50 protein-coding genes and 2 pseudogenes (2 of these 52 running past the window's edge) are annotated in these 57168 nt (G+C 70.3%); 28 read left to right on the top strand and 24 right to left on the bottom strand.

The window, feature by feature from the left end; all coding sequences use genetic code 11:
- Both ppdK and Aco03nite_RS23770 read left to right on the top strand, forming a co-directional pair.
- A protein-coding gene (ppdK, locus tag Aco03nite_RS23775; RefSeq protein ID WP_203797964.1) for a pyruvate, phosphate dikinase crosses the window boundary here: on the top strand, positions 1-756 show its 3' portion. The gene continues 1923 nt to the left of window position 1, outside the view; only the last 756 of its 2679 coding nucleotides appear in the window; the start codon falls outside the window, past its left edge; it ends in the stop codon at positions 754-756.
- 531 nt (positions 757-1287) lie between these two features.
- Positions 1288-1692 carry a VOC family protein gene (locus tag Aco03nite_RS23770; protein ID WP_203797963.1) on the top strand — a complete coding sequence of 135 codons (405 nt, stop codon included), beginning with the start codon at positions 1288-1290 and terminating at the stop codon, positions 1690-1692.
- Between the two features lie 308 nt (positions 1693-2000).
- On the opposite strand, the gene Aco03nite_RS23765 is transcribed toward Aco03nite_RS23770, so the two are convergent.
- A complete protein-coding gene (locus tag Aco03nite_RS23765; RefSeq protein ID WP_203797961.1) occupies positions 2001-2414 on the bottom strand; it encodes a DUF4259 domain-containing protein in 414 nt (137 codons plus the stop codon).
- Between the two features lie 417 nt (positions 2415-2831).
- Between Aco03nite_RS23765 and Aco03nite_RS23760 the strand changes: the two genes are divergently transcribed.
- Positions 2832-3509, top strand: a complete 678-nt coding sequence (locus tag Aco03nite_RS23760; protein ID WP_239145391.1) for a YceI family protein — start codon at positions 2832-2834, stop codon at positions 3507-3509.
- Positions 3510-4061: 552 nt separating this feature from the next.
- Here Aco03nite_RS23760 and recQ read toward each other — a convergent pair.
- Positions 4062-5909, bottom strand: a pseudogene (gene recQ / locus Aco03nite_RS23755) (DNA helicase RecQ); the annotation flags it as partial.
- Positions 5910-5977: 68 nt separating this feature from the next.
- Entirely contained in the window at positions 5978-6637 is a 660-nt protein-coding gene (locus Aco03nite_RS23750; protein WP_203797957.1) for a GTP cyclohydrolase II, read from the bottom strand.
- A 107-nt stretch (positions 6638-6744) separates the two neighbouring features.
- Here Aco03nite_RS23750 and Aco03nite_RS23745 point away from each other — a divergent pair, with 107 nt between their 5' ends.
- Positions 6745-7497, top strand: coding sequence for a RibD family protein (locus Aco03nite_RS23745; protein ID WP_203797954.1), 753 nt, complete (start codon positions 6745-6747; stop codon positions 7495-7497).
- A gap of 251 nt (positions 7498-7748) precedes the next feature.
- On the opposite strand, the pseudogene Aco03nite_RS23740 reads toward Aco03nite_RS23745, so the two are convergent.
- The 5 genes and pseudogenes from Aco03nite_RS23740 to Aco03nite_RS23720 form a co-directional block, all read right to left on the bottom strand.
- Positions 7749-8666: pseudogene (locus Aco03nite_RS23740) on the bottom strand (lysylphosphatidylglycerol synthase transmembrane domain-containing protein); the annotation flags it as partial.
- 57 nt (positions 8667-8723) lie between these two features.
- A complete protein-coding gene (locus Aco03nite_RS23735) occupies positions 8724-9608 on the bottom strand; it encodes a class I SAM-dependent methyltransferase (RefSeq protein WP_203797949.1) in 885 nt (294 codons plus the stop codon).
- A 34-nt stretch (positions 9609-9642) separates the two neighbouring features.
- A complete protein-coding gene (locus tag Aco03nite_RS23730; RefSeq protein WP_203797947.1) occupies positions 9643-10677 on the bottom strand; it encodes a glycosyltransferase family 4 protein in 1035 nt (344 codons plus the stop codon).
- Positions 10674-11072, bottom strand: coding sequence for a 6-pyruvoyl trahydropterin synthase family protein (locus tag Aco03nite_RS23725; RefSeq protein WP_203797944.1), 399 nt, complete (start codon positions 11070-11072; stop codon positions 10674-10676). The genes Aco03nite_RS23730 and Aco03nite_RS23725 overlap by 4 nt, the downstream gene beginning before the upstream one ends.
- A 57-nt stretch (positions 11073-11129) precedes the next feature.
- A complete protein-coding gene (locus tag Aco03nite_RS23720) occupies positions 11130-12074 on the bottom strand; it encodes a zinc-dependent alcohol dehydrogenase (RefSeq protein ID WP_203798230.1) in 945 nt (314 codons plus the stop codon).
- Between the two features lie 105 nt (positions 12075-12179).
- Between Aco03nite_RS23720 and Aco03nite_RS23715 the strand changes: the two genes are divergently transcribed.
- A complete protein-coding gene (locus tag Aco03nite_RS23715; RefSeq protein WP_203797942.1) occupies positions 12180-12944 on the top strand; it encodes a CDP-alcohol phosphatidyltransferase family protein in 765 nt (254 codons plus the stop codon).
- A 42-nt stretch (positions 12945-12986) separates the two neighbouring features.
- A complete protein-coding gene (locus Aco03nite_RS23710; RefSeq protein WP_203797941.1) occupies positions 12987-14093 on the top strand; it encodes a hypothetical protein in 1107 nt (368 codons plus the stop codon).
- A 5-nt stretch (positions 14094-14098) separates the two neighbouring features.
- Here Aco03nite_RS23710 and Aco03nite_RS23705 read toward each other — a convergent pair whose 3' ends face one another.
- Positions 14099-14383: a hypothetical protein gene (locus Aco03nite_RS23705; protein ID WP_203797940.1), complete on the bottom strand. Its 285-nt coding sequence runs from the start codon at positions 14381-14383 to the stop codon at positions 14099-14101.
- Positions 14384-14547: 164 nt separating this feature from the next.
- Here Aco03nite_RS23705 and Aco03nite_RS23700 point away from each other — a divergent pair, with 164 nt between their 5' ends.
- From Aco03nite_RS23700 to Aco03nite_RS23690, 3 genes are all read left to right on the top strand, one after another.
- Entirely contained in the window at positions 14548-14913 is a 366-nt protein-coding gene (locus Aco03nite_RS23700; protein ID WP_203797939.1) for a hypothetical protein, read from the top strand.
- 110 nt (positions 14914-15023) lie between these two features.
- Positions 15024-15914: an alpha/beta fold hydrolase gene (locus tag Aco03nite_RS23695; protein ID WP_239145375.1), complete on the top strand. Its 891-nt coding sequence runs from the start codon at positions 15024-15026 to the stop codon at positions 15912-15914.
- 53 nt (positions 15915-15967) lie between these two features.
- Positions 15968-16897: an endonuclease/exonuclease/phosphatase family protein gene (locus tag Aco03nite_RS23690; RefSeq protein WP_239145390.1), complete on the top strand. Its 930-nt coding sequence runs from the start codon at positions 15968-15970 to the stop codon at positions 16895-16897.
- Between the two features lie 47 nt (positions 16898-16944).
- Here Aco03nite_RS23690 and Aco03nite_RS23685 read toward each other — a convergent pair whose 3' ends face one another.
- On the bottom strand, positions 16945-17523 hold the full coding sequence (locus Aco03nite_RS23685; RefSeq protein ID WP_203797938.1) for an HAAS signaling domain-containing protein: 579 nt from the start codon (positions 17521-17523) through the stop codon (positions 16945-16947).
- A gap of 149 nt (positions 17524-17672) precedes the next feature.
- Here Aco03nite_RS23685 and Aco03nite_RS23680 point away from each other — a divergent pair, with 149 nt between their 5' ends.
- Genes Aco03nite_RS23680 through htpG form a run of 3 tightly spaced genes read left to right on the top strand, consistent with a single transcriptional unit; the run spans position 17673 to position 21013 of the window.
- A complete protein-coding gene (locus tag Aco03nite_RS23680) occupies positions 17673-18557 on the top strand; it encodes an ABC transporter substrate-binding protein (protein ID WP_203797937.1) in 885 nt (294 codons plus the stop codon).
- Between the two features lie 39 nt (positions 18558-18596).
- Positions 18597-19118: an SMI1/KNR4 family protein gene (locus Aco03nite_RS23675; RefSeq protein WP_203797936.1), complete on the top strand. Its 522-nt coding sequence runs from the start codon at positions 18597-18599 to the stop codon at positions 19116-19118.
- A gap of 59 nt (positions 19119-19177) precedes the next feature.
- Complete coding sequence (htpG, locus tag Aco03nite_RS23670; RefSeq protein ID WP_203797934.1) at positions 19178-21013, top strand: molecular chaperone HtpG; 1836 nt, start codon at positions 19178-19180, stop codon at positions 21011-21013.
- 88 nt (positions 21014-21101) lie between these two features.
- Here the strand turns inward: htpG and Aco03nite_RS23665 are convergent, their stop codons facing one another.
- From Aco03nite_RS23665 to Aco03nite_RS23655, 3 genes are all read right to left on the bottom strand, one after another.
- Complete coding sequence (locus tag Aco03nite_RS23665) at positions 21102-21947, bottom strand: PfkB family carbohydrate kinase (protein ID WP_203797932.1); 846 nt, start codon at positions 21945-21947, stop codon at positions 21102-21104.
- 3 nt (positions 21948-21950) lie between these two features.
- On the bottom strand, positions 21951-22109 hold the full coding sequence (locus Aco03nite_RS23660) for a hypothetical protein (protein WP_203797931.1): 159 nt from the start codon (positions 22107-22109) through the stop codon (positions 21951-21953).
- Between the two features lie 91 nt (positions 22110-22200).
- Complete coding sequence (locus Aco03nite_RS23655; protein ID WP_203797930.1) at positions 22201-22713, bottom strand: TetR/AcrR family transcriptional regulator; 513 nt, start codon at positions 22711-22713, stop codon at positions 22201-22203.
- A 72-nt stretch (positions 22714-22785) separates the two neighbouring features.
- Between Aco03nite_RS23655 and Aco03nite_RS23650 the strand changes: the two genes are divergently transcribed.
- On the top strand, positions 22786-23457 hold the full coding sequence (locus tag Aco03nite_RS23650; protein WP_203797929.1) for an SDR family oxidoreductase: 672 nt from the start codon (positions 22786-22788) through the stop codon (positions 23455-23457).
- 42 nt (positions 23458-23499) lie between these two features.
- Positions 23500-24966 (top strand): GntP family permease, encoded by a 1467-nt coding sequence (locus Aco03nite_RS23645; RefSeq protein WP_203797928.1) that lies wholly within the window; start codon positions 23500-23502, stop codon positions 24964-24966.
- Between the two features lie 420 nt (positions 24967-25386).
- On the opposite strand, the gene Aco03nite_RS23640 is transcribed toward Aco03nite_RS23645, so the two are convergent.
- On the bottom strand, positions 25387-26640 hold the full coding sequence (locus tag Aco03nite_RS23640; RefSeq protein ID WP_203797927.1) for a glycosyltransferase family 39 protein: 1254 nt from the start codon (positions 26638-26640) through the stop codon (positions 25387-25389).
- A 156-nt stretch (positions 26641-26796) separates the two neighbouring features.
- On the opposite strand from Aco03nite_RS23640, the gene Aco03nite_RS23635 reads away from it, so the two are divergent.
- Entirely contained in the window at positions 26797-27555 is a 759-nt protein-coding gene (locus tag Aco03nite_RS23635) for a DUF8817 family protein (RefSeq protein WP_239145373.1), read from the top strand.
- Here Aco03nite_RS23635 and Aco03nite_RS23630 read toward each other — a convergent pair.
- Both Aco03nite_RS23630 and Aco03nite_RS23625 read right to left on the bottom strand, forming a co-directional pair.
- A complete protein-coding gene (locus Aco03nite_RS23630) occupies positions 27491-27982 on the bottom strand; it encodes a hypothetical protein (RefSeq protein ID WP_239145372.1) in 492 nt (163 codons plus the stop codon). The genes Aco03nite_RS23635 and Aco03nite_RS23630 overlap by 65 nt on opposite strands.
- 94 nt (positions 27983-28076) lie before the next feature.
- Entirely contained in the window at positions 28077-28682 is a 606-nt protein-coding gene (locus tag Aco03nite_RS23625) for a hypothetical protein (RefSeq protein ID WP_203797925.1), read from the bottom strand.
- Positions 28683-28783: 101 nt separating this feature from the next.
- Between Aco03nite_RS23625 and Aco03nite_RS23620 the strand changes: the two genes are divergently transcribed.
- The gene (locus Aco03nite_RS23620; protein WP_203797924.1) at positions 28784-29524 is read left to right on the top strand and encodes an SDR family NAD(P)-dependent oxidoreductase; all 741 of its coding nucleotides are present in this window, start codon (positions 28784-28786) and stop codon (positions 29522-29524) included.
- Between the two features lie 66 nt (positions 29525-29590).
- Here the strand turns inward: Aco03nite_RS23620 and Aco03nite_RS23615 are convergent, their stop codons facing one another.
- Positions 29591-30196 carry a hypothetical protein gene (locus Aco03nite_RS23615; protein ID WP_203797923.1) on the bottom strand — a complete coding sequence of 202 codons (606 nt, stop codon included), beginning with the start codon at positions 30194-30196 and terminating at the stop codon, positions 29591-29593.
- Between the two features lie 22 nt (positions 30197-30218).
- Between Aco03nite_RS23615 and Aco03nite_RS23610 the strand changes: the two genes are divergently transcribed.
- From Aco03nite_RS23610 to Aco03nite_RS23600, 3 genes are all read left to right on the top strand, one after another.
- A complete protein-coding gene (locus Aco03nite_RS23610) occupies positions 30219-31166 on the top strand; it encodes a DUF1152 domain-containing protein (RefSeq protein WP_203797922.1) in 948 nt (315 codons plus the stop codon).
- A 29-nt stretch (positions 31167-31195) separates the two neighbouring features.
- Positions 31196-31783 carry a hypothetical protein gene (locus Aco03nite_RS23605; RefSeq protein WP_203797921.1) on the top strand — a complete coding sequence of 196 codons (588 nt, stop codon included), beginning with the start codon at positions 31196-31198 and terminating at the stop codon, positions 31781-31783.
- 92 nt (positions 31784-31875) lie between these two features.
- Positions 31876-33048 carry a serine hydrolase domain-containing protein gene (locus tag Aco03nite_RS23600; protein WP_203797920.1) on the top strand — a complete coding sequence of 391 codons (1173 nt, stop codon included), beginning with the start codon at positions 31876-31878 and terminating at the stop codon, positions 33046-33048.
- Positions 33049-33054: 6 nt separating this feature from the next.
- On the opposite strand, the gene Aco03nite_RS23595 is transcribed toward Aco03nite_RS23600, so the two are convergent.
- Entirely contained in the window at positions 33055-33825 is a 771-nt protein-coding gene (locus Aco03nite_RS23595) for a phosphotransferase (protein ID WP_203797919.1), read from the bottom strand.
- 136 nt (positions 33826-33961) lie between these two features.
- Between Aco03nite_RS23595 and Aco03nite_RS23590 the strand changes: the two genes are divergently transcribed.
- The 3 genes from Aco03nite_RS23590 to Aco03nite_RS23580 all read left to right on the top strand — a co-directional run bounded on the left by Aco03nite_RS23590 (position 33962) and on the right by Aco03nite_RS23580 (position 36037).
- On the top strand, positions 33962-34966 hold the full coding sequence (locus Aco03nite_RS23590; RefSeq protein WP_203797917.1) for an LLM class flavin-dependent oxidoreductase: 1005 nt from the start codon (positions 33962-33964) through the stop codon (positions 34964-34966).
- Between the two features lie 47 nt (positions 34967-35013).
- The gene (locus tag Aco03nite_RS23585) at positions 35014-35364 is read left to right on the top strand and encodes a hypothetical protein (protein WP_203797915.1); all 351 of its coding nucleotides are present in this window, start codon (positions 35014-35016) and stop codon (positions 35362-35364) included.
- 214 nt (positions 35365-35578) lie between these two features.
- Entirely contained in the window at positions 35579-36037 is a 459-nt protein-coding gene (locus Aco03nite_RS23580; protein ID WP_203797913.1) for a hypothetical protein, read from the top strand.
- 91 nt (positions 36038-36128) lie between these two features.
- On the opposite strand, the gene Aco03nite_RS23575 is transcribed toward Aco03nite_RS23580, so the two are convergent.
- Genes Aco03nite_RS23575 through Aco03nite_RS23560 form a run of 4 tightly spaced genes read right to left on the bottom strand, consistent with a single transcriptional unit; the run spans position 36129 to position 48029 of the window.
- Positions 36129-36989 carry a pyridoxal-phosphate dependent enzyme gene (locus Aco03nite_RS23575; protein ID WP_203797911.1) on the bottom strand — a complete coding sequence of 287 codons (861 nt, stop codon included), beginning with the start codon at positions 36987-36989 and terminating at the stop codon, positions 36129-36131.
- The gene (locus Aco03nite_RS23570) at positions 36989-43819 is read right to left on the bottom strand and encodes a non-ribosomal peptide synthetase/MFS transporter (protein WP_203797909.1); all 6831 of its coding nucleotides are present in this window, start codon (positions 43817-43819) and stop codon (positions 36989-36991) included. Before Aco03nite_RS23570 ends, Aco03nite_RS23575 begins: the two co-directional genes overlap by 1 nt.
- Before the next feature lie 32 nt (positions 43820-43851).
- Positions 43852-44835 carry an aldo/keto reductase gene (locus Aco03nite_RS23565; RefSeq protein ID WP_203797907.1) on the bottom strand — a complete coding sequence of 328 codons (984 nt, stop codon included), beginning with the start codon at positions 44833-44835 and terminating at the stop codon, positions 43852-43854.
- Positions 44835-48029: a non-ribosomal peptide synthetase gene (locus Aco03nite_RS23560; protein WP_203797906.1), complete on the bottom strand. Its 3195-nt coding sequence runs from the start codon at positions 48027-48029 to the stop codon at positions 44835-44837. The genes Aco03nite_RS23565 and Aco03nite_RS23560 overlap by 1 nt, the downstream gene beginning before the upstream one ends.
- A gap of 146 nt (positions 48030-48175) precedes the next feature.
- Between Aco03nite_RS23560 and Aco03nite_RS23555 the strand changes: the two genes are divergently transcribed.
- The 5 genes from Aco03nite_RS23555 (at position 48176) to Aco03nite_RS23535 (ending at position 54359) form a co-directional block, all read left to right on the top strand.
- On the top strand, positions 48176-48940 hold the full coding sequence (locus tag Aco03nite_RS23555; RefSeq protein WP_203797904.1) for a GNAT family N-acetyltransferase: 765 nt from the start codon (positions 48176-48178) through the stop codon (positions 48938-48940).
- Positions 48940-50052: an o-succinylbenzoate synthase gene (gene menC / locus Aco03nite_RS23550; RefSeq protein ID WP_203797902.1), complete on the top strand. Its 1113-nt coding sequence runs from the start codon at positions 48940-48942 to the stop codon at positions 50050-50052. The genes Aco03nite_RS23555 and menC overlap by 1 nt, the downstream gene beginning before the upstream one ends.
- A 98-nt stretch (positions 50053-50150) precedes the next feature.
- Positions 50151-52799, top strand: a complete 2649-nt coding sequence (locus Aco03nite_RS23545) for a sugar-binding protein (protein WP_203797900.1) — start codon at positions 50151-50153, stop codon at positions 52797-52799.
- A 123-nt stretch (positions 52800-52922) separates the two neighbouring features.
- Positions 52923-53123, top strand: coding sequence for a hypothetical protein (locus Aco03nite_RS23540; protein WP_203797898.1), 201 nt, complete (start codon positions 52923-52925; stop codon positions 53121-53123).
- A 240-nt stretch (positions 53124-53363) separates the two neighbouring features.
- Complete coding sequence (locus Aco03nite_RS23535) at positions 53364-54359, top strand: hypothetical protein (protein ID WP_203797896.1); 996 nt, start codon at positions 53364-53366, stop codon at positions 54357-54359.
- 193 nt (positions 54360-54552) lie between these two features.
- On the opposite strand, the gene Aco03nite_RS23530 is transcribed toward Aco03nite_RS23535, so the two are convergent.
- Positions 54553-55065 (bottom strand): MarR family winged helix-turn-helix transcriptional regulator, encoded by a 513-nt coding sequence (locus Aco03nite_RS23530; protein WP_203797894.1) that lies wholly within the window; start codon positions 55063-55065, stop codon positions 54553-54555.
- A gap of 99 nt (positions 55066-55164) precedes the next feature.
- On the opposite strand from Aco03nite_RS23530, the gene Aco03nite_RS23525 reads away from it, so the two are divergent.
- Positions 55165-56418 (top strand): FAD-dependent monooxygenase, encoded by a 1254-nt coding sequence (locus tag Aco03nite_RS23525; protein WP_203797892.1) that lies wholly within the window; start codon positions 55165-55167, stop codon positions 56416-56418.
- A 79-nt stretch (positions 56419-56497) separates the two neighbouring features.
- Here Aco03nite_RS23525 and Aco03nite_RS23520 read toward each other — a convergent pair whose 3' ends face one another.
- Positions 56498-57168 carry the 3' portion of a LamG-like jellyroll fold domain-containing protein gene (locus tag Aco03nite_RS23520; RefSeq protein WP_203797890.1) on the bottom strand. It continues 1183 nt past the right edge of the window, so the window shows 671 of its 1854 coding nt (coding positions 1184-1854); its start codon lies off the right edge, out of view; it ends in the stop codon at positions 56498-56500.

The raw sequence follows: 57168 nt of genomic DNA, 5'->3' as shown, positions 1-57168 counted from the left end.
GAACTCGCGGTCAAGGTCGCCGTCCAGCACGAACACGGTCAGCGTGTGGAACACGACGAGCAGCTCCTGGCCGCGGTGCGCCGGATGCACGAGCAGAACCCGATGCTCGGGCTGCGTGGCGTACGCCTCGGGCTGGTCATTCCCGGTCTTTTCGCCATGCAGGTCCGGGCCATCGCCGAGGCAGCCGCGGCCCTGGCCTCCGAAGGCGGCAATCCCCGTCCGGAAATCATGGTCCCGTTGGTAGGAGCCGTCCAAGAGCTGGAAACCGTGCGCGCGGAAGCGGAAAGAATCATCGCGGAGGTCGTCGGTTCCTCGGGTGTCGAGATCCTGATCGGCACCATGATCGAGGTGCCGCGGGCCGCGCTCACCGCCGGGCAGATCGCCGAAGCCGCCGAGTTCTTCTCCTTCGGCACCAACGACCTGACCCAGATGGCCTGGGGTTTCTCCCGCGACGACGTAGAGGGCGCCTTCTTCTGGCGCTACCTGGAACTGGGCATCTTCGGCATCTCCCCGTTCGAGTCCATCGATGCCGACGGGGTCGGCCGGCTGGTCCGCATCGCCGCCGAGGAGGGCCGCGCCGCCCGCCCCGGCCTGAAACTGGGCGTCTGCGGCGAGCACGGCGGCGACCCGGATTCTGTCCACTTCTTCCACGAGGTCGGCCTCGACTACGTCTCCTGCTCGCCGTTCCGGGTGCCGATCGCCCGCTTGGAGGCCGGCCGCGCCGCCGTGACCTCGGAAGGATCCGACCACCGATGAACCCCTTTTTGCAGTACGAGTAGACGATCCCGTCAAACCCACCCGTCCCGTGGCGGCCGCGCAAGGTCCGCGGCCCGCCCGGACCGCCCCGCGACCGCCGGGAGTGGGCGTCCCCTCACCGAAATCGCGGTCGCCGGGGCAGAGTCGCGGCCCCGCCTGCCGGAAGTTGGCGTGCCTTCGTCGGCCTCACGCCTGCTGGAAGCGGGACTCTCCTAATCCGGCATTGCGGTCGCCGGATGATCCGGCATCGCGGTTGCCGGGTGCGGGCGGTCCCGTCGCTCGTCTCGGGACCATCGGGCGCAGGCGTGCCTTCGTCGGCTTCGCGCCTGTCATAAGTGGGCGTGCCCCCATGGGCTTCGCGCCTGTTGTAAATGGGCGTTTCCTGGCCGGCTTCGCGGCCGATGGGAGTGTGCGTCTTCTCGTCGGGGTTCCCGGATCCGAGTGGGTGCAGCTGGCCTGATCAGGCCGAAAACGTCGGAGGTGGGGGCTAGCGTCCGAGGGGACGGAGTCAACGATGACGATGGAGCAGCCATGACGTCCCGCCTCAACCCGTACCTGTCGTTCGACGGCAAGGCCCGTGAAGCCGCAGAGTTCTACCGCTCGGTTCTGGGCGGCGAGCTGAAGCTCAACACGTTCGGCGAGTTCGGCGCGCCCGAGCCGGCGATCAAGGACCTGGTGATGCACGCCCAGCTGGAAACCCCCGAGGGATACACGCTGATGCTGTCCGACACTCCGCCGGGCATGGACTACAAGCCCGGCACGAACATCACGGTGAGCCTGAGCGGCGAGGACGGCGACCTGCTGCGCGGCTACTGGGCGGGCCTGAGCGCCGGCGGCGAGATCAGCGTGCCGCTGGAGAAGCAGATGTGGGGCGACGAGTTCGGCCAGTTCGTCGACCGCTTCGGAGTCCCCTGGATGGTCAACATCACCGCCTGACCACACCGTGTGCGACTTCGGGTTCGGATCGAACCCGAACTCGCACTCACCATAAAAAGGCATGCGGGCTCCGCAAGGGCATGCGGGCTCCGCAAGGGCATGCGGGCTCCGCAAGGGCATGCGGGCTCCGTAAGCCACTGCGGGTGGCGGCAGGCGAAGCGGGCCGCCAGGACCGCAAGGCCGGCCAGGGTGGATCGCCGTGACCGACGCGGCGGCAGAGGCGCCCGGAACGGAGGGGCGGGCTGGGCAACCCGGACCGGCTGGTCGGTGGGGTGGGCGTTGGGAACGGGCTGTTGGCGAGGTCGGGGTCAGGCTTCGGCTTGCAGGGCGTCTCGGATGGGGCGTAGGGCTGCCAGCGCCTTGGGCAGTCCGTCCTCCCACAGGTCGCGCCATTCCGAGTCGTCGCCTACTACGCGGTCGAGGGCTCGTAAGGCCAGGGCCGGCATGTCGTCCGGGATTTCCAGGGTGCCGCCGCCGGTCAGGAAGTCCGGGGCGTACGGGGTGGTCAGCGTGGAGCCGCTGGGCTGGAGGGACGCGACCACGGCAGCCGCCGCCACAGCCCGGTTGGCGGGATCACTGTCCAGATAGGCACTTTCGTGCAGCACCTCACCGAGCGTCTGCCGGATGAGAGCGACACGCTGATCGGGCCCGGCGTCCTGGAGTTCCCCACTCCAATCGGCGGCGTTGTCGTTGTCGAACGGCCCGAAATCCCAGGTGCCCATTCGTGTCCCTCCGGTGGCTTCTGGGTGGTGTACCCACGAAATGATCACACATCGCGGATTCCGGATCGTGCCGCACCGCCGGAGGGTTCATCGGGGTGACCCCGAACACGGAGTGTTCATAAGCACGTCCTTACTTTCCGTGTCGACCTTCCGACGCCAGCGGGTCGACCGTTTTGTGCTGTGATTCCGAATTGTCAAACCAATTACGAAATGGCGTCCGAAATTTCAGGTGAACACTCGTCTGGTTTGTTGTGAATGGTCGATCTTGGGGTGCAGGGCGAAGTGTGGCGGCGGACACCCGTCACGTTCCTGGGGGTGACTGTCCGAACAAACTCCTGCATGGAATCTCCGCTAATCAGCATCGGAGCCAGGGGGGCTCGTGCGCCGCATCGCGGTGACGATGATGCCGAGGGGGAGATTTACGTGACGGTCGACCGGCCGGTCCGTGAGTGGCAGGGATTGATCATTCCGGATCCCGGGGTCTACACCCTGGACGAAGCCCACAAACGCATCGGTTTCGTGGCGCAGCACATGATGGTCAGCCCGGTTCGGGGTGAATTCGCGAAAGGCGCGGCGACGATATCGGTGGGCGCTGATCCGTTGCGTTCATCGATCAGTGCGACCATTCGCGCGGACAGTATCAACACGCACAATCCGGAACGGGACGCGCACCTCTCGGGCCCGGATTTCCTGGACGTGAGCCGTTATCCGACCCTGGAGTACCGCAGTACCGGGATCACCTGGGAAGCCGACAACGACCCGATCTTCAACTGGGCGCGGCTGCGCAACAATCCGCTGAGCCGCCGCGGCACCGTCGCCGACCTGCCGGCCGCGGCCACCCGCGCCTCCGGCCGTTTCGTGATCAACGGCCAGCTGACGGTCAAGGACGTGACGCGCCCGGTCGACATGCAGATGGAGTTCGGCGGCGCGCGGCGTGACCCGTACGACCGGGACATCTTCGGGTTCAGCGCCAGCGCCGAACTCGACCGCGAGGCCTTCGGCCTGGTCTGGAACGTAGCCCTGGAGGCCGGCGGCTTCCTGGTCGGCAAGAAGATCCGCATCGAGATAGCCGGCGAGGCGATCCGCAACGCCTGACCCGCGCTCGGCCCGGCCAAGGCGGAAAGGCCTGCCGAGGCGAAAAGGCCGACCGAGGCGGAAAGGCCTGCCGAGGCGAAAAGGCTGGCCGAGGCGGAAGGCCGGGCGAGGTGAAAGGCTGGGCGAGGTGAAAGGCTGGGCAACGGCCCGGCCCTCCAGAGGGCTGGAGAACCGGGCCGTGGACCGTCAGTACTCGTAGGCGCCCGGGTCGTCCTCGAAGTCGGGTTCCGGTGGCAGCGGGATCGACTCGTCCGTGCCGGCGACCGCGGGCTGCGAACGGCCCTGCCGGAACGGCGCGGCGGACGACGGCTTGGTGGACGACGGCTTGGCGGCTGACGGCGGGCGGTTGGTCGGTGCGGCTGTGGGCTGGGAACGGTTGAGCCGTGACGGGGCGGCGGCTCGGGTGGGCTCAGGGGTGTCGGTGGACGGGAAGAGCTCGGGGGCCGCGCCCGAGGCCACCGAGAACCCCGTGGAAGCCGGAGGCGGTGGCGGAGCGGTCCGGGCCGGAGAAGCGGACGGCTCCGCGATCGCCCCGGAGACCACCTCGCCGCGGACCGTGGCCAGCACCTGGTCGCCGAACTTCGTCAGCTTGCCCTGACCGACCCCGCTCACCGTCCCCAACTGGTCCAGCGTCTGCGGCGCCAGCGCCGCGATGGCCCGCAGGGTGGCGTCGTGGAAGATCACGTACGCCGGAACGCTCTGCTCCTTGGCCGTGGTCGCCCGCCAGGCGCGCAGCCGCTCGAACAACTCCGTCCCCTCCGGCGACAGATCGGCGACCGGGGCGCTCTTGCCCGCGGAGGACGAGGACGACGACCCGGACCGCGACGACGAACTCCGTGGCGCGGGCACCTCCCGCCGCATCATCACCTTCCGGTCGCCCTTGAGGATCTCCCCGCTGCGCGCGGTGAGAGCGATCGTCCCGTACTCACCCTCGACGGCCAGGAACCCGCCGGCCAGCAACTGCCGGACGACACCCCGCCACTCGGCCTCTTTCAGGTCCGCACCGATCCCGAAGACCGACAGCTCGTCGTGCCGGAACCGGCTGACCTTGTCGGTGCGCTTGCCGAGCAGGATGTCGATCGACTGGCCGGCCCCGAATTTCTGCCCCCGCTCCTTCTGCAGGCGGAACACCGTGGACAGCAGTTTCTGCGCCGGCACCGTCCCGTCCCAGGAGGACGGCGGGGTCAGGCAGGTGTCACAGTTCCCACAGGCGGGGGCCGGGGTCTCGCCGAAGTAGGACAGGATCTGCGCCCGCCGACAGGTGACGCTCTCGCACAGGGCGAGCATCGCCTCCAGGTGCTGACCGGCGTTGCGCCGGAACGCCGCATCCCCGTCCGAACTCTCGATCATCTTGCGCTGCTGCATCACGTCCTGCAGCCCGTAGGCCAGCCAGGCCGTCGACGGCTGCCCGTCCCGCCCGGCACGACCGGTCTCCTGGTAGTAGCCCTCCAGCGATTTCGGCAGGTCCAGGTGGGCGACGAACCGCACATCCGGCTTGTCGATGCCCATGCCGAACGCGATGGTGGCCACCATGACCAGGCCGTCCTCCCGCAGGAACCGGGACTGGTTGGTGAACCTGGTCCGCGCGTCGAGACCGGCGTGGTAGGGCAGCGCGGGAATCCCGTTCTGGCTGAGGAACTCGGCGTGTTTCTCCACCGACGCCCGGGACAGGCAGTAGACGATGCCGGAATCCCCGGCGTGCTCGGTCCGCAGCAGCTCGAGCAGCTGCTTGGACGGGTTGTTCTTCCCGACGATCCGGTACTGGATGTTGGGGCGGTCGAAGCTCGCCGTGAAGTGCCGCGCGTCGGTCAGCTGCAGCCGGGTGGCGATCTCGTCGCGGGTGGCCGGGGTGGCGGTGGCGGTCAGCGCGATCCGCGGCACGTCGGGCCAGCGCTCGTGCAGCATCGACAGCGCCAGGTAGTCGGGCCGGAAGTCGTGCCCCCACTGGGCCACACAGTGCGCCTCGTCGATCGCGAACAGGCTGATCTTGCCGCGGTCGAGCAGCCGCTGCACCCCCGCCGTGCCGAGACCCTCGGGTGCGACGTAGAGCAGATCGAGCTCACCGGCGAGGAACTCGGCCTCGACCACCCGCCGCTCGTCGAGATCCTGCGACGAATTCAGGAAGTTGGCCCGCACACCCACCGTGCGCAGGGCGTCGACCTGGTCCTGCATGAGCGCGATCAGTGGCGAGACCACGACCCCGGTGCCCGGCCGGACCAGCGCGGGAATCTGATAGCACAGCGACTTGCCGCCACCGGTCGGCATCAGCACCAGCGCGTCGCCGCCACCGATCACGTGGTCGACGATGTCGCCCTGCTGCCCGCGGAACGACGGGTAGCCGAAGATCCGGTTGAGGGCGTCGGTGGCACTGGACACGGAGATCGCAGGGGCGTCAGTCACCCCGCGAAGTTTAGAGAGCCGGACGGGCGGCCGTCATGAGCCCTGTGGATGACGGCCGCCTGTGGAAATCACTCGGCCAGTGGCAGATCGATGGTATGAGCGGTGTGCGATGCCTTCACACTCAGGTAGCGAACGTTGGCGGCCGACAGGTGCACCCCGGTCGGGATCCGCTGGGTCACGTCGATGCCCAGGTCAGCGAGCTGCCCGGCCTTGTCCGGGTTGTTGCTCAGCAGCCGCACCCGGTCCACCCCGATGCCGAGCAGCATCTGCGCGGCGGCGGTGTAGTCCCGCTCGTCCTCGCCCCGGCCCAGCGCCACATTCGCCTGATAGGTGTCCAGCCCGTCGTCCTGCAGGGCGTACGCGTCGAGCTTCGCGTACAGCCCGATGCCCCGGCCCTCCTGACGCAGGTAGAGAAGGAAACCGCCCTGCTCGGCGATCCGCTCCACCGCCTCGCGCAGCTGCGGGCCGCAGTCGCAGCGCTGGCTGCCGAAGACGTCCCCGGTCAGGCACTCGCTGTGCGGCCGGACCAGCGGCGCCCGGCCACCCGCCGCCGACTTGGTCAGCGCCCGTTGCCAGTCACCGAGGCCGAGCGCGAGGTGCTCCTTGCCGTCGTCGAGCCCGTCGAACGTCATCACCCGAGCCGTGGTCGCGTAGCCGTCCGGGAAACGCAACGGCACGGTCACCTGTCGCCGGATGGTGGCCTTCGAAACTACCCGGCCTTCGAACATCGGTCCTCCTAGTTGTTCCCGCCGAACTCGGCCCTGATGCACTGCCCAGGAAGATGCCCCCGCACACGGGGATTATGGTGAGGGCCTGTTCCTGGGAGGAATCATCGGTGGTCGAGCGTCCTTACACCTTGCTGAGCTGTGGCATGTCCATCGACGGTTATCTCGACGACGCGACCGATGAGAGGTTGCTCCTGTCGAACGACGCGGACTTCGACCGGGTCGACGAGGTCCGCGCGGCATGCGACGCGATCCTGGTCGGCGCGAGCACGATCCGGCAGGACAACCCGCGGCTGCTGATCCGCTCCGAGGCCCGCCGGGCCGCCCGGATCGCCCGCGGCGCGGCGCCGGACCCGGTGAAGGTCACCGTGACCGGCCGGGGCGACCTCGACCCGGCGGCGTCGTTCTTCACCACCGGCGCGGCCGAGAAGATCGTCTACTGCGCGGCCCCGGCCGTGGACGGGGCCCGCGAACTGCTGGGTGACCGGGCCACCGTGGTCGACGGCGGCGATCCGGTGGACGTGCGCCTGGTCGCCACCGACCTGGCCGCGCGAGGGGTGCGCAAGCTCATGGTCGAGGGCGGCGGGCAGATGCACACCCAGTTCCTCGCGGCGGGGATCGCCGACGAGTTGCACCTGGTGATCGCGCCGTTCTTCATCGGCGACTCGCGGGCGCCACGGTTTGTCCACGACGGCGACTTCCCGTGGGCGCCCGGCAACCGGGCCGGCCTCGCCGAGGTCCGCCAGATCGGTGACGTGGTGCTGCTGCGCTATGCCCTGTCCGACCGCTTCGAAAATCAGGACAGGATCGAGAACCAGGCGCCCGAGCGGTTCGACCGTCAAGCCGCGACACCGCCGGAGTAGGCGGGCTGCCGCACCGGCAGCGGCAGGACGACCACCTGCGGCGCCGCCGCGACGGAGACGGCCGGAGCGAGGGTCACCGCCGGAGCGAAGGCCATGGCCGGAGCGCGGGTCACGGCCGCGGCGACGGGAAGGGCCGCCGCGGAGGGAAGGGCCGCCGCGGAGGGAAGCGCCGGGACCAGGGGAAGCGCCGGCGCGAGGGCTGCGGCGGGAGCGACCGAAGGAGCCGGGACAGCCGCGGTACGACGGTTCGCGACCAGTCGCACGACGAGCACCACCGCACCCGGGGCGGCCGCGACAAAAGCCATGATGCCGTACGCCACCGCGATCGTCAGGCCCTGCGCCGCGCTCAGACCGGCCGCACCGAACGCCCAGGCCATCACGCCCTCTCGCGGGCCCCAGCCGCCGATGTTGACCGGCAGGCCCATCGCGATCAGCGCCAGCAGCAGCAGCGGCGCCAGCTCCAGCACGGTCGCCACACTGCCCGCCGCTTTCGCCGCGACCAGGAACGTCGCCAGGTGCCCGGCGAGCACCGCCGCCGACGCGAGCAGCACACCCGGGCCGCTCTGCCGCGACAGCAGGCCGGAACGGATCTCGGCCATCCCGGTCCGGGCGGCGCCGGCCGCCTTCGACTGGCCGCCGCGCAGGCGCCGCATCCCGAGGTAGATCAGGACGCCGGTCACTGCGAGGCCCGCGGCCACCGAGGCGGCCAGCTGTCCGTGTGCGGTCAGGAGAGCAAGGACCGGCGACGGTACGGTGAACAACACCACCGCGCCGACCAGCATCAACACGAGCTGTCCCGCCGTGCGCTCCAGGACGACGGCCCGCACACCACGGCCCAGATCGCCCTCGTCCTTGCCGTGCCGGACCGCCCGGCCGACGTCACCGAGGATCCCGCCGGGCAGTGCCGCGTTCAGGAAGAGCGCCTGGTAGTAGTCGGCGGTCGCGTCCTTCAGCGACAGCTTCATGCCCAGCCCGCGCGCCACCAGGCACCACCGCCAGGCACTCAGCACCGTGGTCGCGGCGCCGATCCCCAGCGCCGCCACCAGCGTGCCCATGTCCAGCACTCGCAGCCCGTCGACAAACGCGCCGGTCCCGAGGCGCCAGAGCACCAGCACCAGGATCGCGGCGCCACCCAGCAGTCGCAGCCAGGCCCAGATCGATCGGTTCACGTCCGTAGTCCCCTCGTCGCTTTCGAGGAGTACTACGCCTACCCGGCCTCCCAGGGTTCACTCGAAGATCGCTAAAACATCCTGGTGTCCCACGGAAGCGTGCGGAAGAGCACCCAGACGGTGCGTCAGATAGTCGTCCAGCTCCAGGTCAGGGCGCTCCTCGCGGGCCGCGCCGGCCCAGCCGCGCAACCACTCCGCGGTCAGCGCCGGGGTCGCCGGACCGAGACGCCAGGCACTCGGGCGCACGGTCACCCGGGCCCCCACCTCCTCGAAGGCGGCTGCCGCGACGGCCGGGGCATCCGGCCCGAGCAGGCGCCGCCCCTCGTGCTCACGCCGCTGGTGGGCGTTGAAGGCGGCCTCGACCTCGGCATCCAGCGGATCGTCGGGGGCCAGCTGCACCTCGCCGGTCACCGACAGGGTGAACAGCACCGCCACCTTCGCCTCGGCACAGACCGCGGCCAGCTTGCGCACCTCCTCGGCGGTGAGCAGGTCGAGCAGGGCCGAGCAGGTGATCAGATCGGTCCCGGCGAGGTCGTCGGGGGTCAGGTCGGCGACATCCATCTGCTGGGTGCTGACGGTCACCCCGGGTGGCATGCCGGCGGCGGCGCGCACCAGCAGCTCCGGATCGCGGTCCGTCATGATCCAGTGCTGGTCGGGGCCGAGGTGCGGCGACAGCCAGCGCCCCAGCGAGCCGGTGCCGCAGCCCAGGTCACGCACTGTCCGGACGCCGGGTGGCAGCGCCTCGACCAGCTCCATCGAGCGGGCGGCGGCGTCGGCGGGCTCGCGCAGGCTCAGCCAGGTGGCGCTGAACTCGCCGCCGGTGTCTCCGGTGACTGCCTCCCCGGCGGTGGCCGGGCCGGCCCCCGGAAGCGGCCCACCGAGTCGCCCGGACCCGGTGACCAGGTCGTCCGCGCTGTCGATCTTGCCGTGCACCTCGGTCATGTGTGCCTCCTCGGCATCATCGCTTCTACTCGGGTTATCGCGGTTCGCGGCGCGAACGGTTCACGGTTTCCAGAACTTTTCCGAGCGATCGGGCGGTCTCGTCCCACCCGGTCAGGGTCTCCCGGCGGGCCAGCGCGCCGGCACGCCAGCGAGCCCGCAGATCAGGATCGGTCAGCCAGTCACGCAGGGCGCCGGCCAGAGCGTGCGGGTCGTCCGGCCGGATCAGCCGTCCGGGGATCCCGCCGCCGGGCGTGGCGCCGAGCGCCTCCGGAACACCGCCGACGTCACTGGCCACCACCGGCAGACCCCGGGCCAGGGCCTCGGTGACCACCATCCCGTAGGTCTCCGCCCGGGAGGGCAGAACAAAAAGATCAGCGTTTGCGTACGCCCGGTCGAGCTCGTCCCCGGCCAGAGCCCCCACGAACCGGACCCGGTCGGGAACGGTTCCGGAGAAGGCACCGGCCCCGGCGACGGTGCACGACCAGTCGAGATCGGAGATCGTGTCCAGGGCCGCCAGCAGGACGTCCTGGCCCTTGCGATGGGTCACCGACGCCACGTTGAGCAGGCGGTTGCCGGTGGGGGAGGGGGGTGCGAGCGGCGCCGGATCCACCCCGGGCGGGATCGCGTGCACCCCGGTGAGGCCGTGCAGCTCCTCGACGCGGCGGGCGGCCGGGGTGCTGGTGGCGACGACCGCGTCGGCCAGGTGCAGCGCCCGGTATTCGTACCCACGCAGGGAACTGGCAGTTGACGCTGGCAGACCCGTCTCGTCGCTCAGGGGCAGGTGGACCAGGATCGCCAGGCGCAGACGGCCGGCGTGCGGCTCCAGCAGTTCGGGCACACCGCAGGCGACCAGACCGTCCAGCAGGACGACGGCATCGTCCGGGACCGAGGCCAGCACTGCGGCGAGTTGCTGCCGGTCGTCCAGTGCGGGACGGGGCCACTGCCCCGGAAGGAGATGTTCAGTAGCGGTCAGCCGCCGCAGAACCTCACGGTCGTACCGGTTTCCGCCGCTCGGTGCCGCCGGGTCGTCGAGACCACCCGGCAGCACCGCGTACAGCGGACGATTCACAGGGTCCGCTCGTAGCTCGCCCATGCGATGTGCGACTCGTGCAGGGTGACCGAGATGCCGGTCAGGCCGACGGCGCCGGGGCCGAGCTCACCGGCCTGCGCACGAACCGCCAGCCGGTCGGCGATGACCTTGGCGAGGAACTCGGTGGACGTGTTGACCCCCTTGAACTCGGGGTCGTCGTCGAGGTTGCGGTAGGAGAGGCTGCCGCAGATGGTGTGCAGCTGCTCGCTCGCGCGGCCGATGTCCACCACGATGTTGTCGTCGTCCAGCTCCGGCCGGCGGAACGTGGCGTCGACGACGAACGTGGCGCCGTGCAGGCGCTGTGCCGGTCCGAACACCTCGCCGGAGAAGCTGTGCGCGATCATGATGTGGTCGCGGACGGTGACGCTGAACAAGGGCTCATCTCCTCATGTGTGGTTCGTGGCGTACTACGGGTACCCGCCACGGAAAGATCAAATCGGGTAGTCGACGACCTGGCAGAGGGCCTTGAGACTGCCGTCGGACAGTGCCGGCAACAGCGTGGGCAGCTCGTCGAAGTCACTGTGCCCGCTGATCAGGGCGTCGAAGCGCGGGTCTTTCAGCAGCTCGAGGGCGGTTTGGAAGCGCTCGGCGTAACTCCGGTGCCGGGTCGGGGAGATGCCGCCGACCTGCGAACTCCGGATCGTGAGCCGCTTCGAGTGGAAAAATTCGCCCAACGGCACAGATATCGCGTTATCTCCGTACCAGCTCAACTCGACGACCGTACCCTCGGATCGAAGAAGGTTGAGGCTTGTTCTCAAGCCACTCTCCGTAGCGCTGGCGTGGATCACGAGGTCGCGATCGACAGCAGCCTCGGACGGGTGCGCAAAACCGGCTCCCAACGCGGAAGCCAATGAAGCGCGCGACGGATCCACGTCCACCAGCTGCACGTCGGTGGCGGGCAGCCCGGCCAGGACGGCGGCCACCGAAGCGCCCACCATGCCCGCGCCGACCACGGTGATCCGGTCACCGATCTGCGGCGAGGCGTCCCAGGCGGCGTTCACCGCGGTCTCCACCGTCCCGGCCAGCACCGCCCGCGCGGCCGGCACGTCGTCCGGCACGACGGTGACGCTCGACGCCGGCACCACGTAGTGGGTCTGATGAGGATAGAGGCAGAACACCGTCTTCCCGGCCAGCGCGGGAACCCCCGCCTCGACCACGCCGACGTTGAGGTACCCGTACTTCACCGGCGCCGGGAAGTCCCCCTGCTGGAACGGCGCCCGCATGGCCGACCACTGGCTCTGCGGAACCCGCCCCTGGAACACCAGAGTCTCTGTGCCGCGGCTCACTCCGGAGTGAAGTGTGCGGACCCGAACCTCCCCCTCCGCAGGATCCGGCACCTGCTCGGCGCGTATCTCCCCGGTACCCGGGTAGGTCATCCAGAACGCTCTCGCCAAGGATTCGTCCTTCCACAGCTGAACCAAAGTTCCCCGAGAAGCGTGTTGATCGGGGACAGCAGCTAGACCCTACGTGCAGGAGGAACGGTGACCTTCAGTACCGCCACGACCACGATGAGCCAGTCCCGCGCTCCGCTGGCCGGGTTCACCGCCCAGCTTGTCCTGCTGGCGATCCTGGCGATCACCGTCGGTCTCAGCGCGTGGGCCTGGTTTGCCGGAGTGGTGTTCGGAGCCGTTCTGTGCGGCCTGCTGAAGGTGGCGTTACAGCGTGCCGGGATGAGCACGATCGGGTGGGCCAACGCAGTCACGCTCGGCCGGGCGGTCCTCGCCGGCGGGGTCACCGCGATGATCGTCGGCTCGGACGCCTCGCCGCTGATCATCGCCGCGGTCGCCGCCGTGGCCCTGGCGATGGACGGGGTCGACGGCCAGGTGGCCCGCCGGACCGGCACCACCAGCTCGCTCGGCGCGCGGTTCGACATGGAGGTCGACGCGTTCCTGATCCTGGTGCTGAGCGCCGCCGCCGCGATCGAGTACGGCTGGTGGGCCCTGGCCATCGGCGCCTTCCGCTACCTGTTCGTGGCCGCCTCGTGGGCGCTGCCCTGGATGAACGCCGCGCTGCCGCCGAAGTTCAGCCGCAAGGTGGTCGCCGCCCAGCAGGGTGTGATGCTCGCGGTCGTGGTCAGCGGCGTGCTGCCCACCGCGTTCGCGGTGTTCGCGCTGGCCGTCGCCCTGGCCGGCCTGACCTGGTCTTTCGGCCGGGACATCGTCTGGCTGTACCAGTCGTCCCGGGTCCGGCACCTGGCCCGCAGCCGCTGGTCGGCGCCCCGCGCGCACGCGCTCGCGGCCCGCTGAAGCGGCGTGAAACATCCCTGAAACAGGGATAGTCTTCTATGAATGGACCGGATTCTCTTCACCGAGCGGCTCCGGCACGCGGCTGAGGCGGCCCGGCACTTGGCCGCCCCGAGTCTCGTCGAGAAGCTGCCCCCGGCACTGACCCTGCTGGTCAGGCTGAACATGTCATACGGCGACCAGCACTATCCCGACGACGCGGGCCGGGTCGTCCGGCTCAGCGCCGACGAGGCCGCCGATCTGCTCTGGCGCGACGGCCGGGCCCCCGAGTGGGTCGACGTGGCCGTCACCGGCGAGACCGGCGCCGCCACGATCATCGAGTTGACCTGCTGCGGGCGCTACGTCGTCCCGGCCCGTGACCCGTTCCACGTGGTCGGGCCGATCCGCCCGCCCGCGGACCGGCGCCCGTTCAGCATCCACCACGACTTCGAGGTCCGCGACGAGGAGAGCCTGCGCCGCCTGACCGAGGTCGCCGACCGGGTGCGCCGGTTGTTCGTCGACACCCCGCTGCCGGTCCCGATGCCGGCCGGCGTCTGGCTGGTCCGTGACGGTTTCTGCCCGCACGGTTCGCTGGCCGCCTACGCCGGGCTTCCCGAGCTGCGCATCCTGCAGATCACCGTGACCCGCGGCTTCGTCCTCGCCGGTGCGCCGCTGCCGGCTCTGACCAGCCTGACGATCACCGGTCTGCCGCCGGTGCCGTGGGGGATGGGCGCGCTGCGCGCGCTGGCGCCGGCGTTGACCCAGGTCTCCCTACGGGCGGCGGGTCCGTTGTGGGCCGAGGGTCAACTGCCTGCTGCGGTACGTGATGTGCAGCTCGCCGGCACCCACCTCGAGGGCGCGGTCGAGCTTCCGGCCGAACTCGACGTCCTGGGCCTGCACTTCTCGGCCGGCCTGTCGAGCCTGGCCCTGCTGGACGGGGTCGAGCAGGTCAAGCTGCTGTCGCTGCGCGAGACCCCGGTCGCCGAGGGCCAGGTCGCGGCGCTGATCAACCGGCTGGCGCCGTCGCGGGTGGACCTGACCCACTCGGGTCTGGAGCCGGCCGCCCTGGATCGCCTGGAGTCCGGTCATCCCGGCGTCGAGGTGCTGCCGCGCCGGGCTCCGCTGCCGCCGTCGGAGTACGACGGCCTCACTCTGCGCCTGGGGCTGTCCTGAACCTCCTATCGGCGGATCTTCGCGCAGCCCGGGCCGTCGGCGATGCCGTTCACGATGCGGTACCTCGAGATGTCGCCGCGGACGTAGTCCTCGATCTGGGCGATGGAGGTCGGCTGCGTTCCGTTGTTCATCAGGTACCCGACGATCGCGGTGTCGACGGTCCGGCAGGTGGCCTGGTCGGCGACCCGCTGGGCAGTCCCCTCCAGCTCCCTGGGGTTCAACGCAGCGTAAGAGATACCGCCAATACTCGCTGTGATGGCACTGGTGATTGCAAGCTCGATCAAACGCACCACCGCAGGTTAGTCATGATCACTCAAAGTAGGCCAGTGGGCCGTTCGGTCGAGATCAACAACTCTGAGTGATGATCGGTGGGGCGAATGAATAGACGTGAGGCACCCCTGCGGTGGTATTTTGATTACTCGCAGCAACGGTCTAGTAGCGCTGGAGGAACCCCATGCGTCGTGCCGCTGTCGTTCTCGCTCTCGCTCTCGCCGGCCTGTGGGTCGCCACGCCCGCCCAGGCGTTCGCCCACAACGCGGTGCACAACCCGGCCCTGCACGCGGTGCTCGACGGGCTGACCCTGCTGGTCGCGTCGGCCCCGGTGTGGACGGCGCTGCTCTGGTCCGGCGGCCGTCGCCGGCTGCTCGCCGCCCTGATCGGGGTGGTCCAGATCCCGGTCGCGATCATCGGTTTCGTGCCGATCGCCGACCCCTACCTGCACCTGACCCTGTTCGCCATCGCCCTGGGCCTGACCGCGGTCTCCCTGCGGACGGTCCGCAACCAGGCCCGCCGCGCCGCCGCCACCTCGACGGCCGGCTGACTCTTAATGGGGTGTTCGTCGCTCGGATGGCCGGAACGTCTCCACCTGCCGGTCATCCGATGTGATGTCGGCGTAACCTCGTCGTCAGTGAGCCTGCCCACAATGAAGTCGTGGTGCACGAGACGATGATGCCGGTCAACGGCATCGAGATGTGCGTGGAAACCTTCGGCCAACCCACCGAGCCCCCACTGCTGCTCCTGTCCGGCGACGCCGGCTCGATGGACTGGTGGGACGACGAGTTCTGCCGCCGCCTGGCCGCCGGGAACCGCTTCGTGATCCGCTACGACCACCGCGACACCGGCCGCTCGACGTCCTGCCCGTTCGGCAAGCCCGACTACTCGGGCGCCGACCTGCTGCTGGACGCCGTCGGCGTGCTGGACGCCCTGCGCCTGCCGGCCGCCCACCTGGTCGGTTTCTCCTTCGGCGGCGCGCTGGCCCAGCGGATCGCGGTCCACCACCCGTCCCGGGTCCTGAGCCTGACGCTGATGGCCGCAGCCGTGGACGACCTCCCCAGCCCGACCTCGGCGGTCCCGCGAGGCGGTCCGCTCCCGGTCTCCACCGCAAAGATCAAATCCGGTGTCGGTACGGTCGGAGTCCGGCCCGTCACGATCGAGGTCGACTGGTCGAACCGCAGGTCAGCGGTGTCCCGCATGATCGCCGAGGTCCGAGCGGAGGGTGGCCCGTTCACCCCCGACGAGCCGCAGCTGCGCCGCCTGGCCGAACGCATCTTCGACCGCTCCGCGGACCTGGCGGCCACCCGCCTGAACCATCAGCTGGCCGGTTACGGCCCACCGATCCGGGACCTGCTGCCCACCATCGCGACGCCCACGGTCGTCCTGCACGGCACCCTGGACCGGCACTTCCCCGCCGACCACCCGGAGCAACTGACCCGGAGCATCCCCGGCGCCCGCCTGGTCTGGCTCGAGGGAGTGGGCCACGAGTTCCCGCCCCGGGCCGTCTGGACCCAGGTGCTGAACGAAATCCTCACCCCCGCCGCTTGACCGCTCGCCGGGGCGGGTGGCTTGCGGTGCCGTGCGAGTATCGCGCCGTGTGGATGTCTGGCCCGGGTGGGCGGGATCGGGCCGGGTGGTTCGTCGCTCTGCCGGTGGCGGTACTGGTGGCGGCGCTCCTGATCTTCCGGTCGGTGGTGCCCGGAGGCAGTCTGCTTCCCACGTTCCTGCCGTGGCTCGGGGTGACGGTTCCGCTGCTGGCAGGTCTGGCGATCTGGCGCCGCTCGCGAGTCGGGATGCTGGCGGCGCTGCTACCGCTGGGTGCCTGGCTCACGGTTTTCGGCGGCCATCTGGTTCCGGACGGGGACCGCCCGCACGACCTGGTCGTGGTGCAGCACAACGCCAGTGACGAGAACCCCGATCCGGCCGGCACCGTCCGTGCGCTCCTCGCCGCCGGGCCCGACCTGGTCGCGCTGGAAGAGGTCACGCCCGAGGCGCTGCCGGTCTACACCGCCGCGTTCACCGCGGACTACCCGCACCACGCCGCCCACGGCACCGTCGCCCTCTGGTCCCGGCATCCGCTCGCCGACGCCGGGCCGCTGGACATCCGGCCCGCGGCGTTCGGCCCGGACTGGAACCGTGGGCTGCGCGCCGTGGCCCGCACCCCGCACGGTGACATCGCCGTCTACGTGGCCCATCTGCCGTCGATCCGGCCCGCCGCGACCGGTCTCGGCACCGGGAACCGGGACGACAGCGCCGCCCGCCTCGGCGCCGCGCTGCGGGCCGAGCGATCCGAACGCGTCATCCTGCTCGGCGACCTGAACGCCACCGCCGCCGACCGGGGCCTGACCCCGATCACCTCCCAGCTGACCACCTCCGACGCGGATTTCGCCTTCAGCTTCCCGGCCCGCCTGCCGATCGCCCGGATCGACCACGTGATGGCCCGGGGCCTGACCGTGACCTCGGTCCGCACCCTCCCACGCACGACCAGCGACCACATCCCGATCGTCGCCGGCCTCGCAGCGTCCGACTGACCCCCGATAGCCGCCGGCCGGACAAAGTTCCGGGTCGAAGTGCCGGGTCAGAGCGACCGGCGGAGGGTCAGGCCGGCGACGATCGAGCCCGTGGTCGCCGCCAGGTAACACGCCAGCATGGTCACGCCGGACAGCACCGACACGTCGAACAGCACGGACGTCAGGAACAACAGGCCCGTCACCGGGGCGGCGACCAGGAGCCAGGCCGCCGACTTCTCGACCTGGCTCCAGGACGGCGACCGGCTGACGAGCAGCATCGCGGCGGCCTGCGCCGCACCGGGGAGCACCACCGAACCGCCGACCAGCAGAGCGACCGCGGCCCGCTCGGTGCCACCGGCGGAGCGGACGACGGGGACCGCCGCCGGCGCCGGGGCCGGGATCGGAGGCAGCCGCAGGTGGGTCGGCGTGCCGCTGCGCCGGACCGCGGCCACCAGCTGCTCGGGCGGGCCGAGCAGGCTGATCACCCGGCCCGGATCGCCGGCCAGGTCGCGCCGGGCCGTGATGTAACCGGCCACGGTGCTCATCAGCTCGTCGCGAACCTCCGGCGGCAGGTCCTCCCCGGCGGCCCAGAGCGCGGCCAGATAGTCGAGGACGAGCACGTCCTCCGAGATCGGTGCGGCCGTCATGATCAATCCTCCCAGGTGTGCCCGTCAGGAACCGGTGCCGCAAGCCTTCCGCCCGGACGCCTCCCGCACATCGGTCCACGGTGGTATCTCTGGAGAGGAGGGATCCACCCCGGGTCGTAGTCCCCGGGGCCGAGACGGAGGAGGGGCACGTGCGCCTGGTCTCCCTGCTGCCGTCCGCGACCGAGATCGTCTACGCCCTCGGCCTCGGCGAGAACCTGGTCGGCGTCACCTTCGAGTGCGACGAGCCGGCGGCGGCCCGCTCCGACAAGACCGTGGTCGTCGGCGGCCGGGACACCCGCGACATGACACCCGTCGAGATCGACAGGTACGTGCGCACCCAGATGTCGGCCGGCGGCGACCTCTACACACTGCACGCGGACGCGCTCGCCGGACTGGAGCCGGATCTCATCCTCACCCAGGATCTCTGCCGGGTGTGCGCCCTGCCGTCGGGTCATGTGGACGAGGCGCTGGCCCATCTGGGCTGCCGGGCCGAGGTGCTGTCGCTGGACCCGCACACACTGGACGAGGTGCTGGCGACGTTCGTCGACGTCGCGTCCGCTGTGGGCGTACGGCAAACCGGTGTTGACCTGGTCGTTGATCTGAAAGGCCGGCTGGCGCGGATCGCCGGCGCGGTGGCCGGGCGCGCCCGCCCGAGGGTGGCCGTGGTGGAGTGGGTGGATCCGCCGTTCACCGCCGGCCACTGGGTGCCCGATCTGGTGACCGCTGCCGGTGGCGAGACCGTCGCGGCGCTCCCGGGGCGGCGGTCGGTGCAGGTCAGCTGGGCCGAACTGGCCGCCCCGCAACCGGAGATCGTGCTGGTCACGCCCTGTGGGTACCACCTGGACGGTGCGGTCCGCCAGGCCGAGGCGGTGGTCGGGCACTTCCCCGGCGCCCAGGTCTGGGCGATCGACGGCGACGGATTGATCGTACGCCCGGGGCCGCGGTTGATCTCCGGTGTCGAGGCCGTCGCGGCGATCCTCCACCCGGGCGCCGTCCCGCCCGCCCCGCCCGGAACCGTCCAGCGGGTGGCCTGACGCGAAAAAATGTCGGACCCGGCTGATATCCATGTGGGCATGAACATCGAGCAGGTCGACCCGGGGGTCCTCGGCGAGTTGCGGGCGGCCCTCGGCGACGGCGACGCGCTGGGCTGGCCCGCGGTCCACGCCTTCGAGGAGCGGCACGGCGTCGTGCTGCCGGAGCCCTACCGGTCGTTCGTCGCGGAGATCTCCGACGGTTCCGGGCTCGGCCCACCCGATCACGGGCTGCTCGGCCTCGCCGATCTGCCGTCGGACTGGGGTTCCGACGGCTCCGAGCGTGATCTTGCCGGTTCCTTCCCGCTGACCGGGCCGTGGCTGTGGGAGGGTGACGAGGAGGAGCCCGGCGAGGAGCGGTTGCGGGCCGTCTTCGACGACGGGTCGATCGTGCTCGGCACCGACGGCTGCGGGATGAACTGGCATCTGATCGTCACCGGGCCCCAGCGCGGTCACGTGTGGCACATCTCCGGTGAGGGCGCGATGCCGGTCGGGGCGGAGCCGGGATTCGCCGGGTGGGTGCGGCGCTGGGCGGCCGGCGAGCCGTGGTTCGACGCCGGGTGACGGGTGGATTCGGCGGGCGTCCTACGATCGGGGACGTACACCGGACATGACGGAAACGGGTGACGATGGAGACGTTGGAGTTCCAGGCAGAGGCGCGCCAGCTGCTGCAGTTGATGGTCCATTCGATCTATTCGAACAAGGACATCTTCCTGCGTGAGCTCATCTCGAACGCCTCCGACGCGCTGGACAAACTGCGCCTGGCGAAGCTGCAGGACGGCATCGAGGCGGACACCTCCGACCTGCACATCGAGATCGAGGTCGACGCCGAGGCGCGCACGCTGATCGTCCGTGACAACGGCATCGGCATGACGCGCGAGGAGGTCGTCGAGCTGATCGGCACGATCGCCAAATCCGGCACGGCGGAGCTGCTCGGCAAGCTCAAGGAGGCCAAGGAGAGCCCTGAGCTGATCGGCCAGTTCGGCGTCGGGTTCTACTCGACGTTCATGGTCGCCGACAAGGTCACGCTGCTGACCCGCAAGGCCGGCACCGAGGGCCACGGCACCCGCTGGGAGTCCGAGGGCGCCGGCACCTACACGATCGAGGACGCCGAGGACGCGCCGGTCGGCACCACGGTGACGCTGCACCTGCGTCCCAAGGACGAGGACGACGCCCTCTACGACTACACCGACGAGTGGAAGCTCAAGGAGATCGTCAAGCGGTACTCCGACTTCATCTCGTTCCCGATCCGCAGCGGTGACGAGGTCCTCAACTCGCAGAAGGCCCTGTGGGCGCGGCCGCGCAGCGAGGTCACCGAGGAGGAGTACCACCAGTTCTACCGGCACATCAGCCACGACTGGACCGACCCGCTCGAGATCATCACGATGAAGGCGGAGGGCACCTTCGAGTACGAGGCTCTGCTCTTCATCCCGTCGCGGGCCCCGCACGACCTGTTCCAGCGGGACGCCCGGCGTGGGCTGCAGCTCTACGTGAAGCGCGTCTTCATCATGGACGACAGCAAGGAGCTGATCCCGGACTACCTGCGGTTCGTCAAGGGTGTGGTGGACGCGGCCGACCTGTCGCTGAACATCTCCCGCGAGATCCTGCAGCAGGACCGGCACATCCAGATGATCCGGCGGCGCCTCGTCAAGAAGGTGCTGTCCACGATCAAGGAGCTGATGAGCAGCAACCCGGAGAAGTACGCGACGTTCTGGCGCGAGTTCGGCCGGGCCGTCAAGGAGGGTCTGCTCGCCGAGCCCGACAACCACAAGCCGATCCTGGAGATCGCGTCCTTCGCCACCACCGAGGGGACCGAGCCGACCACCCTCTCCGCTTACGTCGAGCGGATGAAGGAGGGGCAGGAGGAGATCTACTACCTCACCGGCGAGAGCCGGTCCCAGGTGGAGAACTCGCCGCACATGGAGGCTTTCGCCGCCCAGGGCTACGAGGTTCTGATCCTCACCGATCCGGTGGACGAGATCTGGACCGACGCGGTTCCCGAGTTCGACGGCAAGAAGCTCCGGTCCATCGCCCGGGGGTCCGTGGATCTGCCGAAGTCCGAGGAGAAGGCGGAGCCCGAGGGGGACTTCGCGCCGCTGCTCTCCTTCCTCGGGACGACGCTGGAGGAGCAGGTCAAGGAGGTTCGGCTGTCGCATCGGCTGACCACCTCGGCCGCCTGCCTGGTCAGCGACTCGGACGACATCACTCCTGCTCTGGAGAAGATGTACCGGGCCATGGGGCAGGACGGGCCCCGGGTCAAGCGGATCCTCGAGCTGAACCCTGATCACCCGCTGGTTTCCGGTCTTCGGGCCGCCCATGAGCGGGGGGCCGAGGATCCGGCTCTTCCGGATACCGCTGAGCTTCTTTACGGGACTGCTCTGCTTGCCGAGGGTGGGGATCTTGAGGATCCTGCTCGGTTTGCGAAGCTTTTGGCTGATCGGCTTGCTCGTACTGTTTGATGTCTGGTCGGTTCTGGGGCGGCGGTGGCCCACTCCGGGCGGTCAGGCTTGATCCCTCCGTGGGCCACCGCCGCCCCAGAACCTTCTGTTACACCAGGTGGGTCAGCCAGGATCTTGGGCCTGCATGAGATACGCGGATGGCCGCTGTTCGGGAAGCGGTGGCTGTTGCGGCTGGCAGCGGGAGGCCGTTGAGCATGGCTACCGCCAGGGCTCCGTGGAAGGCGTCGCCTGCTCCGGCTGTGTCCACGGCTTTCACCGTCGGGACCGGGACCTCGCCCGATGCGTCGGCTGTGAACCAGCGGACGGGGGCTGGGCCGTGGGTTATCACCACGGCGGGGGCTGCTATCGCTCGGGCGGTTGCGGCGTCGTCACCGGAAGCCGTCGCGGCGGGGTGGCGGAAGTCTGCTGAGCAGGCCACCACCTCGGCGTGGGGGAACAGGTCGGGGAAGACGGGGCGCCAGCTGCCGGCGTCTATCAGGAGGCGGGCGGCCTTGCGGGCTGCGGCTCTGGCCAATTCGGGGTGATGTCCGTCGGTCAGGGTCAGGTCGGCTGTGGGCAGGCCTTCTTCTGGTACGGGTACCTCGGTGGCTCCGGCGTTGCGGCTCACGATCATGCGTTCGCCGGTGGTGGACAGGACCGTCACCGCGGAGACCGGGGGAGGGGTCGTCGCGTCGGGGGTCGCGTCCAGCAGGGTCACGTGGTGGGCTTCGAGGTCGGCTTTCAGTAGGGCGGCCAGCGGGTGTCTGCCGACCGCGCTCAGGAGCGTGACCCTGGCGCCCAGGGCCGCTGCCGTGATCGCGGCGTTTGTCGCCGGGCCGCCGGCTGCCACGTCCACCGACTCCGACTGGATCTTCTCGTTCGGGGCCGGGAATCGGGTCACCCGTTGGATCAGGTCCACCGTTGCCAGGCCTACGCAGAGAAGGTGGAGTGGCACGGGTCAGCCGCTGAAGAGCTCGGTGAAGAACGTGCCGATGTTTCCGAATATGGCTGCCACGCCCGCGCCGATGCCTCGTGCTGTCTCGGCTGCCGGGCCCGGGTTCGTGCCGATCCAGAAGACGAGCAGGAACAGCAGGATCCAGCCGAGGATCTTCTTCATCGGGTCTCGATCCTCCGTGTGTGGCTGGTCCGGGAGCGCCAGACAAGATCGTGGCACAGTGCCGCAATGTGGTGGGCGACGGCTCGCCGGGTCAGGGCTCGGTAACTGGGGTCAGTGCTTCCCGGGCTGCCGTCAGTATGCGGTCGGACAGGTCGGTTCCGGCAGTGGCCCGGGACAGGATCAGGGCGCCGACCATGGTGCTGAGGGCGGCCAGGTCCGGCTCGCCGTCGCCCAGGGCCCGGGCGAAACCTTCGACCCCGTGCGCGTACGCCGCCCTGGTCGCGTCCGAGCCCAGCTCCTTGGCCATGTCGCCGCCGAATCCGGCGGTCGGGCAGCCGCCTCCGGGATCGTCCCGGTGTGCGGCGGACAGGTAGGTGTCCGGGGTGGGTGCCTGCTGACCGGCGAAAGCGGCGGTGACCGCCTCGGTGACCAGCGCGTCCTTCGACGCGAAGTGTTTGTAGAAGCCGCCGTGGGTGAGCCCGGCCTCGGCCATCACGTCGGCCACACCCGCGCCGGCGATGCCCCGTTCGCGGAAGAGCCGTGCGGCCACAGCGACGATCCGTTCCCTGTTCTCTGCGGCCTGCGCCTGCGACACCCGTCCCATGCCGTCAACTATAGATGGCGTGTGTCATCTATTACCTGGCGCGTTTTAGATGTCAGTCGTAATCTAAGCCGCATGGAACTCCCCAACGCGGTAGCACTCGTCACCGGCGCCAACCGTGGCTTCGGCCGTCATCTCACCGTCCAGCTGCTGGAACGCGGCGCCAAGGTCTATGCGGCGGCACGTGATCCGCGGACCGTCGACGTGCCGGGCGCGGTTCCGCTCGCGCTCGACGTCACCGATCCCGCGTCGGTCGCCGCTGCCGCCGCGGCCGCCTCCGATGTCACCCTGCTCGTCAACAACGCCGGCATCGCCGGCGGCGAGTCGTTGATCGGTGGCGATCTGGACGGGATCCGGCGGGACATGGAGACCAACTACTTCGGGCCGCTGCTGCTCACCCGGGCGTTCGCGCCGGTCGTCGCGGCCAACGGTGGGGGAGCGGTGCTCAACGTGCTGTCCGTGCTGTCCTGGCTGCATCCGGGGCCGGCCGGTTCCTACTCGGCGGCCAAGGCGGCGGCCTGGGCGCTGACCAACGCCAGCCGGGAGCTGTTGGCGCCGAGCGGGATCGCGGTCACCGGGCTGCACGTGGGCTACATGGACACCGACATGGCCGCCGGGATCCCGGACGATCGCAAGGTCGACCCGGCCGTGGTGGCGGGGCTTGCCCTGGACGCGGTCGCGCGCGGTGACGCCGAGGTGCTCGGCGACGAGCTGAGCCGTCAGGTGCGGGCCGGCCTGCATCAATAGGCCCCGGGGTTGAGAGGTGTCGCGGTGGGGTAAACGCGCCGCATGACAGAGGCCATCACCGATGCCGGTACCGGTCAGCTCGTACTCGCGGCGGTGCTCGGCATCGCGGCCGTGGTCCTGCTCATCGCATGGGCCAAGTGGCATCCGTTCCTGGCGCTGATCGCCGGCGCCGGGGTGCTCGGGCTGACCGCGGGCGCCGCGCCGGCCGACACCATCGACTCGTTCACCACCGGGCTCGGCACCACGGCCGGTGGGGTCGGGGTGCTGATCGCGCTCGGTTCGATGGTCGGGGCGCTGCTCGCCGAGTCCGGGGGCGCCGACGGCATCGTCAACCGGATCGTCAACGGTGTCTCCGGGGCGGCCCTGCCGTGGGCGATGGCCGGAGTCGCGGCGCTCATCGGGTTGCCGCTGTTCTTCGAGGTCGGCGTCGTCCTGCTGGTGCCGATCGTGTTGCTGGTGGCCCGGCGTACCGACGTGGGCCTGTTGCGTCTCGGCATCCCGGCGCTGGCCGGCCTGTCGGTGTTGCACGGTCTGGTGCCGCCGCACCCCGGGCCGCTCGTCGCCATCGACAGCCTGCAGGCCGACCTGGGCCTGACCCTGATGCTGGGCCTGGTCTGCGCCGTCCCGACGGTGATCATCGCCGGCCCGGTGTTCGGCAACTTCATCGCGAAGCGGGTGCCGCTGCCGGTCCCCGCCCTGGCCAGCGGTGGCACGGCCGATCGTCCGGCCGGTGGCGGCACCGCCGATCGTCCCGCCGGTGGCCGCGACTTCGTCGACCGTGACGACATCGCCGACCCGGTCGCTCCGGGTGAGCCGGTCGACGAGCAGCTCGGCCCGCGCCGCAACCCCGGTTTCTGGGCGGCGGTCCTGACCGTGCTGCTCCCGGTGGTCCTGATGCTGGCCCGCGGTGTCGCCGAACTCTTCCTCACCGAGGGCACCACGGTCCGCGACATCCTCGAGGTCATCGGCGAACCGGTGGTGGCCCTGCTGGCCGGTGTCCTGGTGGCGATGTGGGCGCTGGGCCGCCGGGCGGGTTTCGACCGCAAGGAGACCAACGCGGTCCTGGGTGGCGCCCTCCCGCCGATCGCCGGCATCCTGCTGATCGTCGCGGCCGGCGGCGGTTTCAAACAGGTCCTGGTCGACGCCGGGGTGGGCAATGTGATCGCCGACGCCGCGCGGGACGCCAATTTCAACGCCCTGGTCCTGGGCTTCCTGGTAGCGGTGGGAATCCGCGTGGCCACCGGTTCCGCAACGGTCGCCACGATCACCGCGGCCGGTATCGTGGCCCCGTTGGCGACCACCTTGGACCGCCCCGAGGTCTCTTTGCTGGCCTTGGCGATCGGCGCCGGTTCGCTGTTCTTCTCACACGTCAACGACGCCGGTTTCTGGATGGTCAAGGAATACTTCGGCATGACGGTCGGTCAGACCATCAAAACCTGGTCGGTCATGGAGACGATCATCTCGGTGGTCGGTTTCGCGTGCGTCATGCTCCTCTCACTGTTCCTTTAAGAGCCATTCTTCGGTACGCCAGTGAAAGGCCCTGTCCCGTCACGCGAGGTTTGCGCCACCCGCGGACCGCCCGGCGACCGCCGGGCCGGACGCGGTGGTTACCGGCCACCCGAACCCTCTGACACGATGCCCCCGTGAAAGGGGCAGGCCCGGATTTACCTCGTCGCTCCCGGAAACACTGACGCCCCGAGCGAGCCGATTCATCCGGGACCACGGAACCCGATCCCCGGGTTGGTGGTGCGGTCGGGCCTTCGGTCGTGGCTCATGACGGGGCTTGGGACGAGAACGGTGCGGCGTTTCGGTGACCGCCGCAATCGGCCCGGCGGTCGCTGGGCGGTCTGGAGTTTCGCCCTCCTCGCGGGACGGGACTCGAGGTGTGGCTCGGCGAAGTTGCTGTTCGGCGTACCGGCGCAATGGGGGTTAAATGGCCTGGCCCGAGATGAACGGCAACCAGCCCGCGTACCAGCCGGACAGCAATGTCAGGAAAGTCAGGACCACTGCGGTGTCCCGGGTTTTGAAACGGGCCAGCGCTATCGCCGGGACCAGCAGGATCGGGAAAGCGGGGAGTAGGTGGCGGCCGGCCATCGACATGTGGGCGTGGCCGCCGATCGACAGGATCAGGGTGACGCCGGCGAAGACCACCAACGGCCACGGGGCGCGTTTCAGCAGCAGCAGGAACATCACCACGAACGCTGCCATGAACAGGAACGACAGGACCCGGATCGGTTTGGCGGCGTTCTCGTCGTCGACGCCGATCAGAATGTCGGTGATCATGTTCCAGTGGTTCTCGCCGTAGTCCCACCAGGCGCCGAACGTCTGCTCGTGAATGTTGAAATACTCCTCCACACCGCCGAGTCTCGAGGAGGCGAAAGCCAGATAGGCCAGCATTCCGGACGGGGCCAGGACCATTGCCGCGTACGGCCGCCAGCCCCCGCGCCGGGAAATGGCGGCGATCAGGGCGGCCAGTCCGACGGTGCCGATCAGGGCGGCCGCGGTGGGGCGGCTCAGCCCGCTGATTCCGGCCAGCAATCCGGCGATCACCCAGCGTTCCTTGAGCACCGCATAGAGCGCCCACGCGGCGAGTGCGGTGAACAGTGACTCGGTGAAGGCGCCGTTCTGGGTCATCGCGGCGGGGGCCAGTGCCCAGACCGCGGCGAGCAGGATTCCGACACGGTGACCGTGTACGTGGCGGCCGATCGCGTAGAGGCCCCAGGCGGCGGCGATCGCCGATACGAACGAGATGAACAGCAGCGCGTTCACCGGGGTCACGAACGGCAGCTGTGCCAGCGGGCGGGCCAGCATCGGGTAGAGCGGGAAGAACGCCAGGCGCAGCTCGTACGGCACGCCGTCCTCGTCGACGGCGCCGACCGGGCCGCCCAGCCCGTGGGTGGCGATCTTGGTGTACCAGCGGGCGTCCCAGGAGACGAGCGCGTCCATGAACGACGTGAACTTGCGCCACTGGTTGCCGATCGACCCGTCCGGATAGACGTCCCGGTCCGGTGTCAGCACGTGGGCGTGGGCCGCCAGAACGTACATGACCTCCAGGCTGATCATGCGGATCAGCAGGTAGAGCCCGATCGCCGGGGTCGCTGCGACGGCCGCGCCGCGCAGCCTCGCCAGGGGTGGGGCGTCCTCCTCCGCACTGTCGGTGCGGGTGGCGACGACGTCGGCCATCAGGACGTCCCTCTCTGCCGGGCTGCTGGGCAGCCCTCACTGTAGAGGGTCCGTCCCGCCTGGTCAGTGCCGGTTCGTGCCAACCCATGGGCGCGATCGCCCGGTTCCCGGAAGACTCGACCTCCAGCGATGACACCGAGTGACGAGGAGTTACCCATGAGCGACGTGACGGTCGTGCCACTGCTGCACTGCACCGACGAGGCCCGGACGCTGGAGTTCTGGCAGGCGCTGGGGTTCCGGCTCACCTGGGAACAGCACCGGCCCTATCTGTACCTGGCCTTCGAGACGACCGGTTTCGGTCTGCACTACGGGGCGGCGCCGGACGGTCTCGACCCGGCCCGTGAACACACCGGCGGCTGCATGGTGCTGGTGGACGCGGTCGCGCCGTACCACGCCGCCTACACGGCAGCCATGCGTACGGCGTACGGAAAGGTGCTCTCCCAAGGTCTTCCGCGGATCACCCGGTACCGTGCCGGGCAGTCCCGGTTCACCGTGATGGACCCGAACGGGAACTCGATCATCTTCATCCAGCGGGACGAACCGCAGCCGGAATACGGTGGATCGAAGCAGCTCACCGGGCTGGCCAAGGTGATCGACAACGCCCGGGTGCTGCGCGAGTTCAAGACCGACGATCTCGCCGCGTACCGGGCGCTGGACTCGGGTCTGCGGCGGCACGAGGCGGCAGCGACCGATGTGCAGCGGGCGACCGCGCTGGCCGCCCTGGTCGAGTTGTCGACCGTCCTGGACCTGGCCGGCCGGGTGCCGGAGTGGGGCGCCCGGCTGCGGGAGATCACCCTGACCGCGGCCGAAAGGGATCAGGTCAGGGCGTACGTCGCCGCTTCGGAACTGCTCACGCCGTGGCTGTCTCCGCTTCCAGACGGCGGATCAACCGGCGGATCACCAGCAGCGGAATGACACCGAACACCCCGAACGACATGTCGATCACCTGCCACCAGAACGGCAGGTCGCGGATGTGGCCGGCGATCAGGGCGAGCGGAATGACGCCGGCGCAGCAGATCATGCCCCATTCGATCACCCACACGTTCCGGATCGGATCACGCCACGGGCCCCAGAACGCGGCGGCGATCACCAGGTGGGCGAAGGCGAGCCAGTCGGTGCCGTAGGCGATGAACGGATGATCCCGGCCGGTCACCGCGAGCCCGGCGTGCACCCGGTCCACCCAGCCGACAAGCGCATCCGGCGCGGGCACCGCATGCAGCGCCCGAGCCAGCAGTTGCGTCTCGGCAACCAGCGGAAAAGCGGTGACTCCACTGATCACGAGCGCGATCACGAAGAACAGCAGCCAGGCCCGGATCCGCATCGAGGTCGTCAGATCTTTCACGGTCAAGAATCTAGGTCCACTTCGGCTTTCGTACGCCCACCCACACGCGATCTCCACAAACACTCCACCGCATCACCGAAGTCCGGCGGGGCCGTCAGGCCGCGGGCCACATAGTCACCGTGATGACCAGAATCCTGGGTTTCCTCCCGGCCCGGACAAGCACCTTTCCGATACGGCCCTCGGGTGTACCGACGCAGTAGATCGAATCGCCGTCGGGTATGAAACCGTCCTCCGTCCCGTAATCTCCGAACGCCGACTTGCGGCTGCGGCAGTCGGCCTCGGAGATTCCGTCGAAATCGAGCACCCTCTCGTCCCATCGCAGAAGTCCGCTGCCGGAGCCGGCCGCGGCCACCCGGAAAGCGGCCTGCACCATCGCGTATCTCATCGTGCTGACCGACTGGAAGACGAAGTCGGCGGCCGCGCCGTTGTTCGTGTCCGTCTGCGGCCAGCCGGGTGCGTCGAAATCGAAGAACTTGGGGCTCGAGACGTCGATCGTCCTTCCGGCGACGGTGACGTCGGTTCCGGTCGGCGGTGGTGGTGCCGGCGTCACCGGTGCGGTTGTCCGTTCAGGCAGGACCGTCCAGTCGATGGCATCACGGACCAGTGCCAGTACCGCTACGAACAACGCCAGCACCGTACAGGCGAAGCCGATCGTCGCTTGTGTGCGGTTGTCTTTGATCCAGTTCCAGAATCTCGCCATGCCTGCCTCTCTCGGAGTGGAGGAGCCTTCTTCCTCTCCTACGGAGAGCTTTCGGTCAATTCCCTGATCGGGGAGTCTCCGCGATGACGGAGGATGGGGCGATGACTTCCTCCTATGTCGTCACCGGTGGGGCTCGAGGGGTGGGGCGGGCCGTGGTGGAGCGGCTCGCTGTGGACGGGCATGTGGTTGTCGTCGATGTGGTGGAGCGGCTCGGGTGGGAACATCCGCGGGTCGGTCTGGTCAGTGGGGACGCCGCTGATCCTGGGATCACGGTGCGGGCCGCGGCGGTCGCCGAGGAAGCGGGGGCGCTTGCCGGGTGGGTCAACAACGCGGCGATCTTCCGGGACTCGGGGCTGGCCCGCGGGCCGGTGGAGGAGATCATGGAGCTGATCACCGCCAACCTCGCGATGGCGGTCACCGGATGTCACACCGCGGTCAACCACTTCCTGGCGTACGGGCGGCCCGGGGCGATCGTCAACGTGTCGTCGCATCAGGGGCAGCGGCCGGTTCGCGGGGCGCTGCCCTACGCCACCGCCAAAGCCGCCATCGAAGGGCTGACCAGGGCTGTTGCCGTGGACCACGGGCCGGACGGGATCCGGGTCAACGCGGTCGCGCTCGGGTCGATCGTGACCGGGCGGTACGACGACTACCGGGCCGCCCATCCCGGTGTGGACGCGGAGATGGCCGCACTGCATCCGCTGGGGCGGGCGGGCACCGCCGGTGAGGTCGCGGACGCGGTCGCCTTCCTGCTCGCGCCGGGGTTCATCAGCGGCGCGATCATCCCGGTCGACGGCGGCCGCTCCGCCAACGGCCCGGACCCGGAGGCCCGCCCATCGAGCTGATCCTAGGACCGGCCGATCTTGAAAGCGGCCGATCTTGAAAGCGGCTGCTTTTGAAAGCGGCTGATCCTAGGATCGGCGCGGGCCCGGGGTGACCCGGCCGAGTCCCGACCCGACCGCCTCCTCGAACGTCATCCGCAGTGGGCCCGGATCGATGCCCAGGTGCCGGAGCACGCCGAGATGCCTGACCGCGGGCTGGTCGGAACCGGTCAGCACGGCGGTCAGGCCGGGCACGTCGACAGGTCCGGCGGCGAGTGGCCGGAACATCTCGGGATCCGCGCCGTACGGGCCGGTGGGCCGGGGTTCACCCGGACGGAACTGCCGGAGGCGCACGTCGAACAGGACCGTCTCGCCGTTCTCGTCGGTGTTGGTGAACGTGTGTCCCTGCTCGGAGTGGTAGAGGTGGAACCGGCTGCCACCGTGCTGGATCAGCACCGTGTACTGATCCGGATCGGACGACACCTGGAACGCGGCGGTCCAGCTCCCGGTGGCCTCCCCGAGCTGCTCCGACAGGCGGCCGGTGATCTCCATGCGGTGCCACACCGGCTCCGGGACGACCACCCAGCGGTCCGTGCCCAGCTCGATGATCACGGCTCGTTTGCGCTGCCGGGCCAGCACGCTGCGCAGTTTGAGGTAGGGGCCGAGGACCAGAACGGACTCGTACGCGAGTGGCATGACCGCCTATCCTAGGCCCGGCATGATGAGATCACCGTTCTTCGAAGCGCTGGCGGATGCCGAGCGGGTGCTGATCGCGGGCGCCGGCGGCGGGTTCGACGTTTACGCGGGGTTACCGCTCGGGTTGGCCCTGGCCGCGGACGGGCGCACCGTGTCGTACGCCAATCTGTCCTTGGTCAATCTTTATGAGCTGGACAAACGGGTCTGGCTGGAGCCGGGGGTCGCCGCCGTCACGCCGGATGTCGCGGTGCCCGGCGACTACTTTCCGGAAGGAACCCTCGCCCGCTGGCTGGCGCTGCACGGGCTGCCGTCGACGGTCTACGCGTTCCCGCGGACCGGGGTGCGGCCGCTGCGCCGGGCGTACCGGCGGCTCGCGAAACGCCTCGACCTGGACGCGATCGTGCTCGTCGACGGCGGCACCGACATCCTGATGCGCGGCGACGAGGCCGCCCTGGGCACCCCGGTCGAGGACGCCACCAGCGTCGCCGCGGTCGCCGCCACGCCGGTGGCCACGAAAATGGTGGCGTCGATCGGATTCGGCATTGACGCCTATCACGGTGTCAATCACGTTCAGGTGCTGGAGAACATCGCCGACCTGGATCGGGACGGCGCCTTTCTGGGCGCGTTCAGCGTGCCGTCGCACGGGCGTGAGGCGGCGCTCTACCGGGACGCGGTCGAGCACGCGCGGTCGAGAACCCCGGGCCGGGAGAGCATCGTGCACGGTCAGATCTCCGCCGCACTGTCCGGCGTTGCCGGAGACATCGACATCGGCGGCCGTACGGGTGGGTCGCCGCTTTTTGTCAATCCACTGATGGCGATGTACTTCACGTTCGATCTGGCCGGTCTGGCGGCCCGTTCGCTGTATCTGGACCGGATCCGCTCCACCGACGACATGCTGCAGGTCAGTCAGGTCATCGAAAGCTTCCGCGACGAGATCGAGCCCCGTCCACGAGTCGTATTCCCACACTGATCGTCGGCCGTTGATGGTCTACTGCGGACGTGCGGTTCTCTCTCGTCGTGGTGCTTCTCGTCGCAGTCGGTGGCGTGGCCGGATGGCAATGGTGGCAGGCCCGGCCACCGTACGGTCCGGAGGAGTTGGGGGCGCGGGCCACCCTGGAGTTCGTCGACCAGGAGACCGCTGACGCCGCATTGGCGCCGGGGACTGCGATTTACGCCCATGACTCCGCCGATCAGATAGTCCTCGGGCGGGTCACCTGGAATCGGCCGGCGAAAGCGCAGAATGGGAGCAGCCTCCGGATCGTCCTGCTGGACCGTCGCGACGGCCGCCTGCCGGGCCTGATCACCGCGACGTCGTCACGACCCGACAAGATCAGCGTGGGAATGGACGGGGTGTTGAACACGGCCCGCGAACGCGACCCCTGGCTCGGCGAGCCCCGGCAGTCGAACGGCAGCGACATCTACGTGTCGTCCCTCGACGCGTCCCCGGTGACCTTCCAGACCGTGCTCCGGCAGAAGCACCCCGGCCCCGACCTGCTGTACGCCCCGATAGCGCTGGAAAACCTGACGGTGGCTCTGATCCACGTAGCCCCCGACGGTCAGGTCCACTGGGCCCAGCGCCTTCGGTGACCGGATCCTGTTCGGCTGGTACGGATAGCCGTACCAAACAACGGGCGGCTGGCACCAATGTGCTCGCGGGGATTTCTGGCAAGGATCGATGCATGACAGCGATCACGGAGAGCAAGACCAAGCGGGTCACCGCGCTCACCCTCACCGCCGCGCTCACCCTGGCCGGAGTAGGGGCGACCGGCACCGCGGCCCTCGCCGGTGACCGGGCGCTCCAGGGCGCGGCCCGGAGCGTGGTCGACGCCGGCTCGCCCGGCTTCCTCGCGCGGGTCGACAACGGCCGCCGGGTCGAGACCGCGGCCGCCGGGTTCGCCGATCTGACCACCCACCGGCGGCTGGGTGCCGACGACCAGTTCGTGGTCGGCAGCAACACCAAGATGTTCACCGCCACCCTGATCCTGCAGCTGGTCGACCGGGGCAAGATCCGGCTGGACGCCCCGATCGAGCGGTACCTGCCGGGCGTCGTCCCGGACGGTGAGCACATCACCGTGCGGATGCTGCTCAACCACACCAGCGGCCTGTTCAACTACACCGACGACCCGGAGTTCATCCCGTCGGTGCTGCAGAACCCGGAGTATGCGCACAGTCCGCGGGAGCTGCTCGACGTCGCCTTCGCCCACGAGCCGAACTTCGTTCCCGGGGCCGGCTGGTCGTATTCGAACACCAACTACATCGTGGCCGGGCTGCTCGCCGAGAAGGTGACCGGCAAGCGCCTGCCCGGCCTGATCCAGGAGCGCATCGCCAAGCCGCTCGGCCTGACCCGCACCTACCTCGCCGATCCGCGGGCGGTCCGCACCGGGCGCGGGTTCGCGCACGGTTACGCGGTCAGTTTCGCGAATGGCGAGCCGGCCTACACCGACATCAGCGGCGGGGCTGTCGGCGCGTGGGGCGGCGCCGCCGGTGGGATCATCTCCACGGCTTCGGACATGTCCCGGTTCGTCTCGGCGCTGCTGACCGCCAAGCTGTTCTCGGCGCAGCAGCTCCAGCAGATGAAGACCACGGTGGAGCTGGAGCCCGGCAGCGAGTTCACCGGGGGGTACGGGCTCGGCCTGCTCCGCATCGACTTCCCGTGCGGGTCGGCGTGGGGGCACAACGGCGGCACGCTGGGGCACAACAGCTGGACCGTGGGCAGCGCCGACGGCAAGCGCACGGCGATCAGCGACTACAACGCCACCCCGATCGACTTCACGCCGACCGAGGGAGCACAGCGTCTGGGCGAGGCGGCCTCCGCGGCCGGCACCGTCGTCATCTGCCGGGCCCTCTCGTGACCGCGATCAGGTGGTGGGAAAGCCGGCCAGTTCGGTGACGGCTGACTCCAGGTTCGCGGCCGCCCCGTTCTCGAGCAGCCGGACGCAAGAGGGGTCACCGCTGGCGGCTGCCCGCCGGATGCCGTCGGCGGAGGCGGTCACCCGCCGGCGGACGGTGTCGACAAAATCGTCGACCGGGCCGTCCCAGCCGTAGGAGTCGAGGAAGAGGCGCAGGCGGCGGGGGCGGTCGGCGAAAGCCGTGAAACCTTCGGCCGTCACCACCCGGCGGGCGTGCAGCGGAACCCAACTGAAGGCGGTGAAGGCCAGATCCCATTCCGGGGTGACCGGTCCGGCGAAGTCCCAGTCGAAGAAGCCGGTCAGGTGTGCACCGTTCCAGGCCGCGTTGTAAGGAGCAGCGTCGTTGTGACCGATGATCAGACCGGGCTGCCAGGACTCCTGGCCGCGCCAGACCGCGCCGTCCGGCGGGACGAAACCCGCCACGGCGGTGTGGAGATCGCGCAGCCAGTGGGCCACCTGGCGCAGCGCGTCGTCGCTGTGGACCCAGGCCGGCCACGGGCGCGCGGTTCCGACCACCGTGCCGGGCAGGAACGAGAGCACCTCCCGGCCCTGGTCGTCGAAGCCGAGCGCGCGGGGCGCCCGATCGAAACCGGCGTCCTCCAGGTGCCGGAGCAGGGCGTGTACGGCGGGTGTCCAGGGGCCGGCGGTGCGGCGGACGGTGTCGCCGGTCCGGACCGCGCCGCCGTCGTTCCCGCCGGGAAGGCGCTGCTCTTCGGTCATCACGACATGCTCCCATTGGAGGCCTCTCACCGGAGGCCTCTCACCGGAGGCCTTCCATCGGAGGTCTTCCATCAGAGGCCGGAGTGACAGCGTGACGGTATTTCCTAGTGCATCCATGGGTAATAGAGTCAATGCCATGGGTACTCTGCGATCACTCGCCTTCCTCACCCCGGGAAACTATCCCGACGACGATCCGTTCAGTGGGCTGGACGCGACACTCGACCTGTTCGCGTTCGGCGAGCGGCTCGGGTTCGACGGCGCCTGGATCCGGCAGCGGCACCTGGAGCACGGTGTCGGTTCGGCGGCGGTCTTCCTGGCCGCCGCGAGCCAGCGGACCAGCCGGATCGAACTCGGCACCGCTGTCATCCCGATCGGGTACGAGAGCCCGTTCCGCCTCGCCGAGGACCTGTCGCTGGCCGACGTGCTCTCCCGGGGCCGGCTGCAGATCGGCTTCAGCGCGGGTACCCCACCACACGCTGATCTCCTCGGTGACCTGGTCTTCGACGGCGACTGGCGCACCTTTGACCTGGGCTACGGCCGGATCGAGCGGCTGGTCGCCAACCTGCGCGGCGACTACCTCGGCGACCCCGACACGGTGATCCACTCGCCGGGCAACACCCAGCGGCCCCGCCTGCAACCGCACAGCCCCGGACTCGCCGACCGGATCTGGTACGGGGGTGGAAGCACCCGTTCGGTCCGGTGGGCCGGTGGGCACGGGCTGGGCCTGCTGACCGGCAACATCGTGTCGGGTGAGCGCAGCGACGACTTCGTGACCGCGCAGTCTCAGCTCATCGAGGAGTTCCGGGCGTCCGGGACGACCGCCCCGATCGCGGTCGGCCGGGTGATCGTGCCCTTGGACAGCGCCGACCGCCGCACCCGCAAGCGCTACCAGGAGTACGCCGCCGGCCGCCACGACCGGACCCTGAAACCACACGGCGATCGCCGCACACTGTTCGCCCCCGACCTGGTGGGCACGGCCGCCGAGATCGTCGAACGCCTGCACGCCGACCCGGTCGTGACGTCCGCGACCGCTCTGCGACTGGAGCTGCCCTACGAGTTCGACCGCGAGGACTACGAACAGATCCTCACCGACACCGTCACCCTGATCGCCCCGCACCTCGGCTGGTCACCGTCGTCCTGACCGAACGGTGCCCGCCGTTCCGGCCAGGGGTTGCCTAGCGTCGACGGGTGCTCGTCATCGATCCGATCGCCGCGCTCCCCGACCTGCCGTCGCGTCCGGCAGCCGGACTCGATCCGGTGATCGCCGAGTCGGCCGATCCGGAGCTGCGGCCCACTCCGGCGCACGCGCTGGCCCGGGCGTACGCGCTGGCCCGGGCGTACGCGCTGGCCCGGGCGTACACGCTGTCCCGGGCGTACACGCTGGCCCTCCGGTTCGACCGGGGCCAGGATCCGTGGAGAGACTCCCCGGACCCCGCCCCGCCTGTGCCGCCGCCCGCCCCGCCGCCTGCCTCGCCTGTGCCGCCGCCGCCCGCGGTGGAGCCCGAACCCGCACCCGTGGGCGGAACCGGAAGTGGATAGCCGTCGTCGCGGCGGCTGCTCTGGTTCTCGCCCTGGCCGGGACGCTGATCGTCGTGACGACCGGCCGACCGTGACCGCACAGCAGAGGGCTACATCGCTCCCCGGTTCCGACCCGGCTGGCGTCTATGCCGATCTGGTGGGGCAACGGTTGTTCGGCGATTTCTCGCCCGGACGGGCCGCATCGTTACTGACGGAGGTCTAGCGTTTCGGCGAGTTGCCACCGCCACTGTCGCTGACGGTCATCGAGTACCTGTTGACGAACGCCGCGTTCCTGACCGGCGATCAACTGGCCGGGCTGGTCGCTGCGTCCGTCACTTCGGTGACCGAGGCGGTCCGGGCCGTCCCGCTCGTGGTGATGCGGCCCGCACTGCTTCGCGAAGTACCCCGATTGGATCCGCTCTACGGCCGGAACCTGACGTCTCTCAGTGATTTCCTTCGCGTCAGTGGGGCGTTCGCCCTGCTCAATCTGATCGGGACCGACGAGGAGCGCGGGCTGAGTTGGCCGGTGCACAAGGCATTGCTCCGGATGAACCCGGAACGATCCTCGTTGGTCGTTCCGGAGATCGTTCACAGATATGCGGCGCTCGCCGCTGACAGCCGCCGGGCAGGGTTGACAGCCGCATTGGTGAACGCGCTCACGTACGACCTCATTCAAGGGGCGCAGTCCCGCTGAAGGGACCGGCCGGTCCCTTCAGCGGTTCAGTATGGTGCTTTCTGGAAGTGGTGCAGCACGGCCGCGGTCCGGCCGGATTCCGTGAGCCAGGTCAGTGCGGGCGGCCGGTCAGTACGACGATCGGGGTGCCGGTGAGCGGCTCGGCCCGGGCTGTTCGGAGCAGGCCCGCCAGGCCGGCCGCTCCTGAGGGGCTGATGTCGAGGTGGTGGCGGGCCAGGCTCGCGCGGGCCGCGAGCAGCTCGTCGTCGGTGGCTGCGTGGACCGCTCCGCCGGAGTCGGCGATGGCTGCCATGGCCTGTGGGCCGCTCAGGGCGTGCCAGTTCACCAGCGGCTCGTTGTGTTCCGTGGTCACCACCGCGTCGCTCGGTAACGGGAGGTAGCGGCCGGGCCAGCTGGTGACGATCGGGTTGTTGCCGGGGGAGCCCACCCCGTGCAGGGCCGCCTGCCAGCCCAGGGCCCGCAGGCGGCGGTGCATCGCGACGATCGTGGTGCCGTTGCCGACCGGGATCCACATCGTGGTGGGCGCCGGGCCCAGCTCGGCGTGCAGGGCGTCCACCACCAGGCCGTGACCGGCCAGGACGGCGTCCTGGTAGGGGCCGTCGACGTTGCCGTCGGCCGCTCCGGCCTCGTCGGCCAGGCGGTGCGACTCCTCCACCGCGTCCTCGTAGCCGCCGGGAGCGAACCGGACCTCGGCGCCGGTCATCTCGGCGAACTCGCCGCTGTCGCCCCAGCCCTCGGGCATGACCACGGTGCATTTCAGGCCGGCTTCGGCGCAGGCCGTCGCCATCGCCCGGCCGTAGCTGCCGCACGAGCCGACGAAGACCCGGTCGTGGCCGTCGGCGAGGGCCCGGGCCACGACCGCGTAGGCGGCCGGCTCCTTGTGACTGCCCGAGGGGTATCCGGACTCGTCCTTCAGGTACGCCCGGACACCGGGAAGGAGGTCGATCAGCATCACGTCGTCGTCTTCCGTGTGGGCAGGTGGGCGGCGAGAACCGCGTCGGCTCCGCGCTGGAGGTCGTCGCGGGTGCCGATGCGGTCGGGGCGGATCGCGTCCGGCAGCTCGTCCTCGATCAGCCGCAGGCGCGGGGTGTACCAGCCCCGGATCGCCCACGCGAGCTGCAGCAGGCCACTGATCACGATGAGCAGGGCCAGCCCGCGCCCCTCGGAACTGAACAGCGGCTGCACGTACCGTTCGGCCAGCGGGCCGACGAGCAGGTACCCGACCGGCACGGTGAGCATCATCAGCGTGATGAACAGCGACAGCACCCGGCCCTGCAGCTCCAGGTCGACCTTGCTCTGCAGCACCGCGATCCAGTGGCCGTCGGCCAGGGCTTCGGCCACGCCGGTGAAGAACATCCCGACGATGATCAGGGCCGGCACGGTGGTGATGCCGACGCAGACCATCGCCACGCTGCCCAGGCCCATCGCCAGCAGCATGCCGCTGCTGCGCCGGGCCGTTCCGCCCCAGACACCCATCACGACGCTGCCGGTCAGCACACCGGCGCCGGCCGCTCCGAGGGCCATGCCCATCACCGACGCCGACTGTTCGATCAGCAGCATCGGGGTGATCACGGCGAAGCCGAGCACGTAGAAGATGTGGTCGATGACGAAGTAGCGGACCGCGGCGACCAGGCCGGGCCGGCGGGCGATGAAGTTCCAGCCGTTGCGGATCTCGGCGCCGAAGCTCTCCTCCCGGCGCCGGAACGCCAGGTTCGGGAACCGGACGAACAGCAGGGTGAGCGCACCGGCGACAAACGTGGCGGTGTCGACGAGCAGCACCCCGCCGATCCCGATCGGTCCCATCAGGGCCGCGCCGAGCAGCGGCGAGAACACCTGCCCGGCGCCGAGGCCGAGCTGCCCGATGCCGCCGGCGTGCCCGAGGTACCGCTTGGGCACCAGCTGGGAGACGGCCGCGAGATAGGCCGGCCGCTGGAACGCCCCGGCCAGCGAGGTGACGCCGACCGCCAGGTAGACGTGCCACAGTTGCAGGCCGTCGGTCAGCATCAGCGCGGCGAGACTCGCCATCGACAGACCGGCGGTGACGTCGCTGGCGAGCATCACGTTGCGCCGGTCCCACCGGTCGGCGATCGCGCCGGCGACCGGGCCGGCCAGGATGCCGGGCAGCAGGCCGATCGCGTTCACGAACGAGAACGCGGTGATCGAGCCGGTCTGCTGGAGCACCCAGATGCTGAGCACCAGGGTGCTCAGCCCACTGCCGATCATGGACAGGAACTGGCCCAGCGCCACCACCCCGAACTTGCCGAGGCTGGCCGACTCGAGAGCGGCGGGCGGGGCGGCGGGCGCGGCGGGCGCCGGTGTCCCGGCGACGAACGAGGTGAGCGCCTCGGCCAGCGGCTCGGCGTGACTCTTCACGAAGAAGTGCCCGGCCTCGGGCATCACCGCCACGTCCACCTCACCCTCGGTGAAGTGCCGCCATTCGTCCCGGCGTTCCTGGTAGTGCTCGGTGACCCGGTCCCGTTCGCCGACCACGGCCAGCACCGGCGCCTTCAACTGCCGATACGGCTCCCGGTACGCGGCGGTGAAGTACTCCTCGGCGTCGCGGGAGTCGTGCCGCACGTTGCGCAGCACGAACTCCTTCTGCGCCTCGTCGTCGATGTCGGTGAAGCCACCACGGGACCGCAGGTACGCCAGGTACTCCCGGTTCGAGGTGAGGCGGTCCACCGGCAGGTTCCGGTACACCCAGTCGAAGAACCGTCCGGGCAGCCGCGCCTCGGGGAATCCGGCGCCCAGCCCGACTCCGGCGATCTCCACCCCGGCGGCCTCGGCCTGCCGCGCCACCTCCACGGTGAGCGCCACGCCCTGGCAGTGTCCGTAGAGGACGACGGGCCCGTCGATGGCCGTCATCTCGGCGACGATCCGTTCGGCGACCACGGCCGCGGGCTGCAGTTCCTCGTCCGGCCGGGACTGGTCGTGGCCGGGCAGTTCGACCGCCTGCAGGGCCCAGCCGTCCGGCAGCGCGTCGGCCAGCGACTGGTAGGCGATGGCACTGCCGCCGTTGTAGGGCACCGCCACGACGGTGTGCCCGCCCGCGGACGGATCACTTCCGGTCGCGGTCAGCTGGTTCAGCAACCGGCGTTCGGTGCTTTCCGCGGCCAGCAGCACGGCCAGCCGGCGGATGGTCGGATTGCGGTAGAAGTCCACCAGCGCGGGCATCGGCTCCAGCTGCCGGACCACCTTGAGCGCGGCGAACGAGTCCCCGCCGAGGGCGAAGAAGTCGTCGTCGACGCCGGGTGTGCCGACCCCGAGGACCTGCGACCAGACGGCCGCGATCGCCTTCTCGCCGGCGGTGCGGGGTTCCGGCCCGGCGGCCGGGGCGAGGCCTTCCGGTGGTGCGGGCAGGGCGCGCCGGTCCAGCTTGCCGTTGGGGGTCCGCGGAAGATCCGGAAGGGCGAGGATGCGGTACGGCACCATGTGCACCGGAAGCCGTGCGGCCAGCGCGTCCTTCACGGCGGCCTCGTCCAGTTCGCCTCTCGGTACCACGTACCCGATCAGTCGGGTGAGGCCGTTGACCGTGCGATGGGGGGCGACGGCGGCGGCGAGCACGGACGGTTCCGCGGCGAGGGCCGCCTCGACGTCACCCAGCTCGATCCGGTAACCGTTGACCTTGACCTGGTCGTCGAGGCGGCCGAGGAAGTCGACGGTGCCGTCGAAGCGGAAGCGGGCCGAGTCGCCGGTGCGGTACATCCGCGCGCCGGGCACACCGGCGAACGGGTCGTCGACGAACTTGACCGCGTTCAGGTCGGGGCGCTCGTGGTAACCGGGGGAGACGCCGAGGCCGCCGAGGTACAGCTCGCCGGTGACACCCGGCGGGACCGGGCTGCCGGCGGCGTCCAGCACGTAGACCCGGTTGTTCGGAAACGGTCGCCCGATCGGCAGCGGCGCGTCCCGGGGGAGATCCTCGACCGAGCCCTCGAAGTAGACGTTGTCGACGGTGACCTCGGTGACGCCGTAGGAGTTGACGACCCGGTTGCCCGGCCCGACCAGGCTCTGGGCCAGCTCGAACTCCTCGACGTGCCACTTCTCGCCGCCGCCGATCAGCAGGTCGACAAAACCCAGATCAACACCGGTCTGCCGTACGTGATCCAGCAGCGCCCGCAGCACGGCGGGAACCAGCTCGGTGCAGTTGACCCGCTCGGTCCTCATCAGCGTGTAGAGGCCGGCCGGGTCGAGCAGGGTCTCCCGGGCCGCGACGACGAGGCGTCCACCGGCGGTGTGCGCGCGCATGGTCTCGCCGACGAACATGTCGAACGACGAGCTGGCCGCCTGCAGGTACGTCCAGTCCGGCCGCAGCCGGTAGGCCTCCTGCCACATCCCGGCCGCGTTCACCAGGTTGCCGTGGGTGATGACGACACCCTTGGGCCGGCCGGTGGATCCGGAGGTGTAGATGACGTACGCCGGATCGCCCGCCGAGTTGCAGGCGGGCAGATCGCTGTCGTCAGGATCGGACCCGGCGGCGAGGTAGTCCGGGTCGACGACGACCGTCGGCCTGCTGTCGGTCAGCATGTGGTCCAGCCGGTCGGCCGGGTACGCCGGGTCGAGCGGGACATAGGCCCCACCCGCCTTGAGCACCGCCCACATCGCGACGAAGAACGCCGTCCCGCGCTCCAGCCGGAGGGCGACCCGGTGCCCGGGCAGCACCCCGTCGGCACGCAGGCGCCGGGCCAGCCGGTTGGCCCGGCGGTTGAGTTCGGCGTAGCCGAGGGTCTCGTCGCCGACGGTCAGCGCGGGCGCGTCCGGTGTCCCGGCGGCGTGCCGTTCGAACAGCTCGTGGACGGTGGTGGCGTCCGGGACCGGGATGCCGAAGTCGTTCCACTCCTGGACGACCCGCCGGGATTCGGCCGCGGTGAGCAGGGGCAGCCCGCTGATCGGCGCCGGTGCCGAGACGGCCGCGCCGAGCAGGGTGATCAGGTGGCCGAGCAGCGCGTCGATGCGCGGGGCGTCGAACAGTTCGGTGGCGTAGTCGGCGTTCAGCACCGCGCCGTCCGCCGGGAAGTCCAGCCCCAGCGAGAGGTCCACCATCGTCGCCGCGTGCGGTGTCTCGCCCACGTAGCCGAGGACCGAACCGTCCGGGGCCGGGGTGTTGTGCACGGTGAGCATCACCGGGCTGACCCGCTTCGCACCGGTCCGCCGCAGCGCCGCCACCAGGTCGGGCAGCGCCAGATCCTGGTGATCCAGATCGGACAGCACCGCGTCCCGCAGTTGCGTGACGAGCTCCGCGAACGACGGGCCGCCGGTGAGGTCGGCGCGCAGCGGCAGCACGTTCAGCGCCGGGCCGATCAGCCGCTCCAGGTCGGTGGTGGACCGCCCGGCCGTCGGCGAGAGCACGGTGATGTCGGTCCGGCCGGTGTACCGGTGCAGCAGGACGTGCAGACCGGCCAGCATGATCGTGAACAGGCTGGTGCGCTGCTCGATCGCGTAGCCCCGCAACCGGTCCAGCAGGGCGGCGTCCAGTTCGCGGCTGACCCGGGCCGAGGCGTAGGAGCGCATCGCCGGAGTGGCCCGGTCGGCGGGCAGTTCGAGGTCGAAGTCGGCGGTGGCGAGCCGGTCCCGCCAGTAACCGAGCAGCTCCGGGTCGGCGGCGGCTCGCGCGGCCCGTTCGGCCAGGTCCGGAACCGGGAGCGCCGGCGGCAGATCGGCGGCCGTGCCGTCGCGGGCGGCCCGGTAGAGCACGGCCAGCTCCTGCCCGAACACCCCGGCCGACCAGCCGTCGAAGGCCAGGTGGTGCACGCGCAGGGTCAGGATGTCGCCGTCCAGGTGGGCACGGGCGATCGGGCCGTCACGGTGGTCGGCCCCGCCCGCTTCCCGGGGAATCGTGCCCGCCGGGTCGACAAGGGGGATCGTGCCCGCCGGGTCGATCACCATCACCGGTTCGGCGCCGTCGTCGGGGAACCGGGTGCGCAGCATCGGATGCCGCCGGGCCAGCTCGGCCAGCGCCTGCTCCAGCGCCGCGACGTCGGGCTGCTCGCGGAACCGGTAGCGGATGCCGAGCGTGTACGCGGCCAGATCACCGGTGACCTGCTCGGCGATCCAGTAGTCGCGCTGCATCGGGTTCAGCCGGTGCGGGACACCCTCGTCCAGGGTCGGCAGCGCGGATTCCGGGGTGTCCGGTGCCGTGGCCGCGGCGATCCGGGTGGCCAGGGCGGCGACCGTCGGATCGGCGTACCAGGAGGTCAGGGTCAGTTCGGCGCCGTGCTGCCGGCGGAGCGCGGCGATCAGGCGCACCGAGTCCAGCGAGTCGCCGCCCAGGGCCAGGAAGTCGTCCTCCGGGCCGATCACGCCGGCGCCGAGGACGGCCGTGAACAGCTCGGCCGCTGCCTGCTCGGGGCCGGTGAGGTCGGCCGCGGGCTCGGACGTGACGGGTACCCGTACGGCGGCCAAGGCCGTTTTGTCGATCTTGCCTTGGGGTGTCAGGGCGAAACGGTCGTGCCGCACGACGGCGCTGGGCACGAACGCCGCCGGCAGGGAATCCGCGAGCGCGGCCCGGACCCGGGCGAGATCGGTCCCGGCGTCGGCGACCACGTGACCGATCAGGCGGGCGTGCCCGGTCCGGTCGTCGACCAGGACGACGGCGTCGGTGATCCCGTCCAGCGCCCGCAGCGCCTCCTCGACCTCGCCCGGCTCCACCCGGTGGCCGCGGATCTTCACCTGGTCGTCGAGCCGCCCGAGGAACTCCAGCTGCCCGTTCGCCCAGCGGACCCGGTCGCCGGTGCGGTACTCGCGGCCGTGCCCGGGGCTGGTGACGAACTTCTCGGCGGTCAGCTCCGGCCGGTTCAGATAACCCTGCGCGACACCGATCCCGCCGACCAGCAGTTCACCGTCGTCGCCGATCCGGCAGGTCACACCGTCCAGCGGGGTGCCGATCGGGACCACGTCGCCGGTCCAGTCGGTGACGTCGGCAGCGGTCGCGCCGACGGTGATCTCGGTCGGCCCGTAGGTGTTGAACAGCCGCACCGGCAGACCGGCGGTCGCCCGCTGCCACTCCCGCACCGCGTCCGGTCGCGCGGTCTCCCCGCCGACGATCACGATGCGGACGCACGACGGCAGCGTGGCCTCACCCCGGCCCAGAGCGACGACCAGTTCGTGCCAGTACGCGGTGGGCAGGTCCAGCAGGGTGATGCCGAGTTCGCCGCACCGGTCCAGGAACACGTCCGGTCGGCTGATCATGTCGTCGTCGCGCAGCACCACGGTGGCGCCCCGGGTCAGCGCCGGGAAGATCTCCTCCACGCTGACGTCGAAGCTCATCGACGCGAACTGCAGGATGCGCTCGCCCGGCCCGAACCCGAACCGGCTGCCGAACGCCCCGGCGAAGTCCCGCAGCGACCGGCGGCCGATGAGGACACCCTTGGGGCGGCCGGTCGAGCCGGAGGTGAAGATGACGTACGCCGGACTGTCCCGGGTGACCGCGCCCGGGAGGCCCGAGACGCCGTCGGCGGTGACCAGGGCCCGCGGGCGGCTCTCCTCGACCATCAGGTCCAGGCGGGCCGCCGGGTAGGCCGGGTCCAGCGGCACGTAACCGGCGCCGGTGCTCAGCGTGGCGAGCACCGCCACGACGGCGTCGCGCCCGCGGGGCAGCCGGATGCCGACCAGGTCGCCGGCCTGTACTCCGGCTTCGGTCAGGCGGAGGGCGTACGCGGCCACCAGGTCCAGCAGTTCCGCGTACGTCAGCGTGCCCGCCGCGTCCACCAGCGCCGGCGCGTCCGGGGTGCGGGCCGCCTGGTCGGCTACCGATGACCAGACGTCATCGGGGGTGAGGGTGATCACCGTCGGTTCTCTTTCCTGAGCTGGGGGGAGGACTACATCGACCAGTGCGTGGGCTTGCGGTCCCAGCGGTGGGCGCGCAGCGCGTCGACGAGTTCCGGGGCGAGCGGGACACCGTCGGAGACGGCGAGGTTGGCGCGCACGTGCTCCGGGCGGCGCATGCCGGGGATGACCGTGGAGACGGCCGGGTGGTGCAGGATGAACCGCAGCACCAGCTCGGGCATCGTCATGCCGGCCGGCACCAGCTCCCGCAGGGCCTCGACCCGGGCGATGGTCGGCGGCAGGTTCTCCGGCCCGAAGTAGATCGCCCGCCAGTCCTCGGCCGGGAACGTGCTGTCCAGGCTCATCGTCCCGGTCAGAGCGCCCTCGTCGAACGGCACCCGGGCGACGATCGCGATGTTCTTCTCCAGGGCCCGGGGGAACAGCTCGTCCTCGGGGGACTGGTCGAACACGTTGTAGATCACCTGGACCGCGTCGACCAGCCCGGTGTCCAGCGCCTGGAAGCAGTTGGCCGGCTCCCAGCGGTTGACGCTGATCCCGAACCCGCCGATCAGGCCCTCCTCCTTCAGCCTGGTGACGGCCCGCTGCCAGCCGGGCTCGCCCGCCCAGCGGTCCTCCCAGACGTGGAGTTTCAGCAGGTCGATCCGGTCGACGCCGAGGTTGTCCAGGCTGCGCTTGGTGTATTCGACGATGTGCTCGGTGGGGAAGACGTCCTCGAGGGTGTCCTGCGGGCGCGGCGGCCACTCCCGGTTCAGTGGCGGGATCTTGGTGGCCAGGCGCAGGCCCGCGTCGGGGCGGCGGCGCCGGAGTTCACCGAGCATCTGTTCGGAGACGCCCCGGCCGTAGACCCAGGCGGTGTCGAAGAAGGTCGCGCCGAGATCGACCGCGAGGTCCAGGGCGTCCGGGGCGATGCCGTAGTCCCAGCCGGTGAAGCCACCCGGCCCGCCGCCGATTCCCCACATGCCGTAGCCGATCTCGCCGACGTTCCAGCCGAGCCGGCCCATGGTGCGCTGCTGCATCAGTCTCTCCGTGTCGGTGCGAAGTGTCGGGGGTTGTCCTGCAGCAGGTTCTCCAGCACGTCGCGGGCGTGCTGCTCGTCGACCGGGCGGCTGCCCGCCCGGTGCTCGACGATCGCCAGCAGGGTGTTCAGTTCCGGGTCCGCGGCGTCACGCAGCGCGTCGAGGAAGTCCAGGCAGGACAGTCGTTTCCGGTCGCCGGTCAGCTCGTCGAAGCGGACCGTCTCCGGGTGGAAGACGTGGGCCGCCCGGCCCCACGCGGACCGGTCCCGGACCGTGGCGACCACGGCGCGCGCGGCCACGTCCACCGGGGTCCAGTCCGAGCGGAGCGCGGCGTCCGGCACCGCGCCGAGCCGGTCGAAGGCGGTGAGCAGCAGCTGGGTCACCGCACCGGCGTTCGACCCGGCGCCGTCCGCGGCGGGCATGATCTCGCCCAGCCGCAGCACCGTCACCGGCAGGTCGGCGGCCGCGTGCAGCAGCCGTTCCGCCACCCACTTCGACAGGCTGTAACCACTGGCCGGGGGCGTGACCCCGGTGAGGTCGACGTCCTCGGGCACCGTCTCCGTCCCGAGGAGCGCGTGGTCGTGCAGCACACCCAGCGACGAGACGTAGTGCACCGGGATGCCACCGGCCTCCCGGGCGAACCGGATCACCTCGGCGGTGCCCCGCACGTTGGGATCGCGGTGCATCCGGTAGTCGTAGAGGAAGTTCACCATCGCGCCGTTGTGCAGGACCAGATCGCAGGCGGCGGTGAGCTCACGCCAGCGATCGGCGTCCAGTCCCAGCCCGGGAAGCCCCAGGTCACCGGCGACCACCCGGACCCGCGGGCCGGGATCCCCCAGCCGGCGGCGGGCATGGGCGTCGTCCTGTCCGCGGACCAGGCACACCACTCGCAGCTCCGGGTCCGTCAGCAGCTCGGACAGCAGACGGGCGCCGATGAAACCGGTCGCTCCGGTGAGCAGAATCGTGCGTACCGGCCGGGGCTGGTTCCCGGTTTTCGGTCCGGGCTGGTTCTCGGTTTTCGGCCCGGCCGGGAGCGAGACCAGGTCGGCGGCGACCAGGGCGGCCTCGTCCGGGATCTCGTGGCGGTCCAGCAGGGCCCGCAGGGCGGCGGCGGTGGGGTTCTCGAACAGGTCCTTGACACCCAGCTCGACACCGAGGTGATCGGTCAGCGCGACCACGGCGGCGACCGCCTGCAGCGAGTTCACTCCGGCGGCGACGATGTCGTCCGAGTCGGCGAGATCCGGGCGGCGCAGGGTGCTCCGCAGGATGCCGAGCACCGGGTCGGTGTTGCCATCGGCCGGCCCGGTGAAAGAGCCGGCCAGGGTCGCCAGCCGGCGGCGGTCGGTCTTGCCCGCCTCGGTCAGCGGCAGCTCGTCGAGGACCAGACAGCGCTGCGGAACGCTGGTGCGCGGCAGGCCGGCCCGCAGATCCGCCAGCACCGCGCGGGCGTCGGCGGAGCCGGTCACGAACAGCAGGAGATCACCACCGGACACCAGGGCCACCGCCTGACGTACGCCGGGGACGGACAGCGCCGCGGCCTCGATCTCGCCCGGCTCGATGCGTACCCCACCGACCTTGATCTGGTGGTCGATCCGCCCGGAGAAGTGGAACCGGCCCCGGTCGTCGACGTGCCCCAGGTCGCCGGTGCGGTACATCCGGCCGGCCAGTACCGGGGACGCGGCCGGCCAGGGGCAGTCGAAGAACCGCTGCGCGGTGCGTTCCGGCCGGCCGTGGTAACCGAGCCCGACACAGGCGCCGCCGATCACGATCTCGCCGGTCGCCCCGGGCGGGAGCGGCCGGCCGTCGACGTCGACCACCACTGCGGCGCAGTTGTCGATCGGCCGGCCGAGCGGGACGTCGTCACCGTCGGCCGCGGTCACCTCGTGGAAGATCATGCCGATCGCGGCCTCGGACGGGCCGTAGCCGTTGCTGACCCGCAGGCCCGGCAGCAGCCGCTGGATGCGGTGCACGTCGTGCGGGTTCATCTGTTCGCCGCCGACCACCAGGTGGCGCAGCGAGCGCAGCCGGCCGGCCAGCGCCGGGCGCTGTTCGAGGAGCATCAGCAGGGCATGCAGCACGGCGGGCACGAAGTCGGTGACGGTGACGCCGTGGGCTTCGATCAGGTCGATGGTGTGCAGCAGGTCGTGGTGGTCGCCGACGGTCGGCACCACGACCGCCCCGCCGGTGGTCAGCGGCCAGAACACCTGCCAGAACGCGGAGTCGTAGGTGTGCCTGGTGTTCTGCAGCACCACCTCGCGGTCCGGCGGCGGCCCGAACCAGGAGTTCATGAAGGCCAGCCGGTTGGCGACGCCGCGGTGCTGGTTGACCGCGCACATCGGAGCGCCGGTGGTCCCGGAGGTGAACACGCCGTAGACGACGTCCTCCGGGCCGATCTCTGCCGGGGTTGCCGACCCGGTCTCTTCGACGGAGCCGACCATGATCGCGCGGGCCCGGTGCGCCTCGGGCAGGACCGTCGGGTCGGTGCACACCACCGGGGCTCCGGGCAGGACGTCCAGAATGTGTTCGATCCGCTGGGCGGGCCAGCGCGGATCCACCGGCACGTAGCCGATGCCCGCGAACATCGCGGCCGACCAGGCCACCGGCAGATCTGGGCCGTCCGCCACCACGACCGGGACCAGCGAACCAGGCGTGGGCTGCGCATTCCGGATCGCGGCGGCCAGATCCCGGGCCCGGGACACCAGCTGCCGGTACGTCAGGGTGCGGCCGCCGGCGTACACCGCGATCGCGTCGGGGGTGGCCCGTGCACCGGCCACCAGCTGGGCCGGCACGCCGGTGAAGGGGCCGTGGTCGACGGCGGTCCCGGCCAGCGGGCCGAGCACCCGGGCCTCGGTGGCCTTGGACAGCGCGGGCGCCTCGGCCGGATCCAGGCCGGGGTCGGACAGCAGAGCGCCGGTCAGCTCGGCGAGCATCTCGGCCACCGCCCGGGCCGCGGGCCCCCACGGGTCGTCGGCGGGCAGCTCGAGCCCGGCCGACACGTCGCCGCTCTCGTCCACCCGCAGGTGGACGACCGGACCGGGGTCGCCGGCCGGGTACGTGCTGGTACGGAGTGCGGAACCGAGGTTCTCGATCGTCGTGGTGCCGACGGCGAGGTCCCGGTCCAGTCGTCGTGCGACCTCTCGTACCGCCCGGGCGGCACAGTCCGCCAGGGTTTCTTCGGGGGGAAGACCGGTCATGGGGCGTAATCAATCGAAGCCCGGCAGACGAAATGAAGATCCTTTGTGTACCACCTGTGTATCGGCTATGAACGGCTGACGAAGGATGACATCGGTGGTCATACCGGCGTAGAAGGAGCCACCCCGCGTGGTCGAAGATGCCGGATGTGGAACACAGCAAGGAAACAAACGCCGCCCGGGAGAGCGCCGAGCGGGCGGCGGCCGGAGCCGGAGTCACGGTCCGGGCGATGAACACGACAGCCGACAGTTTCGCCTGCGAGCGCTTCCTGGCCGAGGTGTGGAAACCCCCGCCCGGGAGCCCGGCACTGGCCGCCGACGTGATCATGGCGATGGCCGACGCCGGGAGCTACGTGGCCGGCGCCTTCGACGGGGAGCTGCTGCTCGCCGTCTGCATCGGGTTCTGGGGCCCGCCCGGCCGCGCCGAGATGCACAGTCATGTCGCGGGTGTGCTCCCCGGCGCGCGCCGCCGGGACGTCGGTTTCGCCCTCAAGCTGGATCAGCGCGCGCACGTCCTGGAGAACGGCGGGCACGAGATCACCTGGACCTTCGACCCGCTCGTCGCCCGCAACGCCCACTTCAACATCCGCAAACTCGGCGGTACGGCGGAGAAGTACCTGGTCGACCACTACGGCCCGCTGTCCGACGGCATCAACGGCTCCGACGAGACCGACCGGCTCCTGCTGCGCTGGGACCTGCTCGCCTCCCCGGCCCGGCCGGTTCCCCCGGAGGGGACGATCCTCGTCGCCGTTCCCTCCGACATCGAGAGCCTGCGGCAACAGGATCCCCGGAGCGCCCGGGACTGGCGGCTCGCCGTCCGGGAGAAGCTGGCCGGCCCGCTGGCCGGCGGGGCGCGGATCGTCGACTTCGACCGGGTGGCCGGCGGTTACGTCCTGGACCAGGGGGACTGCTGATGCGGATCGACCGGGTCGCCCTGCGGTGTGTCAACCTGCCACTGGTCAGTCCGTTCCGGACCTCGCTCGGGATCGAGTACGCGAAGCCGGCGCTGCTCGTCCAGGTCAGCACCGACGGCGCGGACGGCTGGGGGGAGTCGGTCTCCGGCTTCGACGCCAGTTACTCCTCCGAATACATCGAGAGCACCCGGGACGTACTCGTCAGGCATCTGATCCCGCCCTTGCTGGCGGCGAAGGACGTGACCGTGAGCAGCCTCGGGCCGCTGCTGGCCGGGGTCAAGGGGCACCGGATGGCCAAGGCGGCGCTGGAGATGGCGGTGATGGACGCCGAGCTGCGGTCGTACGGGATGTCCTTCGCCACCTCCCTGGGCGCCGTCACCGACCGGGTGCCCAGTGGGGTCTCGGTCGGCATCATGGACTCGATCCCGGAACTGCTCGACGCGGTCGGCGGCTACCTCGCCCAGGGTTACCGCAGGATCAAACTCAAGATCGAACCCGGATGGGACCTGACGCCGGTACGCGCGGTCCGCGAGCGTTTCGGCGACGACGTGCTGCTCCAGGTGGACGCGAACGCCGCCTACACCCTGGCCGGCGCCCGGCACCTGGCCCGCCTCGACGACTTCGGCCTGCTGCTGATCGAGCAGCCGCTGGACGAGGAGGACATGCGCGGTCACGCCGTACTCAGCCGGCATCTGACCACCCCGATCTGCCTGGACGAATCCATCGTCTCGGCCCGCTCGGCGGCCGACGCCATCGCGATGGGCGCCTGCCGGATCGTGAACATCAAACCCGGCCGGGTCGGTGGCCTGCTGGAGGCCCGCCGTATCCACGACGTGTGCGCGGCGTCCGGCATCCCGGTGTGGTGCGGCGGCATGCTGGAGACCGGACTGGGCCGGGCGGCCAACACCGCCCTGGCGGCCCTGCCCAACTTCACCCTGCCCGGCGACGTGTCCGCCTCGAACCGCTACTTCAGCACCGACATCACCGACCCGTTCATCCTGGAGGACGGGCACCTGCGTGTCCCGCAGGGCCCGGGCCTCGGCGTCACTCCACTGCCGGACGTGCTGGCCGAAGTGACCACGTCGGTGCGGGAACTCGTCAGGACGGAGTAGGGCCTGCACCTTTGTGTTCGGTTCTGTTCGTTCGGTTTCGTGGACTGACGGCCCTCGATAGCTTGGGCGACATCCGCTTCCGATCAGAACGGGACGAAATGAGACGCAGACGCCTGTCCGCCGTCGTTTCCGCAGGTCTGCTGGTGTGCACGATGATCGCGCCGGCGCCCGGAGCGGCGGCGGCCACCGCTGAGGCCGTCGACGTCGTGGTGAACGCCGCCGACATCGCCGCGGACAACGTCAACGGCCTGACGTTCAAGGGTTTCGGCGTGCTGACCGCCAACAGCACGAGTGCCCTGCTGCTGGACTACAAGGCCCAGCATCCGGCCGCCTACGCCCGGTTGCTGCGGATCCTGTTCGGCGGCGAGCACCCGATCATGACGCACGTCAAGATCGAGATGGGGAACGACCGGAACAACTCGACCGGCCCGGACCCGGCCACCAAACGAACCGCGAGCGAACCGGCGAACGTCGCCCGGGCGCCGGGCTTCCAGTTGGCCGCCGACGCCCGGAGGATCAACCCGGATCTCAAGGTCAGCATCCTGCGGTGGAACTCGCCGGCCTGGGCGGACACCAACGACAAGATCTACCAGTGGTACAAGGAGACCATCCTGGCCGCCTACCGCCGGTACGGCTTCATGGTCGACTACGTCAACCCCGGTGTGAACGAGGCCGCCGCCGACCTGGCCTGGACCAAGAGGTACGCCGAGATGGTCCGCACCGACACCACCGGCTTCCGGCCCGGCGAGGCGGACCTCTACCGCCGGATCAAGCTGGTCATCTCCGACGAGGCGGGTATCGGCAGCTTCGGCCCGGCGATGGTCGGCGACGCCGATCTGCGTGACGTCGTGACGGCGGCCGGATACCACTACAACACCGACGACGACAGCGGCGGCAACTTCACCCGGCTCGCCGACGAGTTCGACAAGGAGGTCTGGAACAGTGAGGCTCAGGCCACCTTCAGCAACTCGGCACTCCGGCCGAACAACAACACACCCGACCCGACCGTGCCCGGCACCGGCCTCGGCGGCTCCGGCAGCTCCCTGGAGATGGCCAACACCGTCGTCAAAGGGTTCGTGAAGTCGCGCCGCTCGCACTTCGTCTACCAGCCGGCGATCGGGTCGTTCTACCAGGGCGGCCAGTACTCGTTCAAAGAACTCGTCTCCGCCCGCGACCCCTGGTCCGGCTGGATGCACTACGACGCCGGCCTCGCCGTGCTGCAGCACTTCAGCAGTTTCGCGACCACCGGCTGGGAGAACGAGACCGGCACCGCCGGGATCTGGCGGCTCGTCCCGCAGGCCAGCGCCTCCACCGCCACCGGCACCAACCCGGTGGTCGGGCGCAACGGCCTGCCCGACTACCTGACCATGGCGGCCCCGGACGCGACCGGATTCTCCACAGTGGTCGTCAACGACTCCGAGTACGCGCGAACGTACCGGATCACGTCGGCCGGGTTCCGGCTGGGCGCGGATCCCCGGCTGACCGCCTGGGAGACCCGGGCCGCCGACCCGGGGCAGGCGTTCGACGCCAACTACAAGAAGCGGGTCGGCAGTCTGCGGGCCGGCGCCGACGGGGCGTACACCGTTGAGGTCAAGCCCTTCTCGATCGTCACCGTCACGTCGCTGGACGTGACCCGGGACCGGCAGTGGACGACACCGTTGCCGGTCGAGGGCGACCGGCCGGTGCTCGACGCGGACCCGGCGCACGGGGTGCTCTGGGCCGACGGGTTCGACTACCGCGGCAAGACGGTGCCGGTGCTCGGCGCGGGCGGTGCGGTCACCGGCTTCGCCGCCTCCCGGGGCGGTGACACCGGCGCGGACCCGCTCTACACCTGGGATCGCAACGGGGCGTTCGAGGCGGTCCGGACCAGCGACGACGGTCATGTGCTGCGGCAGCAGGTGGACCGGGCGGCCACCGGGGTCGGCCGGGCCTGGAACAGCGCCGACCCGATCACCGGCGTCGGCGACCTGCGCTGGACCGACTACCAGGCCGGTGCCGACGTACGGTTCGAGCGGGCACCGGCGGCCGACAACTATGCGGCCATCGGCGCGCGCTCGACCGGCGGCGGCAACTCGCACAGCCTCAACGGCACGCCGTACGCGCTGCGGCTGGGCTCGGACGGGACCTGGCGGGTGCTGCGTACCGGCGCGACGATCGCCGAAGGCGTGCTGACCGATTTCGACGCCACCGCGAAACACCGGCTGATGATCCGGGTGGCCGGTGCGACGGTGACCGGCTTCGTGGACGGTGCGCCCGTGCACACCTGGACCGATCCGGCGCCGTACCTGTCCGGCCGGGTCGACCTGGCCAGCGGCTTCCACCACACCCGCTTCGACAACCTGCGCATCGAACGGATCCCCGGGCTGCGCCCCTACTACCAGCGATACCTGGACAACCTGGAGACCGGCAGGCTGACGTACGGCGGCGGCTGGCGGCACACCAACGGCCGCGGCATGTACGAGTACGACCGGACCGCGTCGATCAGCCAGGGCCCCGGCGCCACGATCACCCACACGTTCACCGGCACCGGCCTCGACGTGCTCGGCGCCAACGACGGCACCGCCCGCCTCGACGTCCGGGTCGACGGCACCTTGGTGGCATCGAACCAGCCGACCCGCGCCGCGACCAACTTCCAGCAGACCTTCGAGGTGAGCAACCTGCCACCCGGCCGCCACACGGTGACCCTGGAGGTGGTAGCCGGAACCCTCCTCATCGACGCGATCGGCGTACGAGGCGCCCCGCACTGAACACCCACACCCGGCGGAGGGGCGCGACCCCGGCCCCTCCGCCGTTATGACGGCCGGCTCGACCGGCCCGCCTAATTCGGGTCGCCGGCTTTCAAGGACAGTTGGACGCGTCTGCGTGACCTGGTGTGGGGCGCCACCGGGGAGACAAGTGACAACCTGTGGGATCTGGCTCAGGGGCTGGATGCGGCGCTCAGCCGGTTCGTGCACGAGGACGACGTCGCGGCGGCCGAGATGTTCAAAGCGCGGGACGTCATGCAGGGCGACAGGACCGGGGTCAACGACGAGTGGTCGGCCGGCCACGACGACGGCACCTATCCGAGATAACGGAAAGGAGACCAGCCGTGGCGGATTTCCCGGAAAGCCTCGACGTCGCGATCAATAATCTGATCAACACGCTGACCCACAATCTCCTCGTGGGCGAGAGTGATAACGACGCGATCGAGGAGTTCATTCAGCTGTCCGGTATCCCCGTTTCTGAGCGACGGCAACATCCAGGCGTACGCCAAGCAGAAGGCGGAGGAGGTCTGGGGGCCGTACAAGGTGCTTCCCCTGCAGGGATATCAGATGCAGATCAGCAAGGCGCAGACCGATGTGGTGGCGCTCGTCAGGAACGTCACCTTCAACATCGCCATCGGTGTGCTGGGGGTCGTGTCCGCCGCGACCGGCGGTGCCGGGCTGGCCGTCGCCTCGATCGCCTCCGCCGCCGCGGCGGGAGGTCTCGCTCTACCTCGAGTACCGGGACAGGCAGTGGTGAGTGATGGCCCGCGGTTGCCCCGGCGGCAGCTGTTCGGTGTGGCCGGGATCGCGGCGGCGGTGTGGGCGGCCGGGAGTTGTGGGGAGCCGGACCGGGAGATCGATCCGCCCGAGCCGTCGCCGAGCCGTGATCCGGCTCTGCTCGTCGATGACATCGCGGACGGGATCTCGGTCGAGAACCTCGGGAGCTCGACGTTTCCGGCGCCGGACGGCGACGCCGCGCACCGCATCGTCGGTGCGGCTGCCGTCTTCCGGAACCTGACGGAGCAGCCGATGGACATCCACATCCGGTATCAGTTCGTGGACGAGGCGGGCCGGGGCCGGCACTCCGAGGAGCTGAACGACTGGGCGGCGATCATCAGCACCGGATGGGCCTACCTGCCGCCCGGGCGGGCCGTCGAATTCGGGGACGGCCAGCTCTTCGCCGCCGCCGAGGCGTCCCGGGTCGCGCGGATCGTCATGCGCGTGCTGGCGCAGCCGGCGACACCGTCGGTGCTGCTGGCGGCGAAGGTCGACAAGCTGATCCGCCGCGCCACCCCGGCCAGCGGCTTCGACTACGTCTCCTTCGAGGTGGACAACCAGGAGTTCCCGTTCGAGGAGCCGCACTACAGCCTGGTGTTCAAAACCGCCGACGGCGGCCTGACCGACGGCTGGTTCATCGACCGCTCCCACTGGGTGGACATCGGGAAGGCGCTGCCGGAGGGGGAGACCGACAGGTACCCCCGCGGCGTCAGCCGGCACACCCTCCCGGTCATCCTCCCGCCGGACGCCCGGCCCGACCACGTCGCCATGCATCTCTGGAAGTGATCGGCCCTCCGCGGGGCGGTCGACCGACCCCTTGCCACGGGTGCTGACCGTTGCGGTTGTAGCGCCATGTCAGGGCTTCGCCGACTTCGGACATGCGCTCGCGGGTGTCGGGGCTGGAGGCGACCGAGACCTCGATCTCGGACGGGTCGCGGCCGATGGTGTCGCAGTGGCCGTGCAGGACGCCGAGTTTACGTCACCCGGCCGTGACGTCCGGAGGTTGGCGTCGCCGTGCCGCGTGGGGCCTGCCGTTCTGGCGGAGGCGGGTGGCCTCGCGCAATGCCACGTCACGGCTGGTGCGGGCGAAGTCGGTGAGCAGGCGCAGCTGGTCGTCGGTGAACCGGGCCATGTGTTCGCTGAGATAGACGGCCATCGGCTGGTACAGCGCGGCCAGTTCGCCGGCCCGGTCCGGCCGGGGGTGCACGGTGATCCGGCGGCGGTCCTGCGGATCGTGCTCGCGGCGGACCAGGCGCTGAGCCTCCATGCGGTCGAGCATCTTGCTGACCGCCCCGGTGGTCAGGCCCATCCGCTCAGCCAGCTCGGTGGGAGTGACGGCGACGCCCGCGCTGACGAGGTTGAGGCAGTGCAGATCGTTGACCGGCACACCGAGCTGATCGGCGACCGCGGCCTGGAACAGTGCGGTGGCGCTGACGAATTGTGGAATCTCCGTCCAGGCGGTCGCCCTGAGCGCGTCGTGGTCCGTTGACATGCAATCCTTTCCCGGGTAACTTCCTCAAGAAGTTACTTCTTGAGGAAGTTAATTTCGCGGCGAGACGACTCCAGAAGCCTAGAGCAGGGAGAAGGTGCCATGACTCATGCACTGATCATCGGCGGCGGCATCGCGGGTTCCGTCACGGCCATCGCGCTGCAGAGAGTCGGCATCGACGCCACCGTCTACGAGGCTCACACCACGCCGGCCCACGAGGTGGGCGCCAGCATGGGCATCTCACTCAACGGCCTCGCGGCGTTGCGCACTCTCGACGCGCACGCCGCGGTCCGCGACGCCGGCTTCCCCGTTCCGCGCGGCGACATGTGGCTGGGCAACGGCAGGCATCTCGGCGCACAGGACACCGGAACTCCGCTGCCCGACGGGACGCTTCCCGTCGTGATCCGGCGGTCGGACCTCTACGCCGTGCTTCGTCAGGAGGCGATCCGCCGTGGTGTCCCCATCCACCACGGCAAACGCCTCGCCGGGGTCGAGCACCGTGGCGGCCGGGTGGCTGCCCTGTTCGACGACGGCACGGAGGCCGTCGGCGATCTGCTCATCGGCGCCGACGGCATCGGCTCGACCGTCCGGAGCCACGTGGACCCGCGCGCACCTCGGCCCCGATACGTCGGGCTCATCGGCACCGGCGGAATCACCAGCGAGATCACCCCGACGTCCGAGCCCGGGACGATGCACATGGTTTTCGGCCGACGTGCGTTCTTCGCCTCCATGGTCAGTCCCGACGGCGGCGTCTGGTGGTTCGTCAACCTGCCCCGCGCTCACGAGCCGTCCGGAACGGACCTGACCGCGATCACCGGCCCGGAATGGCAGCAGCGGCTCCTGCGAGCTTTCACCGGAGACAGGTCACCGGCCGTGGAGTGCATCCGCGCGACGACGCCGGACTACACCTGGTTCCCGATGCACGACATGCCGCCTCCGCGGCGGTGGCATCGTGGCCGTGTCGTCCTTGTCGGCGACGCCGCCCATGTGACCTCCCCGAGTTCTGGCCAGGGCGCGTCGATGGCTTTCGAGGACGCTGTGCAACTGGCCCGCTGCCTGCGCGACCGGCGCTACCCGGGTGACGCGTTCCGTGCATACCAACAGTTGCGCGACGGCAGGGTCGGCAAGGTGCTGGCGGGAGCCCGGCAGGTGAACCGGAGCAAGTCGGCCACCGGCGTGGGACGAGTCCTCCGCGACGTTACGTTTCCCCTGTTCATGAGAAGGTTCAACACGCCGCGGGCGTTCGCGTGGCTGTACGACTACCGCATCGACTTCGATCGGCCGGTAGACGATGCCGCGAGCGTCGGGCGAGGAACTCGCAGAGTTCTCGCCGATGTCCGGAGGCGGACCCGCTGACATCGCCGGCCGATCGTGTCGACAATTTCCGGCCGGGACGACACCGGGAACGCGCTCTCGGTGCCCTCCTCGGGCCGGGTCAGCCGATCTTGATCCAGACGTCGTCGAGGGTGCCGTGGAACTGGTCGTTGTTGTCGGCCACGCCCTTGCCGCCGATGGTCAGGGGGTGGGTGGAGTCGGCGGACAGGGACTCCGGGATCGCGGTCACCGATTCGACACGGCCGTCGACCAGGATGGACAGTTCGGCGCCGGAGCGACGGCACTCCAGGGTGTGCCATCTGTCGTCGGCGACCGTGGTCCGGCTCCAGGCCGTCAGCAGCGTGCCGGTCTGGTCGCTCATGCCGCAGCTGGGCTTGCCGGACAGGCCGTCGACCTGCAGTTTGTACTGGCCGCCCCCGGTCGCGTAACCCTTCTGCAGGATGTTCTCGCCCCGGCCGGTCTCGTCGGGTGACATCAGTACTCCGGCGCCGTACCGCAGCGGGCCGGTTCCGGGGTTGAGGCCGGTGGTGTCGCCGGCCCGCAGCACGAGCCGCGGACAGTGACCACCGGTGCATCTGGCGGGGAACCGGATCGCCTGGCCGCGGCCGTGCGGGACGGTCCGGGGCGCCGCGCCGTTGCGGGCGACCGCGTGCAGCAGGTGCCCGTGCCCGGATCCGTCGTCGTAGGTGCCGTCGGCGACGGTGCTGTCGAAGTTGTACGCCGCCACGTGCCCGGCGGCCGCCTTCTCCAGAGCCGCCACGTGCCCGGCCG

The organism is Actinoplanes couchii, assembly GCF_016862075.1.
GTDB lineage: Bacteria > Actinomycetota > Actinomycetes > Mycobacteriales > Micromonosporaceae > Actinoplanes > Actinoplanes couchii.
This window is presented reverse-complemented; position numbering and strand designations above follow the sequence as displayed.

Bases quoted from the DNA above. Each gene is read 5' to 3' on its own strand.
- Aco03nite_RS23770 (WP_203797963.1), top strand. From the start codon at position 1,288: ATGACGTCCCGCCTCAACCCGTACCTGTCGTTCGACGGCAAGGCCCGT.
- Aco03nite_RS23765 (WP_203797961.1), bottom strand. From the start codon at position 2,414: ATGGGCACCTGGGATTTCGGGCCGTTCGACAACGACAACGCCGCCGAT.
- Aco03nite_RS23750 (WP_203797957.1), bottom strand. From the start codon at position 6,637: ATGTTCGAAGGCCGGGTAGTTTCGAAGGCCACCATCCGGCGACAGGTG.
- Aco03nite_RS23735 (WP_203797949.1), bottom strand. From the start codon at position 9,608: ATGACCGAGGTGCACGGCAAGATCGACAGCGCGGACGACCTGGTCACC.
- Aco03nite_RS23720 (WP_203798230.1), bottom strand. From the start codon at position 12,074: ATGACCTACCCGGGTACCGGGGAGATACGCGCCGAGCAGGTGCCGGAT.
- Aco03nite_RS23710 (WP_203797941.1), top strand. From the start codon at position 12,987: ATGGACCGGATTCTCTTCACCGAGCGGCTCCGGCACGCGGCTGAGGCG.
- Aco03nite_RS23700 (WP_203797939.1), top strand. From the start codon at position 14,548: ATGCGTCGTGCCGCTGTCGTTCTCGCTCTCGCTCTCGCCGGCCTGTGG.
- Aco03nite_RS23690 (WP_239145390.1), top strand. From the start codon at position 15,968: ATGTCTGGCCCGGGTGGGCGGGATCGGGCCGGGTGGTTCGTCGCTCTG.
- Aco03nite_RS23685 (WP_203797938.1), bottom strand. From the start codon at position 17,523: ATGACGGCCGCACCGATCTCGGAGGACGTGCTCGTCCTCGACTATCTG.
- Aco03nite_RS23675 (WP_203797936.1), top strand. From the start codon at position 18,597: ATGAACATCGAGCAGGTCGACCCGGGGGTCCTCGGCGAGTTGCGGGCG.
- Aco03nite_RS23660 (WP_203797931.1), bottom strand. From the start codon at position 22,109: ATGAAGAAGATCCTCGGCTGGATCCTGCTGTTCCTGCTCGTCTTCTGG.
- Aco03nite_RS23655 (WP_203797930.1), bottom strand. From the start codon at position 22,713: ATGGGACGGGTGTCGCAGGCGCAGGCCGCAGAGAACAGGGAACGGATC.
- Aco03nite_RS23650 (WP_203797929.1), top strand. From the start codon at position 22,786: ATGGAACTCCCCAACGCGGTAGCACTCGTCACCGGCGCCAACCGTGGC.
- Aco03nite_RS23645 (WP_203797928.1), top strand. From the start codon at position 23,500: ATGACAGAGGCCATCACCGATGCCGGTACCGGTCAGCTCGTACTCGCG.
- Aco03nite_RS23640 (WP_203797927.1), bottom strand. From the start codon at position 26,640: ATGGCCGACGTCGTCGCCACCCGCACCGACAGTGCGGAGGAGGACGCC.
- Aco03nite_RS23635 (WP_239145373.1), top strand. From the start codon at position 26,797: ATGAGCGACGTGACGGTCGTGCCACTGCTGCACTGCACCGACGAGGCC.
- Aco03nite_RS23625 (WP_203797925.1), bottom strand. From the start codon at position 28,682: ATGGCGAGATTCTGGAACTGGATCAAAGACAACCGCACACAAGCGACG.
- Aco03nite_RS23620 (WP_203797924.1), top strand. From the start codon at position 28,784: ATGACTTCCTCCTATGTCGTCACCGGTGGGGCTCGAGGGGTGGGGCGG.
- Aco03nite_RS23615 (WP_203797923.1), bottom strand. From the start codon at position 30,196: ATGCCACTCGCGTACGAGTCCGTTCTGGTCCTCGGCCCCTACCTCAAA.
- Aco03nite_RS23610 (WP_203797922.1), top strand. From the start codon at position 30,219: ATGATGAGATCACCGTTCTTCGAAGCGCTGGCGGATGCCGAGCGGGTG.
- Aco03nite_RS23600 (WP_203797920.1), top strand. From the start codon at position 31,876: ATGACAGCGATCACGGAGAGCAAGACCAAGCGGGTCACCGCGCTCACC.
- Aco03nite_RS23595 (WP_203797919.1), bottom strand. From the start codon at position 33,825: ATGACCGAAGAGCAGCGCCTTCCCGGCGGGAACGACGGCGGCGCGGTC.
- Aco03nite_RS23590 (WP_203797917.1), top strand. From the start codon at position 33,962: ATGGGTACTCTGCGATCACTCGCCTTCCTCACCCCGGGAAACTATCCC.
- Aco03nite_RS23575 (WP_203797911.1), bottom strand. From the start codon at position 36,989: ATGCTGATCGACCTCCTTCCCGGTGTCCGGGCGTACCTGAAGGACGAG.
- Aco03nite_RS23565 (WP_203797907.1), bottom strand. From the start codon at position 44,835: ATGCAGCAGCGCACCATGGGCCGGCTCGGCTGGAACGTCGGCGAGATC.
- Aco03nite_RS23560 (WP_203797906.1), bottom strand. From the start codon at position 48,029: ATGACCGGTCTTCCCCCCGAAGAAACCCTGGCGGACTGTGCCGCCCGG.
- menC (WP_203797902.1), top strand. From the start codon at position 48,940: ATGCGGATCGACCGGGTCGCCCTGCGGTGTGTCAACCTGCCACTGGTC.
- Aco03nite_RS23545 (WP_203797900.1), top strand. From the start codon at position 50,151: ATGAGACGCAGACGCCTGTCCGCCGTCGTTTCCGCAGGTCTGCTGGTG.
- Aco03nite_RS23535 (WP_203797896.1), top strand. From the start codon at position 53,364: ATGCAGATCAGCAAGGCGCAGACCGATGTGGTGGCGCTCGTCAGGAAC.
- Aco03nite_RS23530 (WP_203797894.1), bottom strand. From the start codon at position 55,065: ATGTCAACGGACCACGACGCGCTCAGGGCGACCGCCTGGACGGAGATT.
- Aco03nite_RS23525 (WP_203797892.1), top strand. From the start codon at position 55,165: ATGACTCATGCACTGATCATCGGCGGCGGCATCGCGGGTTCCGTCACG.